The sequence below is a fragment of the Parendozoicomonas sp. 209JJ7-1 genome (assembly GCF_058147085.1).
The window spans coordinates 56,831-114,501 of sequence record NZ_JBYVJU010000004.1 but is presented as its reverse complement, the minus strand read 5'-3'; the positions used below and the strand labels follow the sequence as shown (position 1 = coordinate 114,501).

The following is a 57,671-nucleotide window of genomic DNA, read 5'->3' as shown; positions in this document are numbered from 1 at the left end:
CTTGTCTGCGGCCTGAATCCCCACGCCGGGGAGAACGGCCATATGGGTCGGGAAGAAATAAATATTATTGAACCCACACTCAATCGTTTAAGAAAACAGGGGCTTTCGCTGACCGGCCCCCTGCCCGCGGATACGATTTTCAACCCAGCTAAACTGGAACAGTCGGATGTTGTACTGGCGATGTACCATGATCAGGGTCTGCCAGTGCTGAAGTACAAAGGTTTTGGTGAAGCCGTGAATATCACCCTTGGTTTGCCTATAATTCGCACCTCTGTCGATCATGGTACTGCCCTGGAACTGGCGGGTACCGGCCTTGCCCATGCGGGCAGCCTGAATACAGCCATCGACTATGCACTGGATATGATACAGACCAGAAACTGCAGCGAGTCGTAACCTGCGGTATTCTGAATTCTCGGCAACGTACCACTTATCCCCGTTTAACCCTTTATGAGCGCAACCACTATCGATTCCGCTATTCCCCACAAAGCCCGTAAACGCTTTGGACAGAACTTTCTCCATGATCCGGCGGTGATAAACCGGATCATTCGCGCCATTGCTCCCAGGAACACCCAGCATCTTGTGGAAATTGGGCCTGGTCAGGGCGCACTGACCAACCAGCTGCAGGCTAACGCAGGAAAGCTTGATGTCATTGAGCTGGACAGAGACCTTATCCCCTGGCTGAAACTGCATTTTGGTCTGAATGAGAACTTCACCATTCACGAAGCGGATGCCCTGAACTTTGATTTTACCAGCCTGCGGGAAGGTGATGAGCAGCTGCGCATTGTCGGCAACCTGCCTTATAATATTTCCACGCCACTTATTTTCCATCTGGTCTCCTACGCCGATATCGTGCAGGACATGCACTTTATGCTCCAGAGGGAAGTAGTTGACCGTCTTGCGGCTGGTCCGGGCGAAAAAAACTATGGACGCCTCAGCATTATGGTGCAGTACCACTGCAAAGTGGACTTTATCTTTCCAGTTGGTCCGGGAGCATTTAATCCGCCCCCCAAGGTGGATTCTGCCATCGTGCGCCTGACGCCTCACAAAGAGCTACCCCACCCCTGCAAGGATCATGGCCTACTGGGCAGGGTGGTCAAGGCGGCTTTCTCCATGCGCAGAAAAACCCTGCGTAACTGTCTGAAGGGAATGATCTCCGGAAATGAATTGGAACAGCTGGGTATTGACCCGTCTCTGCGCCCGGAACGATTAACCCTTGAGTCTTACGTCAGGATTGCGGATTATCTGGCGGTAAAACAGCAATAAATAAAAACCGGAAAAGGCGAACAGTTGGATACCCAGACACCCCACCCTGAGCATTCTTCCAGCCATGGTGTAGAAGTCAGCGTTAAAACAGAGTTTCTTCCTGAACAGCACCCCTATGCTTTCGCTTACCACATTACCATTACCAACAATGGCAAAGGCGGCGCGAAGCTATTGTCCCGGCACTGGTATATTAATGATGGGGATGGCAAGCAGCAGGAAGTCCAGGGAGAAGGTGTTGTTGGTAAACAGCCTTATATCGCTTCCGGTAACAGCTACACTTACAGCAGCGGCTGTATTCTTGCCACTCCGGTGGGCTGCATGCATGGAAGCTACAGGATGCAGGACGATAACGGAGACCTGTTTGATGTTGTCATTCCCCTGTTCAGCCTCAGGGTGCCCGGCGCAGTTAACTAAAAACGCAGCATACTAATCAAAACCAGATTCAATCATTCATGACAACATACGCCGTTAGCGATATTCAGGGGTGTTACAGCGCACTGCGCAGGCTTCTGGACAGTATCGCCTTTGATGAGCAAAAGGACCAGCTCTGGGTTGCTGGAGATCTTGTCAATCGCGGGCCGGAATCCCTGGCCACCCTGCGTTACCTGAAAAGTCTTGGAGACAGATGTGTTGCCGTACTTGGCAACCATGACCTGCATCTGCTGGCGATTGATGCCGGCGTACGCTTCCCCAAACGGGGCGATACCATCGACGATATTCTCAAAGCTCCGGATCGGGAAGAACTGATCGACTGGCTGCGTTTTCGTCCCCTGGTTTACTCTGATGAGAAAAAAAACTGCCTGATGGTTCATGCCGGGGTTCCTCCCATGTGGACAGAACAGAAAATCCTTAAACGGGCCGCAGAACTTGAAGCCGTTCTCCGGGGGGGCGGCAGCCTTGATTTCTTCCGCAATATGTACGGTGACCTTCCTGCCGGATGGAGCAAAGAACTTGATGACATGGAACGCCTGCGGATGATCGCTAACTATTTCACCCGTATGCGCTTCTGTAATGCAGCAGGTGATCTGGAATTTACCAGCAAGGGCGAAATACCGCCAAGGGGATTTGCTCCCTGGTTCCTGCATGATCACCGCCGCACAAAAGATACCACCGTTATTTTCGGCCACTGGGCTGCTCTTGAGGGCCGGGTATTCAAACCCGGATACGAAGCGCTGGACACTGGTTGCGTCTGGGGCGGGTCTTTAACTGCGATGCGTGTCAAAGATCGAAAACGCTTTTCTGTAGACGCTGATGGGTAATAACCAGTAAGATTCCGAAGACAACAGGTATCCGATTCATCAGCGGCCGCAATCATTCAATAAACAGCAGTCGGCCGGGAAAGCTAGAAATACTGACAGGATCAGGTCCGGAATGGCAGAGAAAAACAGTAAAGTCACACTCTTTGTCTGGGAGGGCAAGGATAAAAATGGTCGCTCAACCAAAGGTGAGATCACCAGCACGACCATGGCCCTGGCAAAAGCCGAACTCCGCAAACAGGGTATAAACCCCACCAAGATTCGCAAAAAGGGCATTACCTTTGGCGGTGGTGGGAAGCGTATCAAGCCCATGGATATCGCGCTGTTTACCCGCCAGCTGGCCACCATGACCAAGGCTGGTGTTCCCATGCTTCAGGCTTTTGATATCACCGCCGAAGGTGTTGATAAACCCTCAATGAAAGAGTTAATTCGTCAGATTAAAAATGACATTGCCGGAGGTACCAACCTGGCAGACTCTCTCCGCAAACACCCTAAATACTTTGATGACCTCTATTGCAACCTTGTACATTCCGGTGAACAATCCGGCTCCCTTGAGTCACTGCTTGATAGAATTGCAACCTATAAAGAAAAAACCGAAGCTCTTAAGGCCAAAATCAAAAAGGCCATGAATTACCCAATTGCCGTTGTTGCAGTTGCTATTATTGTCACAGTAATCCTGCTTGTGAAGGTTGTTCCCCAGTTTCAAGAGGTTTTTGCTGGTTTTGGTGCCGAACTTCCCGCATTTACTTTAATGGTAATTGGCATATCTGAAGCTATGCAAGAGTGGTGGTACGTTGTTTTATTAGGGTGCGTCGCTGCAGGATTTGCCTTCAAAAAAGTTCTTGCTTCCTCCCCCAAAGCCCGTGACAGCATGGATAGGCTGTTATTAAAGGTTCCTGTCATTGGTGTTATTATTGACAAGTCAGCCATTGCTCGATTCTCCCGCACACTGTCTACAACATTTGCGGCCGGTGTTCCCTTGGTTGAAGCCTTGGATTCTGTTGCTGGGGCTGCAGGCAACGTCGTTTACCGAGAAGCAACGAACAGAATTAAGGAAGACGTTTCTACCGGGCAACAGCTGCAATTTTCTATGAGAAATACTGGTGTATTCCCCTCTATGGCAGTACAGATGGTTTCTATCGGGGAAGAGTCAGGCGCTTTGGATGAGATGTTAAGTAAAGTAGCAACATTCTATGAAGATGAAGTAGACAATATGGTAGATGGTCTGACCAGCCTCATGGAACCCATTATTATGGTTGTATTAGGTACACTGGTCGGTGGCCTTATAATTGCCATGTACCTGCCAATTTTCCAGTTGGGTTCTGTTGTTTAGACTTAAAGTGTCGAAGAGGATTAAAAATTATTTTGTTTTTGTTGGTTCCAGGGTCTGTTGAGATTTCAGCGGCGGCTCGGGAAAGTATTCCGTTGGTTGATATTGCCCACAGGTTTCTATAATCTCGTCCCATGACTGCTTGTGTATATATTTATCCTGGAGTATTCGGGTGAAGCAGTCGTTTTATCTTATGGGTTTATGGAGCGAGCAGTGCGAAATTCTGCATCTGACAATCCGGCCTCCCCCTCCGTTTGCCAGTCCTGGCGATGGCGTACTCTGCCTTAATGCGTGTCTGAGCGCATGCCGCCTGTGTTACCTTTTTCCACTGTCATGCCGGCCCGTATACCGGTAAAAAGAACCTGAATCACAGGGATAGCCTCCAATGAAACCCGATCAGTTCCAGTCACTGGCCGCTCAGGGGTACAACCGTATACCGGTGACCCGTGAAGTGCTGGCCGATTTTGATACGCCCCTGTCAACCTACCTTAAGCTGGCAGATAACGATTATTCCTGCCTGCTGGAATCTGTTGAAGGCGGTGAGAAGTGGGGGCGCTACTCATTTATTGGCCTGGGCAGCCGGACGGTAATCAAGGTGTATGGCTACACCTGGCAGGTGGAAACAGACGGTAAGATTGTTGAAGAGAGGGAAGTGGCAGATCCGCTGGCGGAAGTTGAAGCTTTTATGGGGCGGTTTAAAGTTCCCGACCTTCCCAGCCTGCCCCGCTTTAATGGTGGGCTGGTGGGTTACTTTGCTTACGACACTGTCCGTTATATTGAGCAGCGTTTGAATACTCTTCCCCTGGCTGAGGATAAGCTGGGTACACCGGATATTCTGCTGATGGTGATGGATGATCTGGTGGTGTTCGATAACCTTACTGGCAAGGTAATGTTTATCACCCATGTTGATCCGGTTGAAAGTGATGCCCTGGCTGAAGCTGAAGCGGCTATTGACAGCCGTTTGCAGGATTTAAAGAATAAAAGTGCCAGTCTCGCATCCGGAGGCCATACCGGAAAGCGGGCGGAAGAGAGTTTCACTTCCCTGTGGGGAGAAGATAGCTTTAAGGCGGCTGTTGAGCGCATCAAGCAGTACATCCTGGACGGGGATGTGATGCAGGTGGTGCCTTCCCAGAGAATGACTCTGCCTTACGATGATCATCCCCTGAATCTGTACCGTGCCCTGCGCTGCCTGAACCCTTCTCCTTATATGTATTACCTGAATCTTGGGGACTTCCATGTAGTGGGTTCTTCTCCGGAGATTCTGGCCCGCTTGGAACACGGTGAGGTCACGGTACGTCCTATCGCGGGCACCCGTAAGCGTGGCGCGACACAGGAACGTGATCTGGAGCTGGAAAAAGAGCTGCTGGCTGATCCAAAGGAAATCGCTGAACACCTGATGCTGATTGATCTTGGCCGTAATGATGCAGGGCGGGTTTCAAAAACCGGAACAGTGAAACTCACCGATAAAATGGTGGTGGAACGTTATTCCCATGTCATGCATATCGTTTCCAATGTGACCGGGCAGCTGAAAGAAGGCTTAACCGCCATGGATGTAATGCGGGCAACACTTCCGGCCGGTACTTTAAGTGGCGCGCCCAAAGTGCGGGCCATGGAAATTATTAATGAACTGGAGCCGGTCAAGCGTGGCATTTATGGTGGCGCTGTGGGTTATTTGTCCTGGAATGGCAATATGGATACGGCTATCGCCATTCGTACAGCTGTGATCAAGGATGGGCAGTTAAATATTCAGGCTGGTGCCGGAGTGGTTGCCGACTCTGTACCCGAGCTGGAATGGAAAGAAACATTGAATAAAGGAAGAGCTATTTTCCACGCAGTGGATATGGCAGGGAATGGTTTGTAAAAAGTTAAGAGTTTGTCTCTAAGGGGATACGCTCGGTATTGATAAGCGGGTGCTGGCAGTCATGTTTTCAAAGGCCAGGGATGGCGGTCACGCCTCAGGGCAGGACAGCCCTGTCGGCGTGGAAAACATGACTGCCAGCACCTGCGGTAAGAACAAATAGAGAGACAAAATAGAGACAAAAAAGATGTCCGGGAGTGAAGAAAAAGCAGGCACCATTTGGCAAAGAAAGCTGGATGAGATAGTCAGGTCCAAAATATTTGGAAGCCTGATCATAGGCCTGATTCTGGTGAACGGGGTAGTTATCGGACTGGAAACCCATGCCGGACTGATGGCCCGCTTTGGTGACTGGTTTGAGTGGGTAAACCAGATTGTGGTTATCGCGTTTGTTCTGGAAGCCGTTATGAAAATAGCAGCGGTGGCTCCCAGGATAAACCGTTACTTCGGCAATGGCTGGAACTGTTTTGACTTTACCATCACGGTGCTGAGCCTGATTCCGGCAGTGGGTTCCATGGCAACTGTCGCTCGACTGGCAAGGCTTCTGAGAATTTTACGGCTGGTGTCGGCTTTTCCCGAACTGCGGTTGATAGTGTCAACGCTGATCCGCTCCATTCCCAGTATGGGGCATGTGGTTATGTTGATGATGGTGATTTTTTATATTTACGGGGTGGCGGGCTTTCACTTGTTCAGCGAAGCGGACCCGACCCACTGGCGGACTCTGGGGATTTCCATGCTGACCCTGTTCCGCATCGTAACCCTGGAAGACTGGACCGATGTCATGTACGCATCCATGGACGTATATCCATGGGCCTGGGTGTACTACATAAGTTTTGTTGTGTGCGGCACCTTTGTTGTTATCAACCTTTTTATTGCTGTGGTGCTGAATAACCTGGATGAAGCCAAGGCGGAAAGGGTGGAAGAACTGCGTCGTGAACCAACAAGGGATGAAATTATCCGGGAACTGAAAACGACACAGGAAACACTTCAGCGATTGCAGGCTCACTTGGAAATCAGTGCTTCCGGAACAGATAGGAGAGATTAGTTATGCTGGTCATGATCGACAATTATGACTCCTTTACCTACAACGTGGTTCAGTATCTGGGGGAACTGGGGGCGGATGTTAAGGTCTATCGTAATGATGAAATTACCATTGCAGATATTGAAAAGCTGAATCCGGATCATCTGGTGATTTCCCCCGGCCCCTGTACCCCCAATGAAGCCGGTATCTCCATGGATGCTATCCGCCTTTTTGCCGGCAAGCTGCCACTGCTGGGAATCTGCCTTGGGCATCAAAGTATCGGGCAGGTCTTTGGGGGAGATGTGATTCGTGCCCGTCAGGTGATGCATGGCAAACTTTCACCGGTGTTCCACAACAGCACAGGCGTATTTACCGGGCTGGATAATCCGTTTACCTGCACACGTTATCACTCCCTGGTTGTGGATAAAGAGACTCTGCCGGACTGTCTGGAAGTGACCGCCTGGACCCAGAACGGAGATGGTTCCATGGATGAAATTATGGGGCTGCGTCACAAAGAGCTGATGATTGAAGGGGTGCAGTTCCATCCTGAGTCTATTATGACTGACCACGGCCATGACCTACTGGCGAATTTTCTTAAACAGAAGATTTGAAGCCCCGGTGTTTATCAAGGGCGTTTAACAAGAATGACACACTAGGGGGTTGTATGGATATTAAAGAAGCGATCGGCCGGGCCGTTCAGCATCTTGATCTGAGCTTTGATGAGATGGAAGCGGTGATGCGCCAGATTATGACGGGTGGCGCAACCCAGGCTCAGATCGGCGCGTTCCTCGTTGCCTTGCGCATGAAAAGCGAAAGTATCGATGAAATCGCCGGTGCCGCCACGGTCATGCGGGAGCTGGCCAGCAAGGTGGAAGTCAAGGCCGAGAACCTGGTGGATATTGTTGGTACCGGAGGAGATGGAGCCAACCTGTTTAATGTATCTACAGCGTCGTCTTTTGTGGCTGCCGCCGCAGGCGTATACGTGGCTAAACATGGTAACCGTGGGGTTTCCAGCAGTTCCGGCAGTGCCGATCTGTTGATGCAGGCGGGAGTAAACCTGGATGTAACACCGGAACAGGTAGCCCGTTGCGTGGAAGAGCTGGGCATTGGTTTTATGTTTGCCCCCCATCACCATGCGGCGATGAAATATGCGATCGGTCCGAGAAAAGAGCTGGGTATTCGTACCTTTATGAATATTCTTGGCCCCATGACGAATCCAGCCGGTGTGCCTAATCTTCTTGTCGGCGTATTTACCAGTGAATTATGTCGCCCTATGGCGGAAGTGTTGAAGCGTCTGGGTAACAACCATGTACTGGTTGTTCATGCTGTGGATGGACTGGACGAGATCAGCCTGGCCACGGAAACTCTGATTGCTGAGCTGAAAGACGGTGAAGTGACTGAATATCATATCCGTCCGGAAGACCTGGGTATTGAAAGCCAGAGCCTGATCGGGCTGGAAGTGGGTAGTCCGGAGGAGTCCCTGGCACTGATTCGTGACGCTCTTGGTAAGCAGGAAGGCAAGTATGCAGCTAAAGCCGCAGATGTGATTGCCCTGAATGCTGGTGCTGCAATTTATGCAGCCAATGTTGCTGGTTCCCTCAAAGAAGGGGTAGCAATGGCCGAGGATGTGATTGCCAGTGGTCTGGCTCTGGAAAAAATGAAAGAGCTGGCGGATTTTTCTGCGGTTTTTAAGCAAGTATAAACAGAACGGATAAGCATTATGACACCGGACACTCCAACCATTCTGAAGAAAATTATCGCCCGAAAGTGGGAAGAGGTGGCGGAGCGCTCGGAACAGTTGCCACTGGCCACACTGAAAGCCCAGGCAGAGCAGGCGGATGCTCCCCGGGGCTTTGTTAACGCTCTGGAAGCCAAAGTGAAAGCCGGTCAGGCGGGCATAATTGCGGAGATTAAAAAAGCTTCCCCCAGCAAGGGCGTGATTCGGGAAGATTTTCGCCCTGCGGATATTGCCCGCAGTTATGCGGAAGCGGGAGCAGTCTGCCTTTCCGTGCTGACTGACCGTGATTACTTCCAGGGCCATGAAGATTACCTGCAACAGGCTCGTGCTGCCTGCAGCCTGCCGGTGATTCGCAAAGACTTTATTATTGCGCCATATCAGGTGTATGAAGCCCGTGCTCTGGCGGCGGACTGTATCCTGCTGATTGCTGCGTCTCTTGATAACGAAGCGCTGGCCGAGCTGAATGATCTGGCGGTTGAACTGGGCATGGATGTACTTGTGGAAGTCCATAACCAGGCAGAGCTGGAGCGGACGCTGGTGCTGGATAACTGTCTGTTGGGCATCAATAATCGCAATCTGCATACTTTTGATGTCTCTCTGGATACCACCTATTCTCTGCTGCAACAGATTCCGGAAGGCCGGCTGGTGGTGACTGAGAGCGGTATCAATAATCGTGAAGATATCATCAAGATGTTCCGTCATAAGGTGAGTTCCTTCCTGGTCGGCGAGGCATTTATGCGTGCGGATGACCCGGGTAAAGAGCTAATTGCCCTGTTCGGCGACTGGCTGTAGGCGCAGGTTCTGTCAGCCTTTTTTCTTCATGGGAAAGGCTGGCAGGCGGGCTTTTTTCTTTTCCTTCCTTGAAATCCTCTCCGTCTCCCCCCATATCTCTAACCAGATATGCATATATGCAGGAGTTTTCCTTGGAACAGTTCAGAGGTACGACCATTCTTTCGGTGCGTCGTGGTGGAAAAGTAGTAATCGGTGGTGATGGTCAGGTTTCCCTTGGCGATACGGTTATTAAGGGGAATGCCCGCAAAGTGCGCCGCCTCTATAATGGCAACGTTATCGCCGGATTTGCCGGTGGCACTGCCGACGCTTTTACCCTGTTTGAACGTTTTGAAGCCCAGCTGGAAAAGCATCAGGGCCAGCTGGTGCGCTCTGCGGTAGAACTGGCTAAAGAATGGCGTACGGACCGTACTCTCCAGCGTCTGGAAGCCATGCTGATTGTAGCGGACAAAAAAGCGTCCCTGATTATTACCGGTAATGGTGATGTGATGGAGCCGGTAGATGGCATTCTGGCCATTGGTTCCGGCAGTAACTTTGCCCGATCCGCAGCCATTGCCCTGGCTGAAAATACTGAGCTGCCCGCTCTGGATATTGTCGAGAAAAGCCTGAATATTGCCGGCGATATCTGCGTTTACACCAATCATTCCCGAACAATTGAGGAGCTGGACAGCGAGTAATCGCCGCTAGCCCTGAGACGTAACATCATGTCACAGAAGACTCCCCGCGAAATTGTCCACGAGCTGGACAAACATATTATCGGCCAGGACGAAGCCAAGCGTGCGGTTGCCATCGCACTGCGCAATCGCTGGCGGAGAATGCAGGTTGACGCAGACCTGCGCAATGAAATAAGCCCCAAGAATATTCTGATGATCGGCCCCACCGGGGTGGGTAAAACAGAAGTGGCCCGTCGTCTGGCCCGCCTGGCTAACGCGCCCTTTATGAAGGTGGAAGCCACCAAGTTTACCGAAGTTGGTTATGTTGGCCGGGATGTGGAATCCATCATCCGTGATCTTATGGACGCAGCTATTAAAATGTTGCGCGAACAGGAAATGGGTAAGGTAAAAGACCGTGCCCTGGATGCGGCGGAAGACCGTATTCTCGACGCTCTGCTGCCTCCTCCCCGTAACTTTTCCGAAGACAGTGCTCCTAAAGAAGACAGTGGTACCCGCCAGATTTTCCGCAAGAAACTGCGGGAAGGCCAGCTGGACGACAAAGAAATTGAGATTGATGTCCAGGAAACCAAGGTTGGCGTAGAGATTATGGCGCCTCCCGGTATGGAGGAGATGACCAGTCAGCTCCAGAATATGTTCTCCAATATGAACACCGGCCGAAAGCAGTCCCGCAAGCTGAAGGTCAAAGATGCCCTCAAGTTGGTACAGGATGAAGAAGCCGGCAAACTGGTGAACGAAGAAGAGCTGAAGGTGAAAGCCATTCAGGCCGTAGAAGAGAACGGTATTGTCTTCCTCGATGAGATTGATAAGGTCGCCAAGCGTGCCGGAACCAGCAATGCCGATGTTTCCCGTGAAGGTGTTCAGCGTGACCTGCTGCCCCTGATTGAAGGCTGTACGGTTAACACCAAGTACGGCATGATCAAAACTGATCATATCCTGTTTATCGCATCCGGTGCTTTCCATCTCTCCAAACCTTCGGATCTGATTCCCGAACTCCAGGGGCGTCTACCCATTCGCGTAGAACTGAAAGCTCTCAGCGTTCAGGATTTTGAGCGTATCCTGACAGAACCCAACGCGGCCCTGACTGAGCAGTACAAGGCCCTGATGAAAACCGAAGGGCTGGATATTGAATTTACCGCTGATGGCTTAACCAAGGTGGCAGAAGTTGCCTGGCAGGTGAATGAGCGTACTGAAAATATCGGTGCCCGTCGTCTGCACACGGTTATGGAGCGTTTGCTGGAAGAGATTTCCTTCGCTGCGGCGGATATGGCAGAGACCGGTGAAACTGTGAAGATTGACGCAGTTTATGTCACCAGTTCCTTGGGAGATCTGGTACAGGATGAGGATTTAAGTCGGTATATTCTCTGATCAAGCTTTAACTCTTAAAAACAAGCTTTAACTCTTAAAAAATCCCCGGGCCTGAAACCGGGGATTTTTATTTGTATTGAGCAAAGTTATTTTAATGCTTCGGGGGATGGCTGGGGTATTGACGTGTCAGAATGCTGAAGAGTGTCAATAACCATGTGTTGCTTTTCTTTACGGTTGGCAATGGCGATTTGGATCAGGGTGATAAACACTCCGAGCATACCGCCAAGGACAAAACCTAGAGCGATGATTAGCTTTTTCTTGGGTTTTATCGGAGATACGGGAACAAGGGCCGCTTCATCGATAGTGACAGGTTTTACTTTTCCATTTATAAAATTGAGGACATTTAAGCTCTGAAGTTGCAACTGCAGGGGGAATACCTCGGGAAGCAAGGGCTTATTTTGGTCGCTATTTGGGTGAGTAAGGAACTGGTAGTTTTGCAGGCGATCTTTTTGTATTTTTAATCGGGCTTCAATAATATCGGAGCCTAAAAGGAATAAAGAGTCATTTTTCTGAGATGAGAGGTTCTGTGTCAAAGGCTTTTTTATTCCGCCAGCTTTGGCTATGGCGAGAGCCTCGTTAAGGCGTAATGTTTCAATCTTCTGTTTTGCAAGAAATTCATTCTCGTGAAAATAAATAGATTGCTGAATATCATGGCGAGCCTGAGTGACTGCGGATAAAAGGTCGCTCTCCAGAATCTGGATAGTCTTTTCTCTGGTAATAGGAAGGAGGTAGTCATTTATTAAACGGGCTGAAAAGTTTTGGTCATTTGAAGAGAAGCCGACAGTTATATAGTTGGCACCGTCTTTTTTCTGATCGGAATTGTTGATGCTAAGGTTTTTTTGAAACGCTTCAAACGCTGTACTTTGGGCCTGTTCTGCCGATTTCCCTTCTGGTTTGTTCTCCGATGCTTGCTTTGCAAGACCGCTTTGTTCAAATACCAATCGCTGGGTTGATGGCGATGTAAGTACTCGGTAGTACAAAAAATAGGCATTTTCTCCGGAAATCTGGGTTATGGCGTTTCTGTCTTGTGGCAGAGGTGCTTCTGAAGATATTTGTTGGTAGATACTATTTAATGGTGTGAAGTTGGCAGAAGAACTCATATACGCACGGGTTTCTGTTTTCCATGTTGGGGGAATAATGAAGGCTGCGGCTGTCGCAATTAAAGTGACTATTGTTGTAACTGCAATGATAGATAACCTGCGTGACCACAATTTCTCTATTAGTTCAAAGAGATCAATTTCATTATCAGGCTGGTTGTAGTGATATATTTGATGGTTTGTAGTGTTCATCGAAAATTTGAAGTGTAGAGTGAAAGTCCAGTATTCTACTAATAATGCTTGACTTAAGCAGCACCGAATATGAATGTTGCTCTGATTTAGCGAGAGCAGGGTTGTATTGATGAGCCTGAATATTCCAATAGGGATTAATGTACGTAAAAAACTGCGGGTCCTTTACCTCAAATATACTGAAGAAGTCTCCTGTAGCCTCCCCTGCGAGTACCTCCGTGTCTATAGTCCTTCAGCAGAAGTCCGCGGCCACGGCAAAGGTCAGGAAGTCCTTCAAACCGGCAAAAAGAATGTTTCCATCACAGCAATTGACCCCGTAGGCAACTACGGCCTGAAGCTGGTGTTTGACGATGGCCACGATTCCGGTATCTACTCCTGGGAATACCTGAAGGAACTGTGTGATAACCAGGAAATCTGGTGGCAGGATTACCTGAACCAGCTTGAGCGGGCTGGAGCCTCCCGTGATCCTGATGAAAGTGTGGTAAAAATCATACTGTAGATCATGCTCCTATAACTGCTGTAACACTATCCGGATATAGCGAAGAAAATACCGCCTAGTCGTGGCAGCTTTCCGAGGATAGAATAGGCCTCCTGCAGTCAGGTTGTGGCAATAAAACGCGATGAGCGAAAACAGCACCGGGGACAAAACCCATTTCGGTTACAAAACCGTCGATAGCCAAGACAAGGAAAAGCTTGTCGCTGATGTTTTTCATTCCGTAGCCGGTCGTTATGACCTGATGAATGACCTTATGTCCATGGGTATTCACAGGCTGTGGAAGCGGTTTACCCTGGAAATGAGCGCCGTGCGCCCTGGCCAGAAGGTGTTGGATATTGCCGGTGGTACCGGAGATCTGGCATTGAAGTTCTCAGAGTTGGTGGGCTCCACCGGGCAGGTGATTCTGGCGGATATCAATGCCTCTATGCTGGCGGTAGGCCGGGACAAGCTTACCGATGAAGGGGCAGTTGGTAATGTGGAGTATGTCCAGGCCAATGCCGAGTGCTTGCCCTTTGCGGATAACACTTTTGATCTGATCACTATCGCCTTTGGCCTGAGAAATGTTACCGATAAGGATGCGGCTATTCGTTCCATGCTCCGAGTGTTGCGCCCTGGAGGTCGTGTGCTGATTCTGGAATTCTCCAAACCCGGTAATCCTCTGCTGGCTAAAGCCTACGATGCCTATTCGTTCACGGCTCTGCCTTTAATGGGTAAGCTGGTTACCAATGATGCCGACAGTTACCGCTATTTGGCAGAATCCATCCGCATGCATCCCGACCAGGAGACTCTGGAAGGGATGATGAAGCAAGCCGGTTTTGTAAATACCGGTTACCATAATCTGACCGGTGGTGTTGTGGCGCTCCATAAAGGCATTAAGCCATGACAGCCCTGCCGGGGGCTTCCATGGCATCGATTGCTGCCCGTATGGCTATGGAAAAAGCTGTGCAGCAGATTCTTCAGCTGGATGCCGTCACCGCACATAAACTGGCGGATCTGGATGGGCGCATACTGAAAGTTTGCTGCTCTGCACCTTCCGTTGAGTTGTTTATTCGCTTCGGTGAGCGACCTTCTGTTTTAAGTGTCTGTGAGCAGGAGCCGGATTGCAGCTTAAGTGGTTCTGCCCTGAGTCTGCTGAATCTGGCCAGATCAGAGAGTTTGAAGGAACATATAAAAAATGGGGATGTTTCCTGTGACGGGGACTTCGGCCTTGTAGAGATGACAGCCACTATTTTCCGGGATTCTGAGTTTGACTGGGAAGCCCTGCTGGCGGAGTACACTGGTGGTGTTGTGGCCCATCCTCTTGGTTCACTGTTTCGGCAGGGGCAGAGGACAGGCAAAAGAACATCTCAGATTGTTAGAGAAAACCTGTCCGAATATCTGCAGGAAGAGCTTCGCTTTCTTCCCCCTTCCGGAGAAGTTGATGCTTTCTCCGAAGACCTCGCGGTTTTGACGAATAATGCAGAGCAGTTGGCCATTCGGGTTGATGTTCTGCTGAAGAGAAAACATATGTATAAAATGCAGGGAAGAGGCTAACGCGTGCACAGGCTGTTTCGCATTTTTACCATTCTTGGGGTCGTTGCCCGTTATCGCCTTGATAATCTGATCAATCCGGATCATCTGCCCTGGTATGGCAGAGTGATACTGCGTTGCCTGCCTTGGCGCTGGATAAGGCATTCGTCTTCACGGGGTGCCCGCCTGCGTATGGCGTTGACGGATCTTGGCCCTGTCTTTGTAAAGTTTGGCCAGATTGTATCCACCCGCAGGGATCTTCTGCCCGATGATATTGTCGATGAGCTGGCCCAGTTGCAGGACAAGGTTCCCGCTTTTGGCAGTGATCAGGCCGTTGCCATAATAGAGAAAAGTCTTGGGCAATCCGTTGATCAATTGTTCCGGGAATTTGACCGGGAGCCTATGGCTTCCGCCTCCGTTGCCCAGGTTCATGGCGCAGCACTGGAAAATGGCGACAGCGTTGTTGTAAAGGTGATTCGTCCGGGGATTGATAAGGTTATCCGTAAGGATATTGGCCTGCTCTACCTTCTGGCCAGAGTGGTTCGGCTCACGGAGGATGGTCGCCGCCTGCGCCCGGTTGAGGTTGTTGCGGATTATGAGAGCACCATTTTGGATGAACTGAATCTTCAGAGGGAAGCGGCCAATGCTTCCCAGCTCCGCCGTAATTTCCTTGAGTCCCACCTTCTTTATATTCCCCGTATCTACTGGGACTTTACCCGCACCAGCGTTATGGTAATGGAGCGTATTGACGGTGTTCCGGTAACAGATATAGCAGAACTGAAAGCCCAGGGTACGGACATGAAGCTGCTGGCGGAACGCGGGGTGGAAACCTTTTTCATCCAGGTGTTCCGGGACAGCTTCTTCCATGCGGATATGCATCCGGGCAATATTTTTGTTTCCCGTCGTAACCCTGCTGACCCTCAATACATCGGTATTGACTGCGGTATTGTTGGCTCCCTGACCCCTGAAGATCAGAGTTACCTGGCCCGAAATCTGCTGGCGTTTTTCCGCAGGGATTACCGTATGGTGGCCAGACTGCATATTGATTCTGGCTGGGTGCCTGCCAGTACCCGGGTTAATGAGCTGGAAGGAGCTATTCGTACCGTCTGTGAACCCATCTTTGAAAAACCCCTGTCGGAAATCTCTTTTGGCATGGTGCTGTTGAATCTGTTTCAGGTTGCACGTCGGTTCAATATGGAAGTTCAGCCCCAGCTCGTCCTGCTGCAGAAAACCCTGCTGAATATCGAAGGTTTGGGCCGACAACTCTATCCGAAGCTGGACCTGTGGGCCACTGCTCAGCCATTTCTTGAGGAGTGGATGAAAGATAGAGTGGCTCCGGTCGGAGTGATGAAACGTATTCACCATAATATGCCCGAGCTGATAGAACAGGCACCGATGTTGGCCCACCGGATGCTGGAGGATATTCAATCCCTGAGTTCCCGGCAGAAGCCGGAGACCTGCGCCAAGGATTACAGCCAGTCTGAAAAGAGTAAAATAACCCGTTTTGTTGGTTTTGCGGCCCTGGCCGGTGCGGTCGTATTGGTTTGGCAGCCCGAAGGGCTGAATGTTCAGGGTTGGGCACCATTATTACTGGGGGCTGCGGGTGGTTATCTGCTCAGTCTGCCCGGTTCAGAATCAAGAGGGTAGTGATATGTCCAACAGCTGGTTAAATGAAGTAGTCTGGAACAGTGACGGACTGTGCCCCACTATTGCCCAGGATGTGGATACCGGTAAAGTGTTGATGATGGCCTGGATGAACCGGGACTCCCTGGAAGCGACTATCCGTGAAGGCCATGCAATCTATTGGTCACGTTCCCGGGGTAAACTCTGGCGCAAGGGTGAGACATCCGGGCATACTCAGGAAGTGGTGGACCTGCGCCTGGATTGTGATAGCGACACACTGTTGCTAAGGGTGCGTCAGCATGGTGGTATTGCCTGTCATACTGGCCGGGAACACTGTTTCTTCAAGCAACTGCAGTCAGGTGATACTATCTGCTGGCGGGATGTTGAACCGGTGGTGAAATCGCCGGATGATATTTACCAACCGGATGCAGAATAAACAGAGCCGGACGGCAGTTTGCCTGGACGGATTTGAGATACTGGGGTAGAAATGAGCGATATACTTGGCCAGCTGGCACTGGTTCTGGAGCAGCGCAAAGGGGAGCATCCGGATACCTCTTACGTGGCCGGTCTCTATAAGGAAGGTCTCAATAAAATTCTGGAAAAGGTTGGTGAAGAGTCCATAGAAACCATTCTGGCGGCCAAAGATGCTGAACAGAGCGGGGATGTGGGTGATGTTATCTATGAAACGGCGGATCTATGGTTTCATTCCATGGTGATGCTGGCTGAACTGGGTACCGGGCCGGATGCGGTGCTGGACGAGCTGGCCGGCCGGTTTGGTTTGTCGGGGCTTGAGGAAAAAGCCTCGCGAGCGTCTTCAGGGCCCAAGGGGTCCTTCTGAGCAGGACAGAAAACGATGACAGACTGTATTTTCTGTAAGATCGAGCAGGGTGATATCCCGGCAGATATTGTTTATGAAGATGAACACTGTCTGGCGTTTCGGGATGTACAGCCCAAGGCTCCGGTCCATCTTCTTGTCATTCCCCGCAGGCATGTTGCCAATCTCAATGATCTCAGTGAAAATGACCGTGATTTGATCAGCCACCTGATGCTGACTGTGCCAAAAGTAGCCAGGCAACAAGGGTTAAATGAGGGCTATCGTACCATTGCCAATACCGGCAAAGGGGGAGGGCAGGAGGTTTTTCACCTGCATTTTCATATTCTCGGTGGCGGTGAATTACACCCCCTGTAATTAATAATGATTTGAAAGGGAGTATTTTATGGGTATCAGTATTCCACAGCTGTTGATTGTTCTGGCTATTCTGATCCTTCTGTTTGGCACCAAGCGTCTGCGCAATATTGGCGGTGACCTGGGTAATGCCGTGAAGGGTTTCCGCAAGGCCATGGGGGGCGATGAAGCCAAAGAAGAGCCTTCCGAGCCCCAGAAACTGAAAAGCGAAGACGCGCAGTTTCGTGAAACTGAAGGACAAAAAGCCGAGCAGGAAAAGAAGTGATTCCTGTTGTTAACCGCTCTATAGATGGAAGCCTGTAGTGTTTGATATTGGTTTTCTGGAACTGCTGATTATTGCGGTAATTGCCCTGGTGGTGTTGGGTCCGGAGCGCCTGCCTCATGCCATCAAGGTGACTGCGGTGTGGATTGCCCGCATCAAGCGCAGTTTTAATAACATCCGTACTGAAATTGAGCGTGAAATTAATGCCGACGAGATTCGGCGGGAAATTCATAATGCTTCGGTTATGGATGAATTGAAAAAGACGCGTGAAGAGCTGGAGAAAGATATGGGGGATATAAAAGAGACCCTGAACTCTCCGGTTGAAAGTATGATGAAAAGCAGTGACAGTTCTCCCGCTCAAAGTAAGAGCCGTGAGAGCGATGATGCCCCTGGACAGGCAATTTCTGAAGAGAAGGTTTCTGAGCCGAGTGCTTCTGAACGGAAAGAATCCGGTTCGCTGTCTGAACAGGTGGAACAGGGCGCTGCTTCCCACTCCGCAGATAAATCCTCCTGAAAGAATGTTTGATGAGTAGCAACCAACAACAGGAATCCCCAGGCCAGGAGCCTGAAAACGATACCGGACAGCCCCTGGTACAGCACCTTCTTGAGCTGCGTAACCGTATTTTGAAGGCTGTCGGCGTTATACTGGCCATTTTCTTGTGCCTGTTTTATTTCGCCAACGATATTTACGCTTTTGTGTCCCAACCGCTGCGGGCGTATCTGCCAGAAGGTGCGACCATGATCGCCACGGAAGTGGCCTCACCGTTTCTGACGCCGTTCAAGCTGACGTTGATTATCTCTATATTTCTAAGCGTGCCGTTTATTCTCCACCAGGCTTGGGCGTTTATTTCTCCCGGGTTATACCGCCATGAGAAAAGGCTGGCGATTCCTCTTCTGATATCCAGCGTACTGTTGTTCTATGCCGGTGCCGCCTTTGCCTACTATGTGGTGTTCCCACTGGTATTTGGGTTCTTTACCAGTGCCGGGCCGGAAGGTGTAGCGATTATGACGGATATAAATCGTTACCTGGATTTTGTTCTGAAGATGTTTTTTGCCTTTGGCGTAGCCTTTGAAATTCCTGTGGCAACGGTGCTGCTGGTGGCCTCCGGTATCACCTCGGTTAAGAGTCTGAAAAGCAAGCGCCCATACATTGTCGTAGGCTGCTTTGTGATCGGCATGCTGCTGACACCGCCGGATGTTATCTCTCAGTCCTTGCTGGCTATTCCCATGTGGCTGTTGTTTGAAGCTGGTATTGTATTTTCCCGGTTTGTGGAGAAGAGTGCTAAAAAGCGGGAAGAGCAGGAAGCTTAAGCTGTCGTTTGAATCTGGAGGGCCGCCCCTGGGCGGCTTTTTTGTTATGAATCTTTTGTTGCTGGAAGCCGAAGATATCATCGGGCCGGGGCGGGCGCTGATTCGCGGACGCCGTCTGGCCCATGTGCAGAATGTTCATCAGTCTGAAGTGGGGGATACCATCAGGGTTGGTGAGTTAAATGGTGATATGGGGGAAGGGCGTATTGTTCGTCTTGAAAAGGACGAGCTGGAACTGAAGTATACCCTGACCAGTGCTCCACCGAAGAGTATTCCAGTTACCGTGCTCCTGGCGCTCCCCCGGCCAAAAATGCTGAAGCGGACTTTTCAGACCCTGGCTGCCATGGGGGTGAAAAAGGTTGTTTTGATGAACAGCTTTCGGGTAGAGAAAAGCTTCTGGCAATCCCCTTGGCTAAGGCCTGCGACTATTCGTGAACAGCTGATACTCGGTCTGGAGCAGGCAAGGGACACTGTTCTGCCGGAAGTGATTCTGGAAAAGCGTTTTAAACCCTTTGTGGAAGATCGTTTACCGGCTATGTCCGAAGGCATGCGCAAGCTGGTAGCGCACCCTGTCAGTGACCAGATTTGTCCCCGAGCAGTCAATGAGCCGACGGTGCTGGCCATTGGTCCTGAGGGTGGGTTTATTCCCTATGAAGTAGAGCGGTTGGTGGAATATGGCTTTGAATGCGTGCACCTTGGTCCGCGGATTCTACGGGTAGAAACGGCTGTTCCTGTTCTTCTTGGCAGGCTTTTTGACTAGAGCCTGCTCACAACCTTATCGTGGAAAGCGAAAGATCATGAACAGGCTTTTAGGGCTATTTGTTTCTAAAGGTGTTTCAGGCATCCTGATTGGAATGCCTGGAACTGTTTTCATGCTTCACTGGTTTTTAACTGGTCGAAATCACTGGCTGAATGTCGTTCAGGCAATTGCTGGTCCTCATCTCCCCAGGTGCGGTTAACCATACGTCCACGTATAACGGCCGGACGTGCTGCAATCTCATCGGTCCAGCGGTTTACATGTTTATAGGAGGCAGTCTCGAGAAACTCTGCCGCTTCATAGGCCTGGCCTTTAACCAGAATGCCGTACCAGGGCCAGATGGCCATATCAGCAATCGTATACTCCTCACCGGCGATATAACGGTTATTGGCCAGCTGGCGGTCCAGAACATCAAGCTGTCGTTTTGTTTCCATGGCAAAACGGTCGATGGCGTACTTGATTTTCTCCGGAGCGTAGTGATAGAAGTGGCCAAAGCCTCCGCCGAGATAGGGGGCGCTACCTATCTGCCAGAACAGCCAGTTCATGCATTCTGTATGGGCGGCAGGCTCTTTGGGGAGAAATGCACCGAATTTTTCTGCCAGATAAAGCAGGATAGAGCCGGATTCAAACACTCTGGTAGGCGTCTTCGTACTCATATCCATCAGTACCGGGATTTTTGAGTTTGGGTTAGCTTCTACAAAGCCGGAGCCAAATTGCTCGCCTTCACCAATATTTATCAGCCAGGCGTCGTATTCCGCTTCTTTCATCCCCAGAGCGAGTAACTCTTCCAGCATAATGGTGATTTTCACCCCGTTGGGAGTGCCCAGGGAATAGAGTTGCAATGGATGCTTGCCAACAGGCCGTTCTTTATCATGGGTTGCTCCGGCGACGGGACGGTTCAGGTTTCCCCAAACCCCACCATTGCCTTTTTCCCATCTCCAGACTTTAGGTGGAACATAAGCTGTATCGTCAGACATAGTGATAAATCCTTGTTTAACTCATATCCTGTGGGTCAATATCAACAGACCACCGTAGTTTACGGGCCAGTGGATTCTGTTCCATAGAAGGAATCAATCGATAAAGCAGGTTGTGTAAAGGTTTTCTGTTTCGGGACTGCAAGTGCAGCTGCCAGCGCATACGCCCCTGACGTCTTTCCATGGGAGCGGGCATAGGGCCGATCACCATTACACCTTCCGGACCACCAAGGTTTTCCCCGTTGATAATATCCCTGGCTAACTGGGCGGATTGTCCCAGAAATTCTTCCAGAGGTTGTGGGTGGAGGGCTTCGGCAGATAGAAGGGCAATGTTACTGTACGGCGGCAGTCCTATAGCGTGACGCTGGGCGAGAATTTGCCCGGAGAAGTCATCGTAACCCCGGTGAATAAGCGTCTGTAGCTGCATATTATCCGGCGTGCCGGTCTGGATCAGAACCCGCCCGGGTCGTTCTGCGCGACCAGCCCGGCCGGCGACCTGCAAAATCAGCTGCCCGGTTTTTTCCGCTCCTCGAAAGTCTGCGCTGAAAAAGCCGGCGTCGGCATTCACAATTACAACCAGGGTGACCGCCGGAAAATGATGGCCTTTGGCCAGCATCTGGGTACCCACCAGAATGACGGGTTTGCCTTTATGGATTTTATCGATCATCTCCTGGAAGGCATGCTTTTTACGCATGCTATCCCGATCAATACGCAGTACCTCCGTGCGTTTAAACAGCTGGTCCAGAATTTCTTCCGTCCGCTCTGTGCCCTGACCAACAGGACGTAACTCCCGGCTGTTACAGTTGGGACAAATGTGGGGAATAGGCTGATGGTTGTCGCAGTGGTGGCAGTGAAGGTGTGGGGGAGACCTGTGCAGAGTCATATGGGCATCACAGTTTGGACAGTCAATCAGCCAGCCACACTGGTCACAGGTCAGTGTGGGGGCGTAACCCCTGCGATTCAGGAACACGAGAACCTGGTGGCCCTGTTTCAGGGTCTCTTTTATAGCCGTAAGGCTGGTGGGGGCCAGCCCCCCCTGGAGGCTCTGGTTGCGGGTATCAATCAGCTCCAGGGTGGGAGGCTTGGCAGTGCCGGCTCTCTGCTGAAGGTTGAGGTAGCGGAATTTATGGGACTGGCTGTTGTGCAGTGTTTCCAGGCTGGGGGTTGCACTGCCCAGAACCACAGGAATATTTTCCAGGCGTCCTCGGTAGAGGACCACATCACGGGCTGAATAGCGAATACTGTCCTGCTGCTTGTAGGAAAGGTCGTGCTCCTCATCCACGATAATAATGCCCGGCTCCAGCATTGGCGTGAAAATGCCTGAGCGGGTGGCAATAATAATACCTGCCTCGCCACGGGAGGCGGCCAGCCAGCCATTAAGCCTTTCCCTGTCGGTCAGGCCGGAATGGAGTACGGCCACAGGTACATTAAAACGCTCCCGAAACCGTGCAAGGGTCTGCGGGGTCAGGCCAATCTCAGGAATCATCACCAGTGCCTGACGTTTCTTCTCCAGACAGCTGGCAATGGCTTGCAGGTAAACCTCGGTTTTGCCGCTGCCGGTCACCCCGTGTAGAAGGGTGGTGCTGAACTGGTGATTTTCGCAGGTAATGGCCTCCAGAGCCCGGGTTTGTTCATTGTTGAGTACCAGGGGGGAAGACTTCAGCAGGGGGGTATGATCATAAAAAAGTCTGAAAGAGGGTGTTTTCTCTGTACTTTCTATCAGTCCCCGTTTTTCCAGATTACTGAGCAGAGCTTTGTCGAATCCCATACTGCGCAGGGCTTCGGCGGACACGCCGTCCGGATGTTGCTTGATCAGTGCCCAGGCTTCCTGTTGGCGAGGGGCTCTTGCCCTGGCGAGGCCCTGTTCGGCCTGGTTATCGAGGTTGGGGGCGGGCTGCCAGAAGGCGTGGACTTCCTTGCCAAGATCGTAGCCCTGGCGCAGTAGGGCGGGCAGAGCCTGGCTCAGGGTTTCTCCGGGGGAGTGGTGATAGTAATTTGCTGTCCACAGAGTCAGTTTCATCAGACTTCCGGGCAGTACTGGCTGGTGATCGATAATGGCACTGACCGGGCGGAGTTTGTCGGCCGGAACCTCTGAGGTAACCTCCAGGCTGATCAGAACACCTATAATCTCCTTGTTCCGGAAGGGTACCCGTACCCGCACCCCGGGAACCAGCTGGCCGCTGCCCCCGTGTTTTGGGGGGAGATAATCAAACAGGCGTCGAAGCCCCACGGGCAGGGCGATACGCAGAATTCCGGCTGGATGATCGGACATGACCTTGTGAAATCGGGCAAAATTCTAGCTTACCAGTGCTTTATGGTGGTGTCTGTTATCGGAACAGGGCAAACAGGGTTATTTTTCCTTTCGTATTGGTTGTTTTCCGGCTTTGCTCGGGGAATCGGGTCTGCTACTATTCGCGATCTTCTGTCGGTAGTGCTACCGATTAATGGCATGCGGTGCCAGGGGCTGGCGGTTTATCCGGGCTTTTGGTGGCGGTATGTGGACAGGCGAGAGGCTGAGCGCAATGAAAAAGGATCTGCATCCTAAGTACGAAGAGATTACTGCTACCTGCAGTTGCGGTAATGTAATCAAGGTGAATTCCACTCTGTGTAAGGATATCGGTCTGGACGTTTGCTCCAAGTGCCATCCTTTCTATACCGGCACCCAGAAAGTTATGGATACCGGTGGTCGTATCGACCGCTTCACCAAGCGTTTTGGCACGCTTAGCACCAAGAAAGGCTGAGTTCTGTAAGGAGGCACTATTCGGTGCCTCTTTTCGTTTGTTCTCCTTGTTATTTTCCCCTTCGTTGTTGAAAAGCATATAAAGCTAAAGCAAATTCATTTTGATTTGTGACAGTGGCTTATTTCTTATTGGGAATGGTTTGGCATTTCCATTGTTAATAGGGTTTATTACTTATTGTGATGCGCGGCCCTGTTGAGCACGGTCATCCTTTCCGATATTCTCATGCCTCCCGGCAGGCAATAAAAAACTGGAAGCAATTACAAATGGCTGAGGATATGAAGCAAGCTGCACTTGATTATCATGCTAACCCACGTCCCGGAAAAATCAGTGTTGAGCTGACCAAGCCGGCTGTGACCTCCCGTGATCTTTCTCTTGCGTACAGCCCTGGTGTCGCGGAGCCTGTACGTGAAATCGCCCGTGATAATGAGCTGGCTTATAAATATACGGCAAAGGGCAACCTTGTTGCGGTTATCAGTAATGGTTCCGCCATCCTTGGTCTGGGTAATCTGGGCGCGCTGGCCAGTAAGCCGGTTATGGAAGGTAAATCACTGCTGTTTAAACGTTTTGCGGGTGTTGATTCCATTGACCTTGAAGTGGAATCCGAAAGCCCTCAGGCATTTATCGACACAGTTAAACGTATTGCCGTGACGTTTGGTGGAATTAACCTGGAAGATATCAAGGCACCTGAGTGCTTTGAGATTGAGCGCACTTTGATTGATTTGTGTGATATTCCGGTTTTCCATGACGATCAGCACGGTACTGCGATTGTAACTGTTGCCGGTATGTTGAATGCTCTGGAACTGGCGGGTAAGTCTGTAGACACTGCTCGTATGGTTTGCCTGGGGGCCGGCGCTGCCGCGATCTCCTGCACAAAACTGCTGATCAGCTGTGGCATGAAGCCGGAAAACATCCTGATGCTGGACAGTAAAGGCGTGATTCACTCTGGTCGTACCAACCTGAATGAATACAAGGCTGCATTCGCTGTAGAGACTGATTGTCGTACACTGGACGATGCTATTGAGGGCGCAGATGTGTTCCTGGGGCTGTCAGGTCCGAACCTGCTGTCTCCCGAGCAACTGGCACGTATGGCAGAAAACCCTGTTGTGTTTGCATGCTCCAACCCTGACCCCGAAATCAAGCCAGAGAAGGCGATGGAAGCCCGTCCGGACGTAATTATGGCCACTGGCCGTTCTGACTATCCGAACCAGGTCAATAATGTTCTGGGCTTCCCGTTCATCTTCCGTGGTGCTCTGGATGTTCGCGCGACCCGCATTAATGAAGAGATGAAGATCGCTGCGGCTTATGCCCTTAAAGAGCTGGCGAAAGAGCCTGTTCCCCAGGAAGTTCTGGATGCTTACGGTCTGGAATCCCTTGAATTCAGCCGTGACTATATTATTCCCAAGCCTATGGATTCCCGTCTGCTGGGTGCCGTCTCTGCGGCTGTCGCAAAAGCAGCGGTTGATACGGGTGTAGCCTGCGCTGAATACCCCGCACACTACCCGTTGAAATCTATGGATGACATTGCTTACTGATTATCCCGGTAACTGATGTAAAAAGCCCTGCTTATCAGCAGGGCTTTTTGTTGGGGGTAAAGTAGAAGTTGTTGGAGAAGGAGCAGCTCAATATGGGCTGCCTTAGTAAATATCTCCCGGATTAAATGTTTCTTCCCTGCTGTCACTTTGTTCGCCGTCCCGGGGTTGTACTTTCGGTGCGTTCTCGGCGCGGAAGATTTCAAAGATGGCATTCTCTTCTTCCGGCTGGGCTGGTTCCCCAGTGGCTGGATTGATCTTCATGGTGACAATGCCATCGGGCTGGGGAAGGTTTTTCTCCGGAATATCCTTCAGAGCTTCTTTCATAAAATCAATCCAGATGGGCAGGGCTGCGTTTGCGCCATATTCCCAGCGGCCCAGAGTGCGGGGCTGGTCAAAGCCCATCCAGACTGTGGTTTGCAATTCGGGATTGAATCCGGAGAACCAGACATCCTGCTGGTCATTGGTTGTTCCGGTTTTACCGGCCAGATCTGAGCGGCCAAGGGCTTTGGCCCGGCGACCGGTACCCAGGCGAATAACATCCTTCATCATGTCATACATGATGAAGTTGACCCGTGCGTCCATAATCCGTGGGGCCAGCCTCGGTGCTGGAGGGATTTCGGCTTTCTCTGGTAGTGGTTCGGTGAGAGCCGCCAGCTTCTCGTTTTCCGGCAAAGCGAGGGTCTGAGCTTCTTCTGGTTCGGATTTCTCCTCTTCCGAAGTGCAATCACGGCAGGCAATCAGGGGATCGGCTTTCATGACTATTTCATTCATTCTTTCAATGCGACGAATGATATAAGGCTCAATCCTGAAGCCACCATTAGCCAGCACGGTATAGCTTGTTGCCAGTTCCAGAGGTGTCAGGGCAGCACTGCCCAGGGAAAGTGAAAGGTTGTCCGGCAGCTTGGCCCGGGGCAGGCCCAGCTGCTCCAGCACATTCAATGTATAATCAATACCAGTGCGTTGCAGCAGGCGTATAGAAACCAGGTTGCGGGAGCGGTAAAGCCCCTGGCGAATGCGGGTAGGACCGTAGAACTTCTGGTTGTCGTTCTCGGGTCTCCAGTGGCTTTCCAGCTGACTATCATTAAATACGACAGGGGCATCGTTAATAAGTGTGGCGGGTGTCACACCTTTGGTGACGGCTGCCGTATAGATAAATGGCTTGAAAGCTGAACCGACCTGACGGCTGGCTTGGGTCACCCGGTTATATTTGCTGTCATAGAAATTAAAGCCGCCAACCATGGCTGAGATGGCACCATCTTCTGGCTTGATAGCGATAAGCGCGGACTGGGCTTCCGGAATCTGGCTCAGGTGCCAGCCATTATCCTGTTGGCGAACACGAATGAGATGACCCGCTGCCAAAATATCGGAAGGTGATTTTGGTGTTGTGCCCTGGCGGTTTACGTCAATATAGGGTTTTGCCCATTTCATGCCATCCCAGTTTAAAACTCCGGTTGTACCATCCCGGAATAGCAGTTCGGCAGAATCCTCAAGAACGCTGGTGACTATGGCGGGATGCAGCTGGCCGATACGGGAAGTGTTGGTAAGTATTTGTTGCCAGTTGTCCGGCTCTTCTGCAAGAACCATCTCAGGGCCGCGATATCCATGGCGTTCGTCGTATGCCTGCAGCCCTTTATCAATAGCGCTGTTGGCGGCTCTCTGCTGGTTGCTGTCTATAGTCGTATAAACTTCGTAACCATCGGTGTAGGCGTTGCTGCCATAACGGCTCAGTACTTCCTGGCGAACCATCTCGGCAGCATAAGGTGCTTCAAGTTCTACGGGAAGTCCGTGATAACTTGCGGTTACCGGTGCCCCTTGGGCTTGTTTGTGCTCCGTAGTGGAGATCATGCCAAGCTCAAGCATACGATCCAGGATCCAATCCCGGCGGATCATTGCGCGACGGGGATTGGCTAATGGGTTGTAGCGGGATGGGGCTTTGGGGAGTCCGGCGATCATGGCCATCTGGGCGAGGTTAAGTTCGCTGATGGACTTGCCGTAATAAACTTGTGCAGCGGCCTCGATACCGTAAGAACGGTTCCCCAGATAAATCTTGTTCAGGTAGAGTTCAATAATCTCGCTTTTGCTGAGTTCCTGTTCAATCTCCAGGGCCAGGAGAATTTCGTTGAACTTACGGGAGAAAACCCGTTCATGGCTGAGAAAGAAGTTTTTGGCTACCTGCATGGTGATTGTGCTGCCACCGGACTGGATGCGTCCTGTGGAAACAAGTTGCACAGATGCCCGTACAAGACCCGTAATATCAACACCATTATGTGAGTAAAAACGGTCATCTTCCGCAGCCAGGAAGGCGTTAATCATATTCTGGGGAACATTCTCAATATTAACGGGCGAGCGCCGTTTTTCCCCGAATTCTGCAATAAGGGCGTCGTCGCTGGCGTAAATCCGCAGCGGAGTCTGCAGGCGTACATCTTTCAGAGAGTCGACTGAAGGCAGTCCAGGACTCAGGTACAGATATGCACTGCTGCCTATGAGCAGTGCCCCACACAGTGCAGCTAAACTGCACCATAGACCGAATCGGATCACTCTGACCGTTTTACTCATAAGTTATATAATAAATGAACCATTTAGTGTGGTTTTGGTAGCTATGTCACGTTCTGAGCGAGCCATTATAAGCGAGAGTTGGTGTTGATATACAATTGCCATATATCGCAGACTACGATTTAATGGTTCTGTTTATAAGAGCAATGTTGTAAACAACTATAAAAAATACTATATGGGGCAAACACCAGTGTTAGGGCTGTTTAGCAAGAAATCCAGTGCGTTACTGGGGGTCGATATCAGTTCTACCTCGGTCAAATTACTAGAGCTTTCCCGTAATGGGAACCAGTACCGGGTGGAATCCTATGCTGTCGAGCCATTGCCACCCAATGCGGTGGTTGAGAAAAATATTAATGAGCTTGAGGCTGTGGGAGAAAGTGTTCGACAGCTGGTGGCCAAGTCCAGAACTTCACTCAAAAACGCTGCGGTAGCTGTTGCTGGTTCTGCTGTGATCACCAAGACTATGGAAATGGACGCGTCTCTCAGTGATGATGAGATGGAAAGCCAGATTACCGTGGAGGCCGACCAGTACATCCCTTACCCTCTCGATGAAGTTGCGCTGGATTTTGAGGTTCAGGGGCTGAATGAACGTAATCCTGAACGGGCTGATGTTCTGGTGGCTGCCTGTAGAAAGGAAAATGTCGATAACCGTGAAGCTGTTCTTAATATGGCTGGTTTGAATGCCCGTGTAGTTGATGCTGAAGCTTATGCCATGGAGCGGGCTTACGAGTTGATTGAGCCCCAGCTTGACCTTGATGACGATGATCCCCTTGTGGCCATTGTGGATCTTGGTGCCACCATGACCACTCTCAGTGTTCTCGAAAACGGAAAAACAATTTATACCCGGGAACAGCTGTTTGGCGGGCGTCAGCTGACAGAAGAAATTCAGCGTCGCTATGGTATGTCTCCGGAAGAAGCCGGCCTGGCCAAAAAAACCGGTGAGTTGCCGGATGATTATGAACCTGAGGTGCTTGAGCCCTTCCGGGAAGCCGCTGTTCAGCAGGTTTCCCGCAGTCTGCAGTTTTTCTATTCCTCCAGTCATTTTAATGATATTGACTGTATTGTACTTGCAGGCGGTACCGCGTCGACCCTGGGTCTGGCGGATATGATTGCTGAAAAGATAGGTGCTCGGTGTGTGCTGGCTAATCCGTTTGCCCGAATGTCCATAGCAGGTAAGGTAAATGCCAGTGCTCTGACCAATGATGCCCCGGCAATGATGATTGCCTGCGGTCTGGCTATGAGGAGCTTTGACTGATGGCAAAGATTAACCTTTTACCTTGGCGAGAGGAGCTTCGTCAGGAAAGACAGAAAAATTTCCTGGTAGGTCTTGGGGTAACTGTAGCTGTTGCTGCGGTACTGATTTTTGCCCGTGATTTAATGCTCAAGTCTGAAATTGAAGCCCAGCAGTCCAGAAATCAGTTTATCCAGCGGGAAATCAGTACCATGGATGACAAAATCAAGGAAATTAATGAACTGAAGAAAAAGAAAACCGAGCTTTTAGCCCGGATGAAAGTTATTCAGGATCTGCAGGGTAACCGTCCGGTTATCGTTCGAGTGTTTGATGAGTTGGTGCGCCAGCTGCCTGATGGGGTTTATTTTACTTCTCTTTCTATGACAGGCGATAAAATCAGTATTCAGGGGGTGGCTGAATCCAATAACCGAATATCCCGCCTGATGCGGCATCTGGATGAATCTGACTGGTTCACTAGTCCAAATCTTACCGCAGTAAAAGCCTTAAAGGATGGAGAAGGCAGTACTTTTGATCTGACAGTACTGCAGTCTGCCCCTGGGCAGGGGAATAAAAAGGAGGCGGGGGTATGAGTTCATTTCAGGAATCTCTGGCCAGGTTGAATAATCTGGATATTAACGAGCTGGATCTTGAAAATATTGGTTCATGGCCTGGTCCCGCAAAGGTTATCGTCTGCATCCTTGTTTTTGTGCTGGTTCTGTTTCTCGGTTACTACTTTCACCTGAGCGACCTGGGGGATAAGTTGGAGCGTGGGGTCAGGCAGGAAAGTGAATTGAAAAACCAGTTTCAGACCAAGGCTTTTCTGGCTGCTAACCTTGAAGCGTACAGGGCCCAGATGGTTGAGATGGAGGCTTCTTTTGGTGCGCTGATCAAGCAGTTGCCCAGTGATACGGAAGTCCCTGGACTGCTGGAGGATATCACTTATACCGGCTTGGGAGCCGGGCTTGCTATTAACTCCATTAGTCTGCAGCCTGAAGTGAAGCATGAATTCTATGTTGAGTTGCCCATTAATGTCAGTGTTCGCGGGAATTACCACGATATAGGGATATTTGTCAGTGGTGTCTCTAGCCTTCCTCGTATTGTCACGCTTCACGACTTTTCCATTAAAAGTGATAAAGGCTCGGGTGTGTTGAATATGGAAATCAAGGCACGAACCTATCGTTATCACGATAATGGGGGAACATGATGAACAGAAAGTTTTTCCTTGCTGTGATGCTGAGTGGAACTGCTTTTCTGGCTGGTTGTGACACAACCAGTGATTATCAGGATCTGTCCATGTTTATGGATGAAGTTCGAGCCCGTCCTAAGAGGGTAATTGAACCTCTGCCACAGTTCGTTCCCTACGAAGCGTTTACTTACAGCTCGTCAGGGATGAGAAGTCCTTTTGACCGACCGGTCAAGGTCGAAGTAAAGCGCAGACAGCGTGTTGACTCTGATGTCAGGCCGGACCTGGACAGGGTCAAACAATATCTGGAAAACTTCCCTTTTGACACTTTCGGGATGGCCGGAACTATCAGTGATGACAATGGCTTTTATGCATTACTGTCTGCTGATGGTGGTGTTTATAAAGTGGAAGTTGGGGATTACATGGGACGTAATCATGGCCGTATTGTGGGTATTACCAGCTCAGAAGTTCAGGTGATTGAGATTGTCAGAAGCGGCGAGGACGGCTGGGTAGAAAGACCCAGAACTTTGTCTCTTAAAGAACAATAATATTTTCAGGATGTATGCAGTACCTGCTGTAACTTGTTTGAGTGTTGCTGGGGTGAAGAATTAACGGCGCACAGGGAATTATAAAGATAATACGGGTGTTACTTGGATGGATATGACAGATGGTTTGATAAGGTGGATAAGACTTGTGGGTGCGGGGGGAGCCAGCTTGCTGGCGACATCAGTCTTCGCCGGTACTCTACAATCCCTTGATGTGAGTTCACTGCCTGGTGACCGGGTGGAATTGAAGCTGACATTTGATTCCCCTCCGCCGAATATCAGTGGTTATAGTATTGAGCAGCCTGCGCGTATCGCCCTGGATCTTCCGGAAACCAAGAGTGGAGTTAAGAAATATAATGAGGTCGGCTTTTCCAATGCCCGCAGTATTACTGTAATAGAAGCAAAAGACCGTACCCGGATGATTGTTAACCTGGATCAGCCTTCCAGTTATACCACCCGGACTGAAGGTAATAATCTTTTCATCCTTGTTGGGGACGAGGGTGCAGCAGCCCCTGCTGTACGCTCCCAGACAGCATCCGCTGTGAGTGTGCCAACTCCAGCGACAGTTGAGGGTGTAACGGCCATTGATTTTGAACGTGGCGATGATGGTGAAGGTAATGTTGTTGTTTCCCTTTCATCAAAGGCGGTCACCATGAGTCTTGATGAACAGGGCGGACGTTTGAAACTGACATTCCCCGACTCTACATTACCAGTGGGATTGCGGAACAGGCTTGATGTTGTAGATTTTGCTACCCCGGTACAGTTTATTGATGCCAAGGTTGAAGATGGTAATACTGTTGTTGTTATAGAGCCAAAAGGCGAGTATGACTATCTGGCCTGGCAGACAGATGAAAAGCTGACAATCAGTGTAAAAGCCTTGACTTCACAGGAAGCAGAAAAAAAAGCCAGGAAGCAGGTGGTATATACCGGGGATAAGATGTCCCTGGACTTTCAGGATATTGAAATTCGAAACGTGCTACAGATTCTGGCAGACTTTAAAGATCTGAATCTGGTAGCGAGTGATTCGGTTTCTGGCTCAGTGACCTTGCGTTTGAAACGTGTTCCCTGGGATCAGGCTCTGGATATTGTGTTGAAATCCAAGGGGCTGGGTAAGCGCCTGGAAAATAATGTTCTGGTTGTTGCTCCCGCAGCTGAGTTAGCTGCGCAGGAACGGGAGTTGCTGGAATCCGAGCAGCAGATTCGTGAGCTTGCCCCTCTTTTTGCTGAGTTGATTCAGATTAATTATGCGGATTCCGCTGAAATTGCTGCTGTTTTGCTGGGTGATAAAGGAAATCGAATTCTCTCGGAAAGAGGGAGCGTGCAGGTTATTGAAAGAACAAATAGTCTTTTAGTGCAGGAAACGCAGGAGAAAATCGATGAGATCCGTGATCTTATAGAAAAAATTGATATTCCTGTACGTCAGGTTCAGATTGAGGCTCGTATAGTCAGTGCTGATACAAGCTTCAGAAAAGAGCTTGGTGTGAAATGGGGAGGGTATATAAATCCTGGTGGTAAATATAACAGGCCCGGGAGTACCTTTATAGGTGGCCAGGGGGCCCGTGTGACAACGGAGTCGGAGGAAGAAGGGGAAGATGGGCAAAAGCAGGTAGTACTAAAACGTAAGTACACATATGATCAGATGTTTACTGATTTAGGTGTAACTGGCGCAGGGTCATCTGCAATTGCCATAGGTTTTTCGAGCAATGCTGCAGTTTTGAACCTTGAGCTATCGGCGCTTGAAAGCGATGGTGGCGGTGAAATTGTTTCCCAGCCGAAGGTAATAACGGCGGATAAACAGAAGGCCATAATTAAAAATGGTAAGGAAATACCTTATCAAGAGGCGAGTTCCAGTGGTGCAACTACGGTCTCTTTTAAAGATGCAGTACTTTCCCTTGAAGTAACGCCTCAAATTACCCCGGATGGGCGGGTTATTATGGAAATAGTGGTCACAAATGACGATTCCACAACTTCTACGCCTACAGGTATACCGATAATTAATACTATGGAAGTCGAGACAAAGGTGCTGGTTGATGATGGTCAGACAGTTGTGCTTGGTGGTATTTTCAAGAATGTTACCAGCTCGGGTGTGGAAAAAGTGCCTCTGCTGGGTGACCTGCCTGGCATCGGTCGTCTGTTCCGCAAAGATACCCGTCGGGATGTAAAAAACGAGGTGCTGATTTTTATCACGCCAAAAATACTTTCGGAGAATCTGGCCTTGCGCTGACAGGACGTATGCAGTCACGCACTATTTATCTGATCGGGCCGATGGGAGCGGGTAAAAGCACCATCGGCCGTATGTTATCCAGGGATCTGAAGCTCCCTTTTCTGGATACGGACCAGGAAGTGGAAGAGCGCTGTGGCGCTGATATTCCCTGGATTTTTGATATGGAAGGGGAAGAGGGCTTTCGTCAGCGGGAAACCGCTGTGCTGCAGCTGCTCCAGAACCATCCTGCCAGTGTGGTGGCCACAGGTGGCGGTATTATTATGCGGGAAGAGAACAGACGCCTGATGGTCTCCGGTGGTTTTGTTGTGTTCCTTGATGCTTCTGTTTCCGTGCAGATACAGCGTACCGCCAAAGATAAGAAGCGCCCACTGTTGCAGAGACCTGATCGAGAGCAGGTTCTGGCAGACCTGTACGCAAAGCGTTCCCCTCTTTATCGTCAGGCTGCCGATTTGATTCTTTCGACTGACCGGGGAAGCCCCAGACAGGTTATACGGGATATTCTCCAGGCTTTGCAGGGCGGCTGATCTTCTCTTTCCCCCAAATTTTCATATAACCGGCCAGGAGTAATGCCGTGCAGACGTTGAGTGTTGACCTTGGACATCGCTCCTATCCCATTTACATCGGCTCAGGGCTGATTGATCAGTCTTCACTGATTACGCCTTTTATCCGTGGCAAGCAGGTGGCCATTGTTTCCAATGAAACCGTGGCTCCTCTCTATCTTGAGCGCCTTCACGGAGCTCTTGCCGGTTATCAGGTTGTGGATATTATCCTGCCTGATGGTGAGAAGTTTAAAAATCTTGATGTCCTGAATACCATTTTTGATGGTTTGCTGGAGTACCGTCATGGTCGTACAACAACACTGATTGCCCTGGGTGGCGGTGTGGTTGGGGATATGTGTGGCTTTGCTGCGGCCTGTTATCAGCGTGGTGTTGACTTTATTCAGGTGCCTACAACCCTGCTCTCTCAGGTGGATTCGTCTGTGGGTGGAAAAACAGGGGTCAATCACGCCCTTGGCAAAAATATGATTGGCGCTTTCCATCAGCCCCAGTGTGTGATTGCTGATGTTGGTGTGTTTTCAACCTTGCCGGATAGGGAGTTGTCGGCCGGTTTGGCGGAAGTTATCAAGTATGGCTTGATGGCGGACGCATCCTTCTTTGAATGGCTTGAGCAGAATATGGAGAAGCTGGTTGGCCGTGATGTACCGGCTTTGACTGAGGCAGTCCTTCGTTCCTGTCAGAATAAAGCTATTGTTGTAGCAGAAGACGAGAAAGAGAGCGGTCGTCGTGCACTACTTAACTTGGGGCATACCTTTGGTCACGCTATTGAAAATCATCAGGGCTATGGTGCCTGGCTCCATGGCGAAGCTGTTGCCGCTGGTATGGTGATGGCAGCGGAACTGTCTGTCCGGGCGGAGATGATCAATAGCAGTATTGTGGACCGAACCGTTGCGCTGCTTAAAAAGGCAAACCTTCCCGTACTGCCTCCGTCGAATATGACACCAGATCACTTTATGGAATTGATGAGTGTCGATAAGAAGGTTGTTGATGGACAGCTGCGTCTGGTTCTGCTGGAAGCGTTGGGCAGTGGTATTGTAACAGGTGATACCCCTAACGAACTGTTGAAAGAGCAGCTGGAAGCCAGTTGTTCGCTCTCTGAATAAATTGAACTCTCTTTTCTGATATTTCCGTAAAAGTACGAATTTAGTTGGATAGTCGCCTTATCTCTTTAGGCGGCTATTCGGTTTGGCATGTGGCTGCTGCTGGCTCAATCATATTCAGCCTGTCGCCAAAATGTTTCTTCAATAGTGCCCATTTCTTGGTGTTTAGCTCTTTTATGGCTTCTGCGCCCCGGGTTTTGATATCGTATTCATCGACAAAAACATTGAGTTGCCTGTCGACGTAGACGTTATATCCTTTTTTGACTCCGCCATAGGCTGTATCGAAAATACAGGCTCCGTCAAGGCAACCGGTGGTGAGGATGTCTTTGACGCCATGCTGTTTGAGGAAATCATTCAGGGTGCCTGTCCACAAATCTTCTTCTCCCTCAAAGTGGGTATTCACTGATGGTTGAAAAAAGGCATCATCCTTCACCTTGAGAAAGCGGGTATAGATTTTCGCCTTTTTCATGCTCAGGCGCAGTTCATCCAGTGTGACTATTGTCTCCCTGGGCGTTGGAATATCCCTTGCGAGAGGGTTGAGGTTAACATCTACAAAAACGACCCCATCCCGTTCAGAAAAATGCTCGATAAGTTTTACCTGCTCCTGAGCAATTTCAGGGTTTCCGTAAAGCTGAAAATCGCTGATAGAAAATTTCTGCATATCAATAACGAGAATGCCCACAGGCTTACCTTCCGCGAGAAGTTCTTCAATAGCTTTAATAGCATCCTGAAGGCCTGCCTGAACCGGAGAACTGACAAGCCAGAAAATAATCTGGATATGGAGCAAAACTGTTTTTCGCAGTTTTTTTATGAGTGCGCTTCGGATGGTGAATGTATTCCGGAAAACCGTATAACAGCGGGCAAGAACGGTAGCCATAGCTGTTCAGCCATGAAAAACTGCGATGAATTATAGATGTTAGTCCGGCTTTTTTGAGAGGAAAAACTAAGAGATGATATTTATATAGATGATGCCCTTTTTGCGAGCACTCCTGATTGTCCTTTTTATCCGGGTTTGTTAAGAACTCTCTCCCCATGTACAATGGGCGGCCCCACGGCTGGTGCACCAGTTTGGTACGGTCGTGTGATTAAGTGTCTGGCGTGATGTTCCAGTAGTACAGTTCAATGCTTTTTAACAGAAAGTTGCCTGCATCACCCTAGTCAGGTGAGAACTGATACTGCGGGTTGTCAGTCAGCCATGGATGCTGCTCGTCTGGCCAGGATGCCGTACGCCAAATAACGATTATCAGAATGGCTGTTGAGAGATCGCCTATGAGTTCAGGTTTGTATAATCCCGCTGAGTTCAGGGACAACTGTGGCTTCGGACTCATTGCCCACACAGAGGGCAACAAAAGTCATGATCTGCTCCAGAAAGCAATTGAAGCTTTAACATGTATGACCCACCGTGGCGGTATTGCCGCCGATGGTCGTACCGGTGACGGATGTGGATTGCTGATTCAGCTGCCGGATTCTTTTTTCCGGACTATCGCATCAGAGAATCTTGAGCTGCAGCTCCCTGCCCTTTATGCCATAGGCATGGTGTTCCTCGATCGTGATGAACGCAAAGCCAGTGAAAGCCGCCAGGCCTTTGAACAGGAGTTGTCATCCCAGGGGCTGAAAGTCGCTGGATGGCGCTCCGTTCCTACCAATAAAGATTGCCTCGGCCCCATTGCTCTGGATCAGTTACCCCTGATTGAGCAAGTCTTTGTAACTCCTGAAGGTGAACTCGATCGTCACCAGCTGGAAGCGGCACTGTTTATGTCGCACCGTAAAGTCAGCCAGACCCTGGCCCATGACGAGAATTTTTATATCTGTTCCCTGTCCAGTCAGGTGATCACCTACAAAGGTCTGATGATGCCTGCTGATCTGGCAAGCTTCTATCCGGATCTTGGGGACAGCCGCTTTGAGACCGCGATTTGTGTTTTCCACCAGCGCTTCTCAACCAATACCATGCCCCGCTGGCCCCTGGCACAGCCGTTCCGCATGCTTGCCCACAATGGTGAAATCAACACCATTATGGGTAACCGTAACTGGGCGGAAGCCCGTGCCGGTAAGTTCAGTTCTGAAATGCTGCCGAAGCTGGATGAAATCCGGCCATTGGTGAACCGTGTCGGTTCTGACTCCTCCTCCCTGGATAATATGCTGGAAATTCTGGTAAGAGGTGGTGTCGATCTTCATCGTGCTGTGCGTATGCTGGTTCCGCCAGCCTGGCAGAACGTGGATACCATGGACCCGAACCTGCGGGCTTTCTACGAATACAACTCCATGCATATGGAACCCTGGGATGGCCCGGCTGGTCTGGTGCTGTCCGATGGCCGTTACGCTGTCTGCGCCCTGGACCGCAACGGCCTGCGCCCGTCCCGTTGGGTAAAAACCAAAGACGGTTATATTACCGTGGCCTCGGAAGTCGGCGTGTACGACTACAAGCCGGAAGATGTTGTCGCTAAAGGTCGTGTGGGTCCTGGTCAGATTTTGGCTATCGATACCGAAACCGGTGAGTTCCTGCAGGCCAATGATATTGACCAGAAGCTGAAGAGCCGCCAGCCCTACAAACAGTGGCTGAAGCAACATGCCTGCCGGATTCAGTCCCGCTTTGTGGAAGTTGACCATAAGGTTGATCTCCTGCCTGCGGATGTTCTTCTGGCCGAGCAGAAGCGTTTCCAGGTTTCCTTTGAGGAGCGTGACCAGGTCATTCGCCCCCTGGCAGAAAACAGCCAGGAAGCCGTTGGCTCCATGGGTGATGATACCCCCATGGCGGTACTGTCCCAGCGGGTGCGTCCGGTATACGACTACTTCCGTCAGCAGTTCGCTCAGGTTACCAATCCTCCCATCGACCCCCTGCGGGAAGCGGTGGTGATGTCCCTGGAGACCTGCCTTGGCCGTGAGCGGAATATGTTCGAGGAAACCCCCGAACATGCCAAGCGGGTGATTCTGAAATCGCCGGTGCTTTCCATTACCAAGTTCCTTAATCTGGTCAATGAAGAGCATAAGCATGATGATTTGAAGGTTGTCCGTCTCGACCTGGGTTACGCCCCTGAGGTTAGTCTGGAAGCCGCTATTGTTTCCCTGTGTGACAAGGCTGAACAGGCAGTGCGTGACGGCAAGGTGGTTGTTCACCTGTCTGACCGTGACCAGAAGCCAGAGCACCTGATTATTCATGCGGCTTTCGCTACCGGCGCTATCCATCACCGGTTGATTGCCAAAGGTCTGCGAGCTGATGCCAATATTCTGGTTGAAACGGCAACGGCCCGTGACTCCCACCAGTTTGCGGTTCTGCTGGGATTTGGCGCGACAGCGGTTTACCCATGGCTGTCCTATGAAGTGATTCGGGACATGATCCAGAACGGTACCATGATTGCCGATACTCTGGGGGCTTATAAGGCTTACCGTAAAGGTATCAGTAAAGGTCTGCTGAAGATTATGTCCAAAATGGGCATCTCCACTATCGCTTCCTATCGTGGTGCCCAGCTGTTTGAAGCTATTGGCATCAGTCAGGATGTAGTTGACCTCTGCTTTAAAGGTGTACTCAGTCGTATTGAAGGTGCCCGCTTCACTGACTTCCACGAAGATCAGCTGCGTCTGGCTAAAGAAGCCGGCAAGAAGCGTAAGCCCATGCAGCAGGGTGGCTTCCTTAAGTATGTACACGACGGCGAATATCACGCCTTTAACCCGGATGTCATCCAGACCCTGCAACAGGCGGTAAAAAACGGCGACTACAGTGCCTGGAAGCAATATTCTTCCCTGGTTAATGAACGACCAGTGGCGGTTATTCGGGATATGTTTGCCCTGGAGAGTGATCGTCAGCCGATACCTCTGGATCAGGTGGAGCCTGTTTCTGCCATTGTCAGTCGGTTTGACTCTGCGGCCATGAGTCTGGGGGCCCTGTCTCCGGAGGCCCATGAAGCACTGGCTCAGGCCATGAATCGTCTGGGTGGCCGTTCCAACTCCGGTGAAGGCGGTGAAGACCCGGCTCGTTTTGGTACCGACAAGGTGTCCAAGATCAAGCAGATCGCTTCTGGACGTTTTGGTGTAACACCTCACTATCTGGTGAATGCAGATGTTCTGCAGATCAAGGTGGCTCAGGGTGCCAAACCTGGTGAAGGTGGTCAGCTGCCCGGTGGTAAGGTGAACGATCTGATCGCCCGCCTGCGTTTCTCCGTGCCCGGTGTGACCCTGATTTCACCGCCGCCGCACCATGATATTTATTCCATCGAAGATCTGGCTCAGCTGATCTACGACCTGAAGCAGGTGAACCCGGAAGCGCTGGTTTCTGTGAAGCTGGTATCCGAACCCGGTGTTGGCACAATCGCAGCAGGAGTTGCTAAAGCTTACGCTGACCTTATTACTGTATCCGGCTACGATGGTGGTACTGCTGCAAGCCCGCTGACGTCTATTCGCTATGCCGGTTCTCCCTGGGAGCTGGGTCTTGCGGAAACTCAGCAGGCTCTGCGTTCCAACGATTTGCGAGGCAAGATTCGCCTGCAGACCGATGGTGGTCTGAAGACTGGTCTGGATGTTATCAAGGCCGCTCTGTTGGGCGCTGAAAGCTTTGGCTTTGGTACCACACCGATGGTTGCTATGGGCTGTAAGTACCTGCGAATTTGTCACCTCAACAACTGTGCGACAGGTGTCGCAACCCAGGATAAGCATCTCCGTGACGAGCATTTCATCGGCACTGTGGAGATGGTTACCAACTTCTTTACCTTCCTTGCGGAAGAGGTTCGTGAGCTGCTGGCCCAGCTGGGTTACCGCAGTCTGCAGGAGCTGATTGGTCATACCAGTCTGCTGAAGGTGAAGGAAGGTGAGTCTGCCCGTCAGGGTAACCTGGACCTGTCTCCGGTACTGAGCAACAGCGCAATTCCGGCTGATAAGCCCAATGTCTGTGAGGTTGATCGCAACCCGCCGTTTGATGAAGGCCTGATGGCTGAGCAAATGGTGAAGGATATGCTGCCCGCTATCGAAGCCCGTTCCGGCGGTGAGTTCGAATACACCATTGGTAACTGTGATCGTTCTATCGGTGCCCGCCTCTCCGGTGAAATTGCCCGTCGCTACGGCAACCAGGGTATGGCTGATGCGCCTGTGACCGTGAAGCTGAAAGGCAGTGCGGGCCAGAGCTTTGGTGTCTGGAACGCCGGTGGCCTGAATATGTATGTTGAAGGCGATGCCAACGACTACATCGGTAAAGGTATGACCGGTGGTAAGCTGGTGATTCGTCCGCCCCAGGGCAGTGTCTTTGCCAGCCAGGATACCTCCATTATCGGTAACACCTGCCTCTACGGCGCCACAGGGGGTAAGTTGTTTGCCGCTGGCTGTGCCGGTGAGCGTCTCGGTGTGCGTAACTCCGGTGCCCATGTGGTTGTGGAGGGTGCCGGTGACCACTGCTGTGAATATATGACCGGCGGTCAGGTAACTGTACTTGGTCCCACCGGAGGTAACTTCGGCGCGGGTATGACCGGTGGTTTCGCTTACGTACTGGACCTGAAGCGCAACTTTGTGGACTGCTACAACCATGAGCTGGTTGAAATCCATCGGGTTGACTCTGAGATGATGGAAGATCACCGAACCCATCTGCAAAGCACAATCGAAGAGTTTGTGCGGGAAACCGGCAGTGCCTGGGGCCAGAAGATTCTGGAAGATTTTGAAGACTATGCAGGCCTGTTCTGGCTGGTTAAGCCGAAGGCCGCCAGTCTTGATCAGTTGCTGGCCAACACCAGAGGGCGTCCTGAATAAGGGCCGAGTCTGATAATCCGAACAGTCCTGGCGGTCTCACCGCGAGAGGCCGCCGCCATTCGAGACATTCGAGGTTCAAAAAGAGTGCGAATGGTTGAGGTAGCAGAATTGATGAGGTGTGTATGGCTGAAAGACTGAACAATAATTTCCAGTTCGTACAGGTCGGGCGCAAAGATCCGTCCAAGAAGAATATTATTGCCCGTAAAAAAGAGTTCATTGAAATTTATGAGCCTTTTCGGGAACCGGAAGTAAAGAACCAGGCCCACCGTTGCCTTGAGTGTGGTAACCCGTACTGTGAGTGGAAGTGCCCGGTACACAACTATATTCCTAACTGGCTGAAGCTGGTTAGTGAAGGGCAGCTGTTTGAAGCGGCTGAACTGTCCCACCAGACTAACTCCCTGCCGGAAATCTGTGGCCGTGTGTGTCCGCAGGATCGTCTGTGTGAAGGGGCCTGTACCCTGAATGATGGTTTTGGTGCGGTCACTATCGGTGCCACTGAGAAATATATCACCGATACTGCTTTTTCCATGGGCTGGCGTCCGGATATGTCTGGCGTGACCTGGACCGATAAAAAGGTTGCGGTCATCGGTGCTGGCCCTGCAGGTTTGGCCTGTGCAGACGTTCTGGTGCGTAACGGTGTTAAGCCGGTTGTTTTTGATAAGTATCCGGAAATTGGCGGCCTGCTGACCTTTGGTATTCCAGAATTCAAGCTGGAAAAAGGCGTGATGGAACTGCGTCGTAAAATCTTCTCCGAGATGGGGATTGAGTTCCGTCTGGAAACAGAAGTTGGCAAGGACATCACCATCGAAGAGCTGCTGGCTGATTACGATGCCGTGTTTATGGGCATGGGTACCTATAACTACATGAAGGGCGGCTTCCCCGGTGAAGATCTGCCGGGTGTATACGATGCTCTGCCTTTCCTGGTATCCAATGTGAACCGGAATCTGGGCTTTGAAAAAGCGCCGGAAGACTTTATCGATATGAAGGGTAAGCAGGTTGTGGTTCTTGGTGGTGGTGACACTGCGATGGACTGTAACCGCACTTCTATCCGCCAGAGCGCCAGGAAGGTGAGCTGTGCTTACCGTCGTGACGAAGCCAATATGCCAGGCTCCCGTCGTGAGGTGACTAACGCTAAGGAAGAAGGTGTTAACTTCCTGTTTAACCGTCAGCCCATTGAGATTGTCGGTGATGGCAAAGTGGAAGGCATCAAGGTTGTCACCACTAAACTGGGTGAGCCTGATGAAAATGGCCGTCGTCGCCCGCAGCCGGTTCCGGGCAGTGAGGAGATTATTCCTGCTGATGCGGTTCTGGTGGCCTTTGGTTTCCAGCCCAGTCCGGCGGACTGGTTTACTGACTGTGATGTGAAGACTGACGACTGGGGCCGTGTTGTGGCACCGGAACAGGCTGAGTTCAAGTTCCAGACATCTAACCCCAAGATCTTTGCCGGCGGCGATATGGTGCGTGGTTCTGATCTGGTTGTGACGGCAGTCTGGGAAGGACGCCAGGCGGCTGAAGGTATTATGGACTTTCTGGATATCTGATTCGGGGTTTCGAGTCTGGATCGGGTTTATGATTTCCGCATCCGTCGATGCTTCCTGAATCGAGTCGCTAGCGGGCCATCCATGGCCCTTGAAATCATAAAGCCGATCCAGACTCAGACCGTATGTGGGAACTGTCCAGAAGCCCATTGCGGGTGGTGTACGAAAAAAGGAGAGCTTCGCTCTCCTTTTTTGTGCCTGACTGTATGTACTGAACGAATCAGCAGTTAGCGATCACTTCGATTTCGACTTGTGCATCCTTGGGCAGGCGTGCCACTTCCACGCAGCTGCGGGCCGGGAAGGGCAGGGTGAAGTACTGCTTGTAGACTTCGTTGATATCGGTGAAGTCATTCATATCTTTTACGAAAACGGTGGTTTTGCGCACTTTGCTCATGCTGGAGCCAGATGCTTCCAGAATGGCTTTTACATTTGGCGTGCCTGGGCTTTGGTATCTGCCGGCATATTACCGGTTTCCGGGTCAATGGGCAGCTGTCCGGAGGTGATAATCATGCCGTTAAACTGTATGGCCTGGGAGTAGGGGCCAATAGCAGCTGGAGCATCAGAAGTTTCTATAACTCGTTCCATGGTAATACTTGCTATACCTGAATTTGGTTTGGCTGACACCCGGAAGTCTCAGTATCCGTTTACAGGGTGACAGATTATGGGGTTGGCTAGTCCTTACAATTTTGACCAAGAACTGTCGTATATCAATAGGGTAAAAAAGTGGGCGGATAATACCCTTCCAATTCGAAACTGCGTTGATACTTGTCAAAAGAACAATCCTCCTGAAAAACAATCCTGAATATTCAATTTATGTTTAACAGGTGGTTGTTTGTAAAAATACTGACGCAATGCTTACGTTTGTGAAGCGGATTTTAGTCTGGCAGGTTTCTATGTAAGTACAATCCTTTATCAGGTAGAGTCTTGTCCATGATTTTTACTCGGTGAATGTCATTGCTGCCTAAGTGGAAGGTGGTGGCATTTATGCTCACTGTTGTTGGGGGTACAGATGGCTGAACTCAAGAATGATACGTTTTTAAGGGCTTTGCTGCGGGAGCCGGTGGACTATACGCCTGTCTGGATGATGCGTCAGGCGGGGCGTTACTTGCCTGAGTACCGGGCAACCCGGGCTAAGGCCGGGGATTTCATGAGCCTCTGCAAAAATGCGGAACTGGCCTGTGAGGTGACCTTGCAGCCCCTGGAGCGTTACCCTCTTGATGCTGCGATTCTGTTTTCAGATATTCTTACTGTTCCCGATGCTATGGGGCTTGGTCTCTATTTTGAGACGGGGGAAGGTCCCAAATTCCGCAAAACGGTAAGAACAGCCGCAGATGTTGATGCTCTGCTGACACCTTCTATGGATGATGAACTGAATTATGTGATGGAAGCTGTTCAGGTTATCCGTAGTGAACTTAACGGGCGCGTACCTCTGATCGGTTTTACCGGCAGTCCCTGGACTTTGGCGACTTATATGGTGGAAGGTGGCAGTACCAAAGACTTCCGTCATATCAAGGGCCTGATGTTTGACCAGCCTCAGGTACTCCATGAGCTGCTTTCCCGTCTGACGGATGTGGTAACAGATTATCTGAACGCGCAGATTCGCAGTGGCGCCCAGGCTGTGCAGATTTTTGATACCTGGGGTGGCGTGCTGGGTGGCCGTGAATATCAGGAATTCTCTCTGACTTATATGCAGCGCATCGTCAACGGTCTGATTCGGGAAAATGAAGGTCGTCGTGTACCAGTAATTCTGTTTACCAAGAATGGTGGCCAGTGGTTGGAGTCTATGGCGGATACCGGCGCTGATGCTCTGGGTTTGGACTGGACGACAAATATCGCCCAGGCCCGCGCCCGAGTAGGGGACAGAGTGGCGCTTCAGGGGAATATGGACCCCTGTGTACTTTATGCTTCACCGGATCGTATTCGGGAAGAAGTTGTGCGTATTCTGTCCGCCTATGGACACGGCTCCGGCCACGTTTTTAATCTTGGGCATGGTATTCATCAGTTTGTTGACCCTGATAAGGCGGGTGTCTTTGTGGAGGCAGTGCGGGAGTTTTCCAGAGGTTAAATGTATAGGGGCTGTTCAGCCCCTATACATTTTCTTCCAGTCTGGCGGTGCGGTTTTCCTCCGCCAGTTCTTCTTCCAGAACTTTTTTCAGCTGTTTTCCGCTGACGGGCTTGGTCAGGATTCTGTTTATTCGGTTACGGGTGGTCAGAGAGCTGTCCGGCTGCAGGCTCAGGCCTGTCAGCATCACGATGGTTAAGGATTTAAACCGGCTTTCTCCCGACAGGCGGCGGGCAAGCTGCATGCCGTTTATGCCCGGCATCTGGTGATCCAGCAGGACGATATCGAAGGGTTGGCCCAGGGAATCTTCTGTTCTGAGCAGGGCCATGGCTTCGGTAGCGTCGCGGGCCTGCTCAACCTGCACCCCCAGCTTCTGTATCTGCTGCACCAGAATATTACGACATGTGTCGTTGTCATCCACGACAAGGGCACGTTTACTGGTTAAGTCGATAATCCTTTCCGGACTACTGCTGCAAGCTTCGTCTGCTTCCACAGCCTCCAGGGGAATATCAATCCAATAGGTGGTTGTGACTGTGTCAATTTTGGCGACTCCGGCAGTACCTCCCAGGTAGCACGCCATGCGGGCAGCAAAGGTCAGACCGGATGAATGGGTTTCAGAAGAAGGTGCGTTGCTTAAATTAAAGGCATGGTAAGCTTCGTTGTAGCCAGCCCCGTTATCTGATGTTTGAACAGTAATTCTCAGTTGCAGTTTGTCATTTCTTGGGCTGTTGTTATGGCCGATATTCAGTACCACATCGCCCTGTTCCGTATGGTTAATGGCATGGGATACCAGGGTATTAATAATTCGGCTTATACGGGCGGTGTCGCCAATAAGCAGGCCGGGGACATTATGGTCAGCCATACAGGCCAGTTCCAGCCCCATCTGGTCCGCTTTGTAGCTGTAGCGTTCCACGCAATTATGGAGAAGGTCGTCCGGATCGAAGGTTTCCAGATGCTGAGTAATTTCCCCTGAGCTGATTTTTCCCATATCAACAACCTGATTAATCAGGGTCAACAGTTCCTGGCCGGAGAGCTGGATTGTGTAGAGGTAGTCCAGTTGGCGGTTTGACAGGGACGTGTTCTGCATCAGCTCGGTCATTCCCAGGATACCGTTCATGGGAGTGCGCAGTTCATGGCCAAGGTGGCTCCAGTCTGGTGCCTCTTCTATCGGGTCGTTGGTTTGTGATGTTGCTGTCGTGACATGCTGGGCTTCAGGTAGAAGATGCATAAGCATCAGACACACCGTGACAATCAAGGCGCTCATCAGCAGCAGACCTTCCATAATGCTGACATCAAATGGAAGAATATTAACCAGTGTCAGACTGGTAGTGATTTGAATAATGGTATAAGGAATAAACATACTCAGTAGTCGGTTAGCCTGTCCGTTTCCGTCATACAGGCGAATAACTCCGGCCAGAGTCAGGATCAGGGTGTTGCCTATAACCAGAGGCTGCAGAATCCACGCGGGTAAAATCAGGGAAAAGAACAGCACAGCAGGAACCAGAAGAATATTAATTCCCATAACCGGCAAAAGCAGACGCTCGATAATCGGCTGTTGATGGGGGGCAGTCAACATCTGTCGGACAATGTAAAGTATGGTGGCGTAGCCCACCAGCATCATGCTCTGTTGAATGGAATTTTGGTGGAGTGGGATAGAGTTCCAGAGGGCAGCAGGCAAACCCAGGCTCGCCAGGTGAAAAATGAGGATTGTTACTGTGAGTATGGATATCGGCAGAAATTCTTTTTTACGTTTTCTGGCAAGTCCCAGATTCAGCAGTAAAAGGGCAAAATTGAAACCCAGAAGCGAACCGTGGAACAGCAGGTAAAACTGTGTGTTGCTGACAATGTGTTCGGGGCTGCCCAGATGAATATTGATACGGGGAAAGTTGGGTGACTTCAGTTTCAGGTGAACGGTCGCAATTTGCCCCGGCGAAATTTTCAGGGGCATTAACTCATAGTTGGTGATAAGTTCTCCGTGCATAGGGGTTTTCATCGGAAAAATTTCCGGCATTCCGGCAGAAGAAAATATTTCCACATCGGTAGCGTCGGTGTGGCGTATACGCAGTACCAGTGGCACACTTTGCTCTGTAACATTACGAAGTTTCAGGCGGAGCCAGGTTGTACCTTTGTCCCTCAGAATCAACCGGGTTTTGTCCCAGTGGGTAAACGCTTTCTGGTACTCTGGCTGTAAAATATCTTCCAGGGTGAGGGTATCGCTCTTATCAATAAATATGTCGGGAGACTTAATCTTCTGGCTGAAATCCGGGCGGGTAATGGTAATCACAGCCTGGGCAGTAGTGCTTAATCCACTGATAAGTGTAAGAAGAACAATCAGACTAAACAGGCAGGAAGTGTTTTTGTTCTTATGCACGTTGATTACCTACATATGGTGTCCATACTGTGTCGCAGAAAAACTGCGCCATGTCATAGTTGTCAGTATAACGTGAGGAGCAAGAGCGGGGCTATGCCTCTATTAACTCAGCCCCTGACCTTTTTGACGTGATGTTAATTATTACTGCTGTTCCCGTGCGATAGCGCGATGACCGATATCTGTACGGAAATAACAATCTTTCCAGGAGATATTCCTGATGGACTCATAGGCTGTTGCCTGGGCTTCTGCAACAGTGTTTCCTAAAGCGGTTACGCAGAGAACACGGCCGCCATTTGTTACAACGGCGTCGTCTTTCAGTGCGGTACCCGCCTGGAACACTTGGCTTTCCATGGCGCTGTCCAGGCCCTGAATAGCATCCCCTTTGTTATAGCTTTCCGGATAACCACCGGCGGCCATAACAACACCCAGTGCAGCCCGGGAATCCCATTCACAGATTTTATCTGCAAGCTCACCATTGGCGCCGGCGAGGCAGAGTTCTACCAGATCAGATTTAAGGCGCATAAGAATAGGTTGGGTCTCCGGGTCGCCAAAGCGGCAGTTGTATTCCAGAACCTTGGGAGTGCCATCCGGGGCAATCATAATACCGGCGTACAGGAATCCGGTGTAACGGTACCCTTCAGATGCCATACCTTTTACGGTGGGATAAATCACTTCCTGCATAATGCGATCATGCATTTCAGGAGTAACAACCGGGGCCGGAGAGTAAGCGCCCATGCCGCCGGTGTTGGGGCCGGTGTCGCCATTATCCCGGGCTTTATGGTCCTGGCTGGTGGCCAGGGGCAGAACGTTTTCGCCGTCAACCATTACGATAAAGCTGGCTTCTTCGCCCACCAGAAACTCTTCGATCACCACGCGGCTGCCGGCTTCGCCAAAGGCATTGCCTGCCAGCATATCTTTGATGGCTGTTTCCGCTTCTTCTTCGGTCTGGGCGAGAATAACGCCTTTACCTGCAGCCAGGCCGTCAGCTTTTACCACAATGGGAGCACCCTGTTCGCGAACATAAGCGACAGCAGGCTCAATTTCGGTGAAATTGGCATAGGCTGCTGTGGGAATATTGTGGCGAGCCAGGAAATCTTTGGTGAATGCCTTGGAGCCTTCTAGCTGGGCAGAACCCTGATCCGGGCCAAAAATTGTCAGGCCTTCTTTTCTGAAGCGGTCAACAACACCGATAACCAGAGGCGCTTCCGGACCGACAATGGTCAGCTCAATACCGGTGTCTTTGGCAAAATCCACCAGGCGATCAATATCTGTTGCGTCAATAGCGACATTGGAGATACCAGCTTCACGGGCGGTACCGGCGTTACCCGGTGCCACAAAAACTTCACTAACCCGGGATGATTGTGCAGCTTTCCAGGCCAGAGCATGCTCACGACCACCGCCACCGATTACCAGAATTTTCATAACCGCAGATCCTTTGAAAGAGAGCGGCGGGTGTGCCGCCCTGAGCGAGCGATTTATTGTCTTGTATTGTCTTAAATTATCTTGTTAGTGCCGGAAATGACGCATGCCGGTAAAGACCATGGCCATGCCGGCTTCGTTGGCCGCATCGATCACTTCCTGGTCACGCATGGAACCGCCGGGCTGAATAACAGCGGTAATACCGGCAGTTGCGGCTGCATCAATACCATCCCGGAACGGGAAGAAAGCGTCGGATGCCATAACGGAACCGGGCACTTCCAGGCCTTCGTCAGCGGCTTTAATACCGGCGATACGGGCACTGTAAACACGGCTCATCTGGCCCGCGCCAATACCAACGGTCTGGTTGTTCTTGCAGTAGACAATGGCATTGGATTTCACGTATTTGGCCACTTTCCAGGCAAACTGCAGATCACGGAATTCATCATCAGTGGGAAGACGCTCGGTGACAACTTTGAGTTCTTCTCCGGTTACCCGGCCAAGGTCAGCATCCTGCACCAGCAGGCCGCCGTTTACACGTTTGAAGTCGAGAAAAGGCGTGGGGGACGCAGACAGCTCACCACAGACCAGAACGCGAATGTTGGGTTTGCTGGCCAGGACTTCCCTGCACTCATCGTTGATGGAAGGCGCGATAATCACTTCCACAAACTGACGGTTGATAATAGCGTGGGCGGTACCGGCATCCAGCGGGCGGTTAAAGGCAATAATGCCGCCGAACGCGGAAGTGGGGTCGGTGGCGTAAGCCCGGGTGTAGGCTTCCAGAATATCGGTACCGATAGCCACACCGCAGGGGTTGGCGTGTTTGACGATGACGCAGGCGGGCTGGTCAAAGCCTTTTACGCATTCGAGAGCGGCATCGGTATCGGCAATATTGTTATAGGACAGTGCCTTGCCCTGCAGCACGGATGCGGTGGATACGCTGGTATCGGCAGGATTACGCTCGGTGTAGAACGCCGCCTTTTGGTGGGGGTTTTCACCATAACGCATCTCAGCGTTTTTCACGAACTGAGTGCTAAAGGTGTTAGGGAAGTCCGCTTTCTGTTCGGGCTGCTCCGGGTTGCGCAGACCCAGATGGTTGGCGATAGCGCCGTCGTAAGCTGCGGTATGTTCAAAAGCTTCTACCGCCAGCTGGAAGCGCATGGGGTCGTCCAATCCACCCTGCTGTTCCAGGGTGTCGGCAATTTTGCCGTAGTTGTTCGCGTTAACGACAATCGCTGCATATTTGTGGTTTTTGGCCGTGGCGCGAACCATGGTGGGGCCACCGATATCGATGTTTTCGATAGCGTTTTCCAAGGTGCAGTCAGGATCGGCAACGGTGTTTTCAAAGGGGTAAAGATTTACAACCACCATATCAATGGGCTTGATGCCATGGGCGGCGATGACTTCGTCATCCTGACCACGACGGGCAAGAATGCCACCATGGATTTTGGGGTGGAGGGTTTTTACCCTGCCGTCCATCATCTCCGGAAAGCCGGTGTAATCAGAAACTTCTGTCACAGGAACATCGTTCTCCTGCAGCAATCGGAAGGTGCCGCCGGTGGACAGAATTTCAATATCAAGAGCCGCCAGTCGACGGGCAAATTCCACCACACCCTGCTTGTCGGATACGCTGATCAGCGCTCTTCGTACAGGGCGAATGCCGGAGTTGTCAGTCATTACAGTCTCGCTTTCGGATAGTTGCCTATAAAGTCACTGCAGGTTAAGCACCAAAGTGCTTTTCCTGTAGTTCTGATGTTTCCTGCCGTCCTGGCATTTTGTTATTGGGGAAACAACATCAGGGTTGCTGTTTCCGGGCAGAATAAAAAAACAGGCGGAAGGTCGCCTGTTTTCAGAAAACTGTGTCAAAGCAATCCATATTGCTTGAGCTTTTTGCGCAGGGTTCCGCGGTTCAGGCCCAGCATAACCGCTGCCCGGGTCTGGTTGCCTTTTACATAGGACATAACAGACTCCAGCAAAGGGGCTTCCACCTCAGAAAGCACCATATTGTAGACATTGGTGACGTCGTGTCCTTCCAGATGGGCGAAGTAGTTGTTCATCGCCTTCTCGACGCTGTCGCGCAGTGTCTGGGTTTCCTGTGAAACAGGGCTGGTCAGGTGCTGACCGGAGCCTGTAACGGCTGAATCCTGGGCTGCAATATCAGTCACTGTCATGCCGCAAACTCCTTTCCTTTGATCAATTGCGCAAAGTGTTCCCTGATTCCGGCAATCTGCGCCGAGGGGGTGTCCATTTGGTTGAAGACCTTGCGAAACGCGGCCGAGCCGGTATCTACCTGAAGATACCAGCCCACATGTTTGCGGGCGATACGCACACCCATCACTTCACCATAAAATCTGTGCAGAGCCCGCAGATGGTTCAAAAGGGTCTGGCAGACAGTCTCGAAGGTGGGGTGTGGCAGCCGTTCACCGTGTTCCAGATAGTGTGCAATTTCCCGAAATATCCACGGCCTGCCCTGTGCCGCGCGGCCAATCATGACCGCCTGGGCGCCGGTGTATTCCATCACATATTTTGCTTTTTCCGGTGTGCAGATATCACCGTTGGCAATAACAGGAATGGAGACAGCCGAACAGATGCTGGCGATGGTGTCGTATTCTGCATCCCCTTTGTACATGCAGCTGCGTGTGCGTCCATGTACGGCCAGGGCCTGGATTCCACAGTCTTCGGCAATGCGGGCGATGGTGGTGCCATTTCGCTGTTCCGGATTCCAGCCGGTACGAATCTTCAGGGTGACAGGAATGTCTACAGCGGATACAACCGCAGTCAGAATATTCCGCACCAGATGTTCGTCCCGCAGCAGCGCGGAGCCTGCGGCCTTGTTACAGACCTTTTTGGCGGGGCAGCCCATATTGATATCAATGATCTGGGCACCCATTTCGGCATTGCGACGGGCGGCCTCAGCCATCATCTCAGGGTCACCGCCGGCGATCTGGACAGAGCGGGGTTCGGGTTCATCGGTGTGATCAAGGCGAAGGCGGGATTTGCGGGTGTTCCAGAGGCGGACATCGCTGGTCACCATTTCAGATACAACCAGCCCGGCTCCCTGCTCCAGACAGAGCTTGCGGAACGGGCGATCCGTGACTCCGGCCATGGGGGCCAGAATGACAGGGGATGATAACTGATAGGGACCTATCTTCAGCAATTTGGGTTCACACTCGAATCTGCTCAGGAAACTTGCTGGTCAAAAAGTAACCGTATTTGGGCCGGGTATGATAACCCGTTCACCCCTTCGGATAAAGCTGAAAACCGGCAGGATGAGGGCGCATGCCATACCGGAAGAAACTTTTTTCAGGGCAGAAAATCAAAATTAATTCCGGTTACTGCGGATGTTGGTTTCATCACTTTCAGAGCTAAGTGCACTGGCTGCCCGGAAGGCATCAGCAGGGCTCCGGCTGCTTCCCCGGAGAGATATTGGCTGGGGGAAAGTATCCGACTGGCAATAACTTTGCCGTGGGCACCGGTCATGGTCATCAACAGGTGGGGGTAAGGTTGATCAAAGTTGGCTGTGTTTGTGATGATGGCATCCACAGACAGGGCGTTCTTATATTCTCCATCGTTACGAATCACGATATGACTGGACTGTATGGCAGACAGATCTTTCAGATCCGATGTTTTGCAGGCAACCATATTACACAGGCTGATAAAAACCGGGCGCAGATAGGGGGTGCGAGACAGCTCGCTGAAATTGGCCCAGGTGTATTGTCCAAGCAAAAGAACAAATGCCAGAAAGCTTGCGACTGGCCAGATAACCTGATGTAAACGATTACGTGACTGGTAATGGAGATTCAGTGGCTCATCATTCAGGTTATGCAGGCTGCTGGCTGGTTTTTGGGGGGGCGCAGTTATTGCTGGTTCCTGATGAGGAATCTTTTCAGACTTTATTTCCTTTTGGCTGTCTTCTCTTCTGGCGGTGATTTCAGGTGCCGGTTTCTTTTTTGAAGAAGACTGGCTGACTAAAGGTTCGCTGTCTTTAGCCTCTTCTTCATTTTCTAAATCTTCCAGAAGAGATCTGGCCCAGGCTTCGTCAGCATCAGGTTCTTCTTCAATATCCGGTTCAGCAGAAAAGCTCTGGAAAGGCTGATCATCTTCAAGCCCCAGGGCATCATCACTCAGGTCAAGCTGATGTTTGGCAGGTCCGGTCTTTGTGTCAGGAGAAGAAAATTCTGGAGCTTTCTGCTTCTCTGGCTTTGGTTCCGGGGCTGAGGCTTGTTCCTGTTGAAATTGTCCGGGTTGTAAAGCTTTCGGCAGTGTATCGCCGATAATATATTGGTGGGCTTTAAACACATGCAGGCAGGAACCGCAGCGCACAGAACCCTGTGCTGCGAGAAGGTGTTTCCGGGTTATCCGAAATGCGGCTTTGCATTCCGGACAGCGGGTGATCCATGTCTCTGAAGTGTTCGTCTCGGTTGTTGTCTGCATGGCTGCCAGGTCAAGGTATTATCAACAGAACCCAAGAATCCCTAAGAATCTTTGCAGATAATATATTGCCAGTTTCCAGCAGCAAACACTAATACGACAGAGGTTGATCAGTCGTTTTGCTTACGGGTTCCGGTTAACCTTACCCAGCCATCCTGTTCGGCGGCTGGTTCCATATCAAACCACTGTTGATAAGAATTGGAAACATCATCTGCCTGTTCCGCCAGGATGCCTGACAGGGCCAGCTTTCCTCCGGGTTTGGTAAGGCTGGCCAGGTTTTCCGCCAGACTGATCAGCGGGCCGGCAAGAATATTGGCGACAATTACATCTACCTGCAGTTCAGGCATATCTTTGGGATAACAGACTTTCAGTTGGCCATCGGGGATATTATTTCGGCTGGCGTTATTCCGGGAGGCTTCAAGGGCCTGGGGGTCGGTATCCACGCCAATCACATCCTTTGCACCCAGCAGTAGGGCAGCAATAGCCAGAATACCGGAGCCACAGCCGTAGTCGATCACCTGCTGATTTTCGAGACTCTGTTCATCCAGCCACTTCAGGCAGAGGGCCGTGGTGGGGTGGGTGCCGGTGCCAAAGGCCAGGCCAGGGTCAAGCATCAGGTTGACGGCACTAGGGTCGGGAATTTCTTTCCAGCTGGGGCAGACCCACAGACGCTTGCCAAACTGCATAGGGTGGAAGTGGGTCATCCACTCCCTTTCCCAGTCTTTATCTTCAACAATTTCTACCCTGTGGGCGCTGTAGCTGCCGGGAGCGACTTCTTCAATGCGGGCAATGATGCTGTCCATATCAACATCCGCTTCAAATAAACCAAACAGACGCAGGTTGTTCCACAGTGGGGTTGTGCCAAGGTCCGGTTCATACAGAGGCTGGTCGCAGGCGTCCTGGAAGGTGACCGCAAGGGCTCCACATTCAAGAAGCAGGTCTTCCAGAGAGGGAGACTGTTCCGGTGTGGTATCAAGTTTCAGCTGAATCCAGGACATGTATGAGACTCGGGATTTGTATGTGTAAAGAGGTGTATATGCAAAGAATTGAGCCGGGAGGTTAGAGAGAGGAGAGACAGCTGTCAAACGACAGCTGTCTTTTCTGGCATGTATGCATGCTTTGTGGAAGAGCCTGTGAAGGAGCTGCCAGATCAGCTTTCCAGCTTTTTGGTCAGGTAGTGAATATTTACACCGCCTTCAATAAAGTTGGGGTCACGTACCAGTTCTTTATGCAAAGGCGTATTGGTACGAATACCTTCAATCACCAGCTCATCCAGGGCGTTACGCATTCTGGCCAGTGCGGTTGCACGATCCGGGCCCCAGGTGATCATTTTTGCGATCATGGAGTCGTAGAACGGTGGAATGGAGTAGCCACTGTAAAGGTGGGAGTCTACCCGCACACCATTGCCGCCGGGCATATGCAGCTGGGTCAGCTTACCGGGAGAGGGCATAAAGGTTTTCGGGTCTTCCGCGTTAATACGGCACTCAATGGCGTGACCGGTGAATTTGATATCATCCTGGGTAACAGACAGTGGTTCACCATTGGCGATACGCAACTGTTCCTTGATGATATCGAAGCCGCTGATTTCCTCGGAAACCGGATGCTCAACCTGTACACGGGTGTTCATTTCAATGAAATAGAACTCACCTTCCTGGTACAGAAATTCAAAGGTTCCCGCGCCTTTGTAGCCGATATCAATGCAGGCATCGGTACAGGCTTTATAAACCTTTTGGCGGGCTTCTTCGGGAATGCCGGGAGCCGGAGCTTCTTCGATAACCTTCTGGTGGCGGCGCTGCAGGGAGCAGTCCCGGTCACCCAGGTGAATAGCATTACCCTGACCATCGGACAGCACCTGAACTTCAACGTGACGAGGCGTTTCCAGGAACTTCTCCAGATATACGACGTCGTTGTTAAAGGCTGCACCAGCTTCAGTCTTGGTCACGCTGATGGAGTTCAGCAGGGCCTGTTCACGGTGAACGGCACGCATGCCGCGACCGCCGCCACCACCGGACGCTTTAATAATGACCGGGTATCCGATTTCCCGGGCCATTTTCAGGTTGCGCTCGTGGTCATCAGTCAGAGGACCGTCGGAGCCGGGAACCGTGGGAACGCCAGCCTTTTTCATGGCTTTGATGGCGGCAACCTTGTCACCCATCATGCGGATAACATCCGGAGAGGGGCCGATAAAAGTAAATCCGCTGCGCTCAACCTGTTCGGCAAAGTCCGCGTTTTCTGCCAGGAAACCATAACCGGGGTGGATAGCGACAGAGTCTGTCACTTCCGCGGCGCTGATAATCGCCGGAATATTCAGATAGCTTTCCGTGGCGTTGTTAGGGCCGATGCAGACGGTTTCGTCGGCGAGCCGGACATGCATCAGGTCTTCGTCAGCCTTGGAGTGTACGGCGACGGTTTTGATGCCCATTTCCTTGCATGCGCGAAGGATTCTCAGGGCGATCTCGCCCCGGTTGGCAATAAGAACTTTTTCCAGCATGGGTTAGGTTCCTGCCCGCTCAGACGATGGTGAACAAGGGTTGGTCAAACTCGACAGGTGAACCGTTCTCGATCAGAGCTGCTTCGATCGTGCCGGCTTTGTCGGCCTTGATCTGGTTCATCATCTTCATAGCTTCAACGATGCATAGAACATCACCTTCTTTTACGCGCTGGCCAACTTCAACAAAAGCTGCGGAGTTGGGTGACGGAGAGCGGTAGAAGGTGCCGACCATGGGGGAACAAACCTGGTGACCGGAGGGGGCGGCTTCTGCCGGAGCAGCTGCAGCAGGCGCGGCTTCAGCAGCAACAGGTGCGGCGGCAGGCACGGGTGCAGCGGCTACAACAGCTTGCTGAACGGGAACCGCTGCACTCCGGGAGCTGCGGCTGATGCGAACGGACTCTTCACCTTCGTGAATTTCCAGTTCATCAATACCGGACTCTTCGAGGAGTTCGATCAATTTTTTTACTTTTCGGATATCCATGATCAATTCCGGGTAGTTCTAAAGGTCAAAGGGAAAGTTCAGTAAAGGACTCTGGGATTTTGCTCGGAGCCCCTTTTACGGAGAAGGTTCGAGGTGGCTGATGGCGGATTGCAGTGCATATTCATAGCCTGCTGAACCTAAACCGCAAATCACACCCATAGCCACATCAGAGAAATACGAGTGGTGGCGGAAGGATTCCCGGGCGTGAACGTTAGAGAGGTGGACCTCAATAAACGGTATGGATACGCCCAGCAGAGCATCTCTCAGGGCAACACTTGTATGGGTGAAAGCCGCAGGGTTGATAATGATAAATTCAATCCCTTCATCTTTCGCAGCATGAATACGATCAATCAGCTGATACTCAGCATTGCTCTGGAAGTGGGAAAGCTGATGGCCGCCGGCCTGTGCCTGGCTGGTCAGGGTTTGATTAATATCATCAAGCGTAACCGTGCCATAGACACCCGGTTCGCGGGTGCCCAGCAGATTCAGGTTCGGACCGTGCAGTACAAGAATCGTTGCCATCGGGAAGCTCTAGCCATTTTTAATAAAGCATTGTGCCCTATCAGTGTAACCGCGTCTATCTTCCCCATGTTACAGCACGTTATTGACGTGTTGCGTTATTTTTCCTGGATTTTGCCCGTATATATCAACTTTTTTTCGTGGCTTTTAGCAGGGAGAGAAAAATTTTTTCGTCAATTTCGCCTTGTTTTCGCAAGGATTTCAGCTCTTCTCCGGCAGAATTGTAGAAAATAAAGGCTGGTGGACCAAAAAGATTATATTTTGTGAGAATACTGCGCTGATCGGCGGAGTTCGCTGTAATATCAAGGCGTATTTTTTTGAAGGGAGTCAGAGTGTTGATAACTTCCGGTTGGCTGAGAACCTCCCGTTCAAAGACTTTACAGGAAATGCACCAGTCAGCGTAAAAGTCGATAAAAACCGGCTGGCCCGCTTGTCTGGCCTGGGTCAGTTGCTGATCAAGTTCCTGGCTGGTGGTCAGGGTTACAAACCCGCCATGGCTTTCTGAGGACGCTGCTGAGTTTACAGTTATTATCTGAGTGGTATTGCCACTGGAATAACCTAAAGGCCGCAGAGGGTCACTCTGACCCTGAATACCACCAACGAAGAGTGTGGCACCGTAAATCAGTAACAGTAAGCCAATGACCTGCCGAAAAGCCTGCCAGCCCTGGCGTTTGTTGAAATCGAGGGCACCAAGATAAACCGCACTGCCTATGGCCAGCGTCCCCCACAGTAGAAGGGTAACAGGCCCGGGAATCATGCGCTCCAGCATCCATACGGCAACCCCCAGTAACATCACTCCAAAGGCTGCTTTAATACCATCCATCCACATGCCCGCTTTAGGCAGCAGGCTGGCACCGCCAATGCCAATAATAAACAGCGGTGTGCCCATACCCAGGCCAAGGGCAAAGAGGGAAAGACCGCCAATAGCCATATCTCCGGTACTGCTGATATAAACCAGTGCTCCTGCCAGGGGAGCGGATACACAGGGAGATACCAGCAGAGTTGAGAAAATCCCCGCAAGAACGGCCCCTGTACAGGTGCCTTTGCGTTTATCGCTTGTAGCCTGATCTGCACGGGTTAGCTTATCCCGCAGCTTTTCCGGCAGTTGCAGTTCAAACAATCCGAACATGGACAGAGCCAGTACAGCAAACAGGGTCGCGAAAGGAATCAGCAGCCAGGGGGACTGTAACCGCGCCTGCAGATTCAGGCTGGCACCGAAGTAGCCCATCAGCATACCGGCAACCGCATAAGTTGCGGACATGGCCAGTACATAGCAGGCGGTAAGCAGAATATTGTGAGTCCGTGAACCCTGGCTGTTAGCGACCATTGCAGAAACAATGGGAATCATCGGCAGAACGCAGGGCGTAAATGTCAACGCCAGACCACCAAGGAAAAACAGAAGCAAAATACGGAACAGTCCCTGGTTGGTTAGCAGGGCTGAAAGGAAACCATCATCTATGTCTGTGTTAACCGCCGCTTCAGGTGCAGAAGAGGTGGAGCCTGATGGTTGGTCTGCATTAACGACCGGGATGATGTTCAGACTGCTGGGGGGATAACAAAGCCCGGCGTCAGCACAGCCCTGATAATTTACGATGATTTCAGGGAAGTTGCTGGTGGTTTCAATGGGAATCTGAACATCAATGGATTCCGGGTAGGTTTCTATTTCTTTTTTAAGAAACGGGTCAAACTTGGTTGCACCGGCAGGAATATCGGGGGTACCCATGCGGGTTTTGGTGGGATCAACGGCCTCAAAGCTGATCATATGCTTGTAAAGATAGTGTTTCGGAGTGACATCAAGGTGGATTGTCACAACATCACCAGTCAACGTTCCGCTTATTTTGAAGGCTTCTTCTACAGGGAGGAATTCTGATTCACTGGAAGAGCTGCCACCGAACAGGGCGTTAAATCCGGATGCCTGACCAGCCAAGGGGATAAAAAGTGAGGCAAAAAGAACAAGGAATAAACCGGGAAAAGATAGTCTGGAGTATGTCTGCATTGGCCAGGTGCTCGTTGTTACTGTTATCTATTGTTGCCTTACGCGCACCGCAGGGCAATGGATTCCTGAGCCTTTCCAAAGCCGGGCGACAGCAGGGCTGCCACCCGTATCGGTTACTTGTAGGCAGCAACAGACTTCTGGATAACCTCGCGGGCCGCGTCGCTGTTCTGCCAGCTGTCGATTTTCACCCACTTGCCTTCTTCGAGATCCTTGTAGTTCTCAAAGAAGTGCTCAATCTGCTTGATCAGCAGGGGAGGAAGGTCAGTGTATTCCTGTACGTC

General features: G+C 51.0%; 52 protein-coding genes and 1 pseudogene (2 of these 53 running past the window's edge). 35 read left to right on the top strand and 18 right to left on the bottom strand.

Features of this window, described 5'->3' with window-relative positions:
* The 12 genes from pdxA to hslU form a co-directional block, all read left to right on the top strand.
* A protein-coding gene (gene pdxA, locus ACY2RQ_RS05595; RefSeq protein ID WP_490111974.1) for a 4-hydroxythreonine-4-phosphate dehydrogenase PdxA crosses the window boundary here: on the top strand, positions 1-393 show its 3' portion. Its footprint begins 615 nt before the window's first position; the window shows 393 of its 1,008 coding nt (coding positions 616-1,008); the start codon falls outside the window, past its left edge; the stop codon is at positions 391-393.
* A gap of 54 nt (positions 394-447) precedes the next feature.
* The gene (gene rsmA, locus ACY2RQ_RS05590) at positions 448-1,263 is read left to right on the top strand and encodes a 16S rRNA (adenine(1518)-N(6)/adenine(1519)-N(6))-dimethyltransferase RsmA (protein WP_490111973.1); all 816 of its coding nucleotides are present in this window, start codon (positions 448-450) and stop codon (positions 1,261-1,263) included.
* Positions 1,264-1,287: 24 nt separating this feature from the next.
* A complete protein-coding gene (gene apaG / locus ACY2RQ_RS05585) occupies positions 1,288-1,677 on the top strand; it encodes a Co2+/Mg2+ efflux protein ApaG (protein ID WP_490111972.1) in 390 nt (129 codons plus the stop codon).
* A 38-nt stretch (positions 1,678-1,715) separates the two neighbouring features.
* Positions 1,716-2,522 carry a symmetrical bis(5'-nucleosyl)-tetraphosphatase gene (locus ACY2RQ_RS05580; RefSeq protein WP_490111971.1) on the top strand — a complete coding sequence of 269 codons (807 nt, stop codon included), beginning with the start codon at positions 1,716-1,718 and terminating at the stop codon, positions 2,520-2,522.
* Between the two features lie 112 nt (positions 2,523-2,634).
* The gene (locus ACY2RQ_RS05575; protein ID WP_490111970.1) at positions 2,635-3,852 is read left to right on the top strand and encodes a type II secretion system F family protein; all 1,218 of its coding nucleotides are present in this window, start codon (positions 2,635-2,637) and stop codon (positions 3,850-3,852) included.
* 382 nt (positions 3,853-4,234) lie between these two features.
* Positions 4,235-5,710 carry an anthranilate synthase component I gene (gene trpE / locus ACY2RQ_RS05570; RefSeq protein ID WP_490111969.1) on the top strand — a complete coding sequence of 492 codons (1,476 nt, stop codon included), beginning with the start codon at positions 4,235-4,237 and terminating at the stop codon, positions 5,708-5,710.
* Positions 5,711-5,894: 184 nt separating this feature from the next.
* Complete coding sequence (locus ACY2RQ_RS05565; RefSeq protein ID WP_490111968.1) at positions 5,895-6,749, top strand: ion transporter; 855 nt, start codon at positions 5,895-5,897, stop codon at positions 6,747-6,749.
* Between the two features lie 2 nt (positions 6,750-6,751).
* Positions 6,752-7,336 (top strand): anthranilate synthase component II, encoded by a 585-nt coding sequence (locus ACY2RQ_RS05560; protein WP_490111967.1) that lies wholly within the window; start codon positions 6,752-6,754, stop codon positions 7,334-7,336.
* Positions 7,337-7,389: 53 nt separating this feature from the next.
* On the top strand, positions 7,390-8,427 hold the full coding sequence (gene trpD, locus ACY2RQ_RS05555; protein WP_490111966.1) for an anthranilate phosphoribosyltransferase: 1,038 nt from the start codon (positions 7,390-7,392) through the stop codon (positions 8,425-8,427).
* Between the two features lie 18 nt (positions 8,428-8,445).
* Positions 8,446-9,255, top strand: coding sequence for an indole-3-glycerol phosphate synthase TrpC (gene trpC / locus ACY2RQ_RS05550; protein ID WP_490111965.1), 810 nt, complete (start codon positions 8,446-8,448; stop codon positions 9,253-9,255).
* A 131-nt stretch (positions 9,256-9,386) separates the two neighbouring features.
* The gene (gene hslV, locus ACY2RQ_RS05545) at positions 9,387-9,929 is read left to right on the top strand and encodes an ATP-dependent protease subunit HslV (RefSeq protein ID WP_490111964.1); all 543 of its coding nucleotides are present in this window, start codon (positions 9,387-9,389) and stop codon (positions 9,927-9,929) included.
* 27 nt (positions 9,930-9,956) lie between these two features.
* On the top strand, positions 9,957-11,291 hold the full coding sequence (hslU, locus tag ACY2RQ_RS05540) for an ATP-dependent protease ATPase subunit HslU (RefSeq protein WP_490111963.1): 1,335 nt from the start codon (positions 9,957-9,959) through the stop codon (positions 11,289-11,291).
* An 86-nt stretch (positions 11,292-11,377) separates the two neighbouring features.
* Here hslU and ACY2RQ_RS05535 read toward each other — a convergent pair whose 3' ends face one another.
* Positions 11,378-12,580: an LPS O-antigen chain length determinant protein WzzB gene (locus ACY2RQ_RS05535; RefSeq protein WP_490111962.1), complete on the bottom strand. Its 1,203-nt coding sequence runs from the start codon at positions 12,578-12,580 to the stop codon at positions 11,378-11,380.
* 109 nt (positions 12,581-12,689) lie between these two features.
* Between ACY2RQ_RS05535 and ACY2RQ_RS05530 the strand changes: the two genes are divergently transcribed.
* The 11 genes from ACY2RQ_RS05530 to ACY2RQ_RS05480 all read left to right on the top strand — a co-directional run bounded on the left by ACY2RQ_RS05530 (position 12,690) and on the right by ACY2RQ_RS05480 (position 19,721).
* Complete coding sequence (locus ACY2RQ_RS05530) at positions 12,690-13,076, top strand: gamma-butyrobetaine hydroxylase family protein (protein WP_490111961.1); 387 nt, start codon at positions 12,690-12,692, stop codon at positions 13,074-13,076.
* A gap of 121 nt (positions 13,077-13,197) precedes the next feature.
* Entirely contained in the window at positions 13,198-13,956 is a 759-nt protein-coding gene (gene ubiE, locus ACY2RQ_RS05525; RefSeq protein WP_490111960.1) for a bifunctional demethylmenaquinone methyltransferase/2-methoxy-6-polyprenyl-1,4-benzoquinol methylase UbiE, read from the top strand.
* A gap of 20 nt (positions 13,957-13,976) precedes the next feature.
* Complete coding sequence (locus ACY2RQ_RS05520; RefSeq protein WP_490111959.1) at positions 13,977-14,606, top strand: ubiquinone biosynthesis accessory factor UbiJ; 630 nt, start codon at positions 13,977-13,979, stop codon at positions 14,604-14,606.
* A 3-nt stretch (positions 14,607-14,609) separates the two neighbouring features.
* The gene (ubiB, locus tag ACY2RQ_RS05515; protein ID WP_490111958.1) at positions 14,610-16,229 is read left to right on the top strand and encodes a ubiquinone biosynthesis regulatory protein kinase UbiB; all 1,620 of its coding nucleotides are present in this window, start codon (positions 14,610-14,612) and stop codon (positions 16,227-16,229) included.
* A gap of 4 nt (positions 16,230-16,233) precedes the next feature.
* Positions 16,234-16,641 carry a phosphoribosyl-AMP cyclohydrolase gene (hisI, locus tag ACY2RQ_RS05510; RefSeq protein WP_490111957.1) on the top strand — a complete coding sequence of 136 codons (408 nt, stop codon included), beginning with the start codon at positions 16,234-16,236 and terminating at the stop codon, positions 16,639-16,641.
* A 51-nt stretch (positions 16,642-16,692) separates the two neighbouring features.
* Entirely contained in the window at positions 16,693-17,043 is a 351-nt protein-coding gene (locus ACY2RQ_RS05505; protein WP_490111956.1) for a phosphoribosyl-ATP diphosphatase, read from the top strand.
* A 15-nt stretch (positions 17,044-17,058) separates the two neighbouring features.
* Positions 17,059-17,394 (top strand): histidine triad nucleotide-binding protein, encoded by a 336-nt coding sequence (locus ACY2RQ_RS05500; protein ID WP_490111955.1) that lies wholly within the window; start codon positions 17,059-17,061, stop codon positions 17,392-17,394.
* Between the two features lie 28 nt (positions 17,395-17,422).
* Positions 17,423-17,656, top strand: coding sequence for a twin-arginine translocase TatA/TatE family subunit (gene tatA / locus ACY2RQ_RS05495; protein WP_490111954.1), 234 nt, complete (start codon positions 17,423-17,425; stop codon positions 17,654-17,656).
* Between the two features lie 37 nt (positions 17,657-17,693).
* Complete coding sequence (tatB, locus tag ACY2RQ_RS05490; RefSeq protein ID WP_490111953.1) at positions 17,694-18,167, top strand: Sec-independent protein translocase protein TatB; 474 nt, start codon at positions 17,694-17,696, stop codon at positions 18,165-18,167.
* Positions 18,168-18,178: 11 nt separating this feature from the next.
* Entirely contained in the window at positions 18,179-18,964 is a 786-nt protein-coding gene (gene tatC / locus ACY2RQ_RS05485) for a twin-arginine translocase subunit TatC (protein ID WP_490111952.1), read from the top strand.
* 46 nt (positions 18,965-19,010) lie between these two features.
* Positions 19,011-19,721, top strand: a complete 711-nt coding sequence (locus ACY2RQ_RS05480; RefSeq protein ID WP_490111951.1) for a 16S rRNA (uracil(1498)-N(3))-methyltransferase — start codon at positions 19,011-19,013, stop codon at positions 19,719-19,721.
* Between the two features lie 110 nt (positions 19,722-19,831).
* Here ACY2RQ_RS05480 and yghU read toward each other — a convergent pair whose 3' ends face one another.
* Both yghU and ACY2RQ_RS05470 read right to left on the bottom strand, forming a co-directional pair.
* Complete coding sequence (yghU, locus tag ACY2RQ_RS05475; RefSeq protein WP_490111950.1) at positions 19,832-20,695, bottom strand: glutathione-dependent disulfide-bond oxidoreductase; 864 nt, start codon at positions 20,693-20,695, stop codon at positions 19,832-19,834.
* A 16-nt stretch (positions 20,696-20,711) separates the two neighbouring features.
* A complete protein-coding gene (locus tag ACY2RQ_RS05470) occupies positions 20,712-22,964 on the bottom strand; it encodes a primosomal protein N' (protein WP_490111949.1) in 2,253 nt (750 codons plus the stop codon).
* Positions 22,965-23,214: 250 nt separating this feature from the next.
* Here ACY2RQ_RS05470 and rpmE point away from each other — a divergent pair, with 250 nt between their 5' ends.
* Together rpmE and ACY2RQ_RS05460 are read left to right on the top strand one after the other, a co-directional pair.
* Positions 23,215-23,433 carry a 50S ribosomal protein L31 gene (gene rpmE, locus ACY2RQ_RS05465; protein ID WP_490111948.1) on the top strand — a complete coding sequence of 73 codons (219 nt, stop codon included), beginning with the start codon at positions 23,215-23,217 and terminating at the stop codon, positions 23,431-23,433.
* Between the two features lie 263 nt (positions 23,434-23,696).
* Positions 23,697-24,965: a malic enzyme-like NAD(P)-binding protein gene (locus ACY2RQ_RS05460; RefSeq protein ID WP_490111947.1), complete on the top strand. Its 1,269-nt coding sequence runs from the start codon at positions 23,697-23,699 to the stop codon at positions 24,963-24,965.
* Between the two features lie 102 nt (positions 24,966-25,067).
* Here the strand turns inward: ACY2RQ_RS05460 and ACY2RQ_RS05455 are convergent, their stop codons facing one another.
* On the bottom strand, positions 25,068-27,503 hold the full coding sequence (locus ACY2RQ_RS05455) for a penicillin-binding protein 1A (RefSeq protein WP_490111946.1): 2,436 nt from the start codon (positions 27,501-27,503) through the stop codon (positions 25,068-25,070).
* 205 nt (positions 27,504-27,708) lie between these two features.
* On the opposite strand from ACY2RQ_RS05455, the gene ACY2RQ_RS05450 reads away from it, so the two are divergent.
* The 7 genes from ACY2RQ_RS05450 to aroB all read left to right on the top strand — a co-directional run bounded on the left by ACY2RQ_RS05450 (position 27,709) and on the right by aroB (position 34,361).
* Positions 27,709-28,773, top strand: a complete 1,065-nt coding sequence (locus ACY2RQ_RS05450) for a pilus assembly protein PilM (protein ID WP_490111945.1) — start codon at positions 27,709-27,711, stop codon at positions 28,771-28,773.
* Positions 28,773-29,339 carry a PilN domain-containing protein gene (locus ACY2RQ_RS05445; protein ID WP_490111944.1) on the top strand — a complete coding sequence of 189 codons (567 nt, stop codon included), beginning with the start codon at positions 28,773-28,775 and terminating at the stop codon, positions 29,337-29,339. The genes ACY2RQ_RS05450 and ACY2RQ_RS05445 overlap by 1 nt, the downstream gene beginning before the upstream one ends.
* Positions 29,336-29,953 (top strand): type IV pilus inner membrane component PilO, encoded by a 618-nt coding sequence (locus ACY2RQ_RS05440; protein WP_490111943.1) that lies wholly within the window; start codon positions 29,336-29,338, stop codon positions 29,951-29,953. The genes ACY2RQ_RS05445 and ACY2RQ_RS05440 overlap by 4 nt, the downstream gene beginning before the upstream one ends.
* Complete coding sequence (locus tag ACY2RQ_RS05435) at positions 29,950-30,480, top strand: pilus assembly protein PilP (protein WP_490111942.1); 531 nt, start codon at positions 29,950-29,952, stop codon at positions 30,478-30,480. Before ACY2RQ_RS05440 ends, ACY2RQ_RS05435 begins: the two co-directional genes overlap by 4 nt.
* Before the next feature lie 106 nt (positions 30,481-30,586).
* Positions 30,587-32,701 (top strand): type IV pilus secretin PilQ, encoded by a 2,115-nt coding sequence (locus tag ACY2RQ_RS05430; protein ID WP_490111941.1) that lies wholly within the window; start codon positions 30,587-30,589, stop codon positions 32,699-32,701.
* Between the two features lie 8 nt (positions 32,702-32,709).
* Positions 32,710-33,225: a shikimate kinase AroK gene (gene aroK / locus ACY2RQ_RS05425; RefSeq protein WP_490111940.1), complete on the top strand. Its 516-nt coding sequence runs from the start codon at positions 32,710-32,712 to the stop codon at positions 33,223-33,225.
* A gap of 47 nt (positions 33,226-33,272) precedes the next feature.
* Positions 33,273-34,361 (top strand): 3-dehydroquinate synthase, encoded by a 1,089-nt coding sequence (gene aroB / locus ACY2RQ_RS05420; protein WP_490111939.1) that lies wholly within the window; start codon positions 33,273-33,275, stop codon positions 34,359-34,361.
* 73 nt (positions 34,362-34,434) lie between these two features.
* Here aroB and ACY2RQ_RS05415 read toward each other — a convergent pair whose 3' ends face one another.
* Positions 34,435-35,235, bottom strand: coding sequence for an isochorismatase family protein (locus tag ACY2RQ_RS05415; protein ID WP_490111938.1), 801 nt, complete (start codon positions 35,233-35,235; stop codon positions 34,435-34,437).
* Positions 35,236-35,627: 392 nt separating this feature from the next.
* On the opposite strand from ACY2RQ_RS05415, the gene gltB reads away from it, so the two are divergent.
* Together gltB and ACY2RQ_RS05405 are read left to right on the top strand one after the other, a co-directional pair.
* Positions 35,628-40,085: a glutamate synthase large subunit gene (gene gltB, locus ACY2RQ_RS05410; RefSeq protein WP_490111937.1), complete on the top strand. Its 4,458-nt coding sequence runs from the start codon at positions 35,628-35,630 to the stop codon at positions 40,083-40,085.
* Positions 40,086-40,207: 122 nt separating this feature from the next.
* Positions 40,208-41,626 carry an FAD-dependent oxidoreductase gene (locus ACY2RQ_RS05405; RefSeq protein ID WP_490111936.1) on the top strand — a complete coding sequence of 473 codons (1,419 nt, stop codon included), beginning with the start codon at positions 40,208-40,210 and terminating at the stop codon, positions 41,624-41,626.
* A 217-nt stretch (positions 41,627-41,843) separates the two neighbouring features.
* Here ACY2RQ_RS05405 and ACY2RQ_RS05400 read toward each other — a convergent pair.
* Positions 41,844-42,133, bottom strand: a pseudogene (locus ACY2RQ_RS05400) (Rid family detoxifying hydrolase).
* A gap of 499 nt (positions 42,134-42,632) precedes the next feature.
* Between ACY2RQ_RS05400 and hemE the strand changes: the two are divergent.
* Positions 42,633-43,688, top strand: a complete 1,056-nt coding sequence (gene hemE / locus ACY2RQ_RS05395) for a uroporphyrinogen decarboxylase (protein WP_490111935.1) — start codon at positions 42,633-42,635, stop codon at positions 43,686-43,688.
* A 22-nt stretch (positions 43,689-43,710) separates the two neighbouring features.
* Here hemE and ACY2RQ_RS05390 read toward each other — a convergent pair whose 3' ends face one another.
* From ACY2RQ_RS05390 to ppa, 12 genes are all read right to left on the bottom strand, one after another.
* Positions 43,711-46,056 (bottom strand): response regulator, encoded by a 2,346-nt coding sequence (locus ACY2RQ_RS05390; protein ID WP_490111934.1) that lies wholly within the window; start codon positions 46,054-46,056, stop codon positions 43,711-43,713.
* A 141-nt stretch (positions 46,057-46,197) separates the two neighbouring features.
* Positions 46,198-47,478 (bottom strand): phosphoribosylamine--glycine ligase, encoded by a 1,281-nt coding sequence (purD, locus tag ACY2RQ_RS05385; protein ID WP_490111933.1) that lies wholly within the window; start codon positions 47,476-47,478, stop codon positions 46,198-46,200.
* Positions 47,479-47,562: 84 nt separating this feature from the next.
* The gene (gene purH, locus ACY2RQ_RS05380) at positions 47,563-49,149 is read right to left on the bottom strand and encodes a bifunctional phosphoribosylaminoimidazolecarboxamide formyltransferase/IMP cyclohydrolase (RefSeq protein WP_490111932.1); all 1,587 of its coding nucleotides are present in this window, start codon (positions 49,147-49,149) and stop codon (positions 47,563-47,565) included.
* 185 nt (positions 49,150-49,334) lie between these two features.
* On the bottom strand, positions 49,335-49,643 hold the full coding sequence (gene fis, locus ACY2RQ_RS05375; RefSeq protein WP_490111931.1) for a DNA-binding transcriptional regulator Fis: 309 nt from the start codon (positions 49,641-49,643) through the stop codon (positions 49,335-49,337).
* Entirely contained in the window at positions 49,640-50,629 is a 990-nt protein-coding gene (gene dusB / locus ACY2RQ_RS05370) for a tRNA dihydrouridine synthase DusB (protein ID WP_490111930.1), read from the bottom strand. Before dusB ends, fis begins: the two co-directional genes overlap by 4 nt.
* 146 nt (positions 50,630-50,775) lie before the next feature.
* Positions 50,776-51,906 (bottom strand): zinc-ribbon and DUF3426 domain-containing protein, encoded by a 1,131-nt coding sequence (locus ACY2RQ_RS05365; protein ID WP_490111929.1) that lies wholly within the window; start codon positions 51,904-51,906, stop codon positions 50,776-50,778.
* Positions 51,907-52,013: 107 nt separating this feature from the next.
* On the bottom strand, positions 52,014-52,901 hold the full coding sequence (prmA, locus tag ACY2RQ_RS05360) for a 50S ribosomal protein L11 methyltransferase (protein ID WP_490111928.1): 888 nt from the start codon (positions 52,899-52,901) through the stop codon (positions 52,014-52,016).
* Between the two features lie 152 nt (positions 52,902-53,053).
* Positions 53,054-54,394 (bottom strand): acetyl-CoA carboxylase biotin carboxylase subunit, encoded by a 1,341-nt coding sequence (gene accC, locus ACY2RQ_RS05355; protein ID WP_490111927.1) that lies wholly within the window; start codon positions 54,392-54,394, stop codon positions 53,054-53,056.
* 19 nt (positions 54,395-54,413) lie between these two features.
* Entirely contained in the window at positions 54,414-54,875 is a 462-nt protein-coding gene (accB, locus tag ACY2RQ_RS05350; RefSeq protein ID WP_490111926.1) for an acetyl-CoA carboxylase biotin carboxyl carrier protein, read from the bottom strand.
* A gap of 75 nt (positions 54,876-54,950) precedes the next feature.
* Positions 54,951-55,397, bottom strand: coding sequence for a type II 3-dehydroquinate dehydratase (aroQ, locus tag ACY2RQ_RS05345; RefSeq protein ID WP_490111925.1), 447 nt, complete (start codon positions 55,395-55,397; stop codon positions 54,951-54,953).
* A gap of 124 nt (positions 55,398-55,521) precedes the next feature.
* Positions 55,522-57,390, bottom strand: coding sequence for a protein-disulfide reductase DsbD (gene dsbD, locus ACY2RQ_RS05340; protein ID WP_490111924.1), 1,869 nt, complete (start codon positions 57,388-57,390; stop codon positions 55,522-55,524).
* Positions 57,391-57,503: 113 nt separating this feature from the next.
* Positions 57,504-57,671, bottom strand: the final stretch of a protein-coding gene (gene ppa / locus ACY2RQ_RS05335) for an inorganic diphosphatase (protein WP_490111923.1). The gene runs 357 nt beyond the window's last position; only the last 168 of its 525 coding nucleotides appear in the window; its start codon lies beyond the right edge, outside the window; its stop codon occupies positions 57,504-57,506.

Coding starts and splice junctions, on each gene's coding strand:
- purD (WP_490111933.1), bottom strand. CDS start 47,478: ATGAAAATTCTGGTAATCGGTGGCGGTGGTCGTGAGCATGCTCTGGCC.
- fis (WP_490111931.1), bottom strand. CDS start 49,643: ATGACAGTGACTGATATTGCAGCCCAGGATTCAGCCGTTACAGGCTCC.
- ACY2RQ_RS05520 (WP_490111959.1), top strand. CDS start 13,977: ATGGCATCGATTGCTGCCCGTATGGCTATGGAAAAAGCTGTGCAGCAG.
- rsmA (WP_490111973.1), top strand. CDS start 448: ATGAGCGCAACCACTATCGATTCCGCTATTCCCCACAAAGCCCGTAAA.
- ACY2RQ_RS05535 (WP_490111962.1), bottom strand. CDS start 12,580: ATGAACACTACAAACCATCAAATATATCACTACAACCAGCCTGATAAT.
- ACY2RQ_RS05440 (WP_490111943.1), top strand. CDS start 29,336: ATGAGTTCATTTCAGGAATCTCTGGCCAGGTTGAATAATCTGGATATT.
- ACY2RQ_RS05565 (WP_490111968.1), top strand. CDS start 5,895: ATGTCCGGGAGTGAAGAAAAAGCAGGCACCATTTGGCAAAGAAAGCTG.
- ACY2RQ_RS05480 (WP_490111951.1), top strand. CDS start 19,011: ATGAATCTTTTGTTGCTGGAAGCCGAAGATATCATCGGGCCGGGGCGG.
- ACY2RQ_RS05435 (WP_490111942.1), top strand. CDS start 29,950: ATGATGAACAGAAAGTTTTTCCTTGCTGTGATGCTGAGTGGAACTGCT.
- ACY2RQ_RS05405 (WP_490111936.1), top strand. CDS start 40,208: ATGGCTGAAAGACTGAACAATAATTTCCAGTTCGTACAGGTCGGGCGC.
- hisI (WP_490111957.1), top strand. CDS start 16,234: ATGTCCAACAGCTGGTTAAATGAAGTAGTCTGGAACAGTGACGGACTG.
- ACY2RQ_RS05415 (WP_490111938.1), bottom strand. CDS start 35,235: ATGGCTACCGTTCTTGCCCGCTGTTATACGGTTTTCCGGAATACATTC.
- ACY2RQ_RS05500 (WP_490111955.1), top strand. CDS start 17,059: ATGACAGACTGTATTTTCTGTAAGATCGAGCAGGGTGATATCCCGGCA.
- hslU (WP_490111963.1), top strand. CDS start 9,957: ATGTCACAGAAGACTCCCCGCGAAATTGTCCACGAGCTGGACAAACAT.
- ACY2RQ_RS05580 (WP_490111971.1), top strand. CDS start 1,716: ATGACAACATACGCCGTTAGCGATATTCAGGGGTGTTACAGCGCACTG.
- prmA (WP_490111928.1), bottom strand. CDS start 52,901: ATGTCCTGGATTCAGCTGAAACTTGATACCACACCGGAACAGTCTCCC.
- yghU (WP_490111950.1), bottom strand. CDS start 20,695: ATGTCTGACGATACAGCTTATGTTCCACCTAAAGTCTGGAGATGGGAA.
- ACY2RQ_RS05560 (WP_490111967.1), top strand. CDS start 6,752: ATGCTGGTCATGATCGACAATTATGACTCCTTTACCTACAACGTGGTT.
- rpmE (WP_490111948.1), top strand. CDS start 23,215: ATGAAAAAGGATCTGCATCCTAAGTACGAAGAGATTACTGCTACCTGC.
- aroQ (WP_490111925.1), bottom strand. CDS start 55,397: ATGGCAACGATTCTTGTACTGCACGGTCCGAACCTGAATCTGCTGGGC.
- gltB (WP_490111937.1), top strand. CDS start 35,628: ATGAGTTCAGGTTTGTATAATCCCGCTGAGTTCAGGGACAACTGTGGC.
- aroK (WP_490111940.1), top strand. CDS start 32,710: ATGCAGTCACGCACTATTTATCTGATCGGGCCGATGGGAGCGGGTAAA.
- hemE (WP_490111935.1), top strand. CDS start 42,633: ATGGCTGAACTCAAGAATGATACGTTTTTAAGGGCTTTGCTGCGGGAG.
- tatA (WP_490111954.1), top strand. CDS start 17,423: ATGGGTATCAGTATTCCACAGCTGTTGATTGTTCTGGCTATTCTGATC.
- ACY2RQ_RS05430 (WP_490111941.1), top strand. CDS start 30,587: ATGGATATGACAGATGGTTTGATAAGGTGGATAAGACTTGTGGGTGCG.
- ACY2RQ_RS05575 (WP_490111970.1), top strand. CDS start 2,635: ATGGCAGAGAAAAACAGTAAAGTCACACTCTTTGTCTGGGAGGGCAAG.
- ACY2RQ_RS05460 (WP_490111947.1), top strand. CDS start 23,697: ATGGCTGAGGATATGAAGCAAGCTGCACTTGATTATCATGCTAACCCA.
- accC (WP_490111927.1), bottom strand. CDS start 54,394: ATGCTGGAAAAAGTTCTTATTGCCAACCGGGGCGAGATCGCCCTGAGA.
- ACY2RQ_RS05505 (WP_490111956.1), top strand. CDS start 16,693: ATGAGCGATATACTTGGCCAGCTGGCACTGGTTCTGGAGCAGCGCAAA.
- trpD (WP_490111966.1), top strand. CDS start 7,390: ATGGATATTAAAGAAGCGATCGGCCGGGCCGTTCAGCATCTTGATCTG.
- ACY2RQ_RS05530 (WP_490111961.1), top strand. CDS start 12,690: ATGAGCCTGAATATTCCAATAGGGATTAATGTACGTAAAAAACTGCGG.
- ACY2RQ_RS05365 (WP_490111929.1), bottom strand. CDS start 51,906: ATGCAGACAACAACCGAGACGAACACTTCAGAGACATGGATCACCCGC.
- tatC (WP_490111952.1), top strand. CDS start 18,179: ATGAGTAGCAACCAACAACAGGAATCCCCAGGCCAGGAGCCTGAAAAC.
- purH (WP_490111932.1), bottom strand. CDS start 49,149: ATGACTGACAACTCCGGCATTCGCCCTGTACGAAGAGCGCTGATCAGC.
- ubiE (WP_490111960.1), top strand. CDS start 13,198: ATGAGCGAAAACAGCACCGGGGACAAAACCCATTTCGGTTACAAAACC.
- accB (WP_490111926.1), bottom strand. CDS start 54,875: ATGGATATCCGAAAAGTAAAAAAATTGATCGAACTCCTCGAAGAGTCC.
- dsbD (WP_490111924.1), bottom strand. CDS start 57,390: ATGCAGACATACTCCAGACTATCTTTTCCCGGTTTATTCCTTGTTCTT.
- trpE (WP_490111969.1), top strand. CDS start 4,235: ATGAAACCCGATCAGTTCCAGTCACTGGCCGCTCAGGGGTACAACCGT.
- ACY2RQ_RS05445 (WP_490111944.1), top strand. CDS start 28,773: ATGGCAAAGATTAACCTTTTACCTTGGCGAGAGGAGCTTCGTCAGGAA.
- trpC (WP_490111965.1), top strand. CDS start 8,446: ATGACACCGGACACTCCAACCATTCTGAAGAAAATTATCGCCCGAAAG.
- ACY2RQ_RS05470 (WP_490111949.1), bottom strand. CDS start 22,964: ATGTCCGATCATCCAGCCGGAATTCTGCGTATCGCCCTGCCCGTGGGG.